This window comes from Dietzia cercidiphylli (assembly GCF_039531545.1).
Taxonomy (GTDB): domain Bacteria; phylum Actinomycetota; class Actinomycetes; order Mycobacteriales; family Mycobacteriaceae; genus Dietzia; species Dietzia natronolimnaea.
Map to the genome: position 1 here is coordinate 113,769 of NZ_BAAAQG010000024.1, position 56,780 is coordinate 170,548.

A 56,780-nucleotide genomic window follows, 5' to 3' on the forward strand; every position below is an offset into this window, starting at 1 on the left:
GGGCGGATCTCGCCCGGGGCGCCGGAGGCCGCGTCGATCGTGCCCTGCAGGCGCTCGGCGGACCGGCCGGTCACGTAGACCGTCCACCCGGCCTGCGCGAGTGCGGTGGCCACCCCCCTGCCGACGCCGCGGCTGGCGCCGGTGACCAGGGCGACGCGCGCGGTCACGAGTCGACCCCGGCGGTCGCGGCTGCCGTCTCGTCTCCGCGGACGGTGTGGACCTCGGGAAAGGTCACGGTCGCGCTGTCGAGGGAGCGCGTGATCGACCACCCCGGGGAGAACAGGCACTCGGCCATCACCCAGCGGCCGCTCTCCACCACGTAGACATCGGAGTACTCGCCGGTGGAGAGGGTCTCGGTGCCGTTCTCCCGGTCCACCTGACGGAACTGCAACGTCCAGGTGCCGGTGGCGCGCCGCGGCGCGCCCCCGTCCGCCGGGTCCTCGACAGCGATGGAGGGCATGAGGCCGTGGTGCATGTCGAGGATGCGGGGTCCGCCGTCGGAGGCGGTGGCCAGGGCGATCTGACGGAAGATCCCGACCATCGTGTCCGGGTCGGTGCGGCCGAGCGGGCCGAAGTCCAGGAGGCCGCCCTCGGCGACGAAGCACGCCCGGAACCCCTCCGGATCCTTGGCGTCGCAGGCCCGCCAGTACCGGTACTTGAGCTGCTCTATCGCCTGGCGGGCGCGGGATTCCTGCTCGAACTGCATGCGGGCCACGTTAGCCTAGTGGGCATGAGTCGAACACTGGTCGAGCTGTCCGATCGCTGGGACCTCCAGGACCTGGTGACCAGGTACGCGACCTGTATCGACGCCCGTGACTTCGACGGACTGGACAGGGTGTTCACCCCGGACGCCCGGGTGAGTTACGAGGCCTCGGGCGGGCCCGCGGACGACTATCCGGCGGTGCGCGCCTGGCTGGCGGAGATGCTGCCGATCTTCGCCTCCACCCAGCACCTGATGGGCAATCTCGCGGTGACCCTGGACGGCGACACCGCGACCGGACGCTGCATGTGCTTCAACCCGATGGCCCTGCGGCCGGTGGAGGAGAAGGACCAGCAGGTGTTCTTCTACGGGCTCTGGTACGTGCTCGGGTTCGTCCGGACCGCAGAGGGCTGGCGGATCGACAGCCTCGCGCAGGAGCAGGCCTTCCACCACAACCTGCCCTGACGGACGACGGAGGGGCCCGCCACCCGGCGGTCCCCTCCGTGGTCCGGCGTCAGACGGTGCCGCAGGAGTCCGGGGCCGGCAGGCCGTGCACCCGGTCCATGAGGTAGCGCGCGTTGGTGGCGCGTTCGGCCAGCATCGGCAGGGCGTGGTCGATCACCAGCCCCGGCGCGAGAGCCGGTAGCTCCGCGGTACGCAGCTCCACCGTGGCGCCCCGGGCACACCAGTCCCGGACCAGGTCGACCGCGGTGTCGTGGGGGACCACGTCGTCGTTGCGCCCGATCAAGACCATCGCGGGGACCGTGGGGGCCACGCGGCCGAGGTTGTAGCCCTCGAGGACCCGCAGGATCTCGGGCTCGGACCGGGCGGCGTCGGCCAGCGAGTTGCCGTGCGTGGTGAACTCGGTGGTCCGGCGCAGACCGTAGGCGAACGCGGTCTCGGCGACGCACTGCGTCGAGGTCACCTCGAGCATGCGCCTGCCCTCGTCGTTGAGCTGCCGGTCGAACGCCGGACGCAGCTCGGGGTGCACCTGCAGGATCCCGTTGATGGCGTACCCGACGGCCCCGGTGAGGACGCCGCCGTCGACGCGGTCGAGGGTGCCGAGCATGTCCGACGGCGGGGCGCCCGCGGCGATCCCCACCAGGTTGAGGTCCGGTGCGTACTGGGGCTGCATCTCGGCGGCGGCCGCGGCCGCGCCTCCGCCCTGGGAGTACCCGCTCACGACCGTGGGGGAGTCGGGGGCGAGGTCGGTCCCGGACAAGCGCACCGCGGCCCGGGCGGCATCCAGGGCCGAGCGGCCCTGGGAGTCGCGGTTGACGTAGGGGTGGTGGCCGGGCGTGCCCAGCCCCTCGTAGTCGGTGACGACGACGGCGAAGCCTTCGGCGAGCATCGAGTACGCGTCGATCAGCGAGTACCCGGCCGCCATCGAGAGCGGGGCCGTCCGGGCGCTGAGCCCGACCTCCATGGACTTCGAGGGCGCGCACTGGTCGCCCTGACCCTGCGTGCCGGGCGTGACCACGGCGAGCGGTCGCGGGCCGGGACCGGTCCACGGGGCCTTGGGCTGGAGGTAGGTGCCGGTGACGGCGACGGGCCCGCCCGCCGCGCCGGTCGAGCGGTACATGATCCGCTGGGCGTCGGCGGACAGGGCACCGCCCGCGACGAGGTCCGGGACGCTCGGCGTGATGACCATGGGCTCGCTGCGGATCACCGTGCCGGGAATCGCGGGCAGCTGCGCCGGTGGGGTGTAGAACGCCGTCCGGTCCGGGGCGTTGGACGAACCGTGGTCGGACGAACCCTGCGCGGCGGCCTCCGGGGCCGCGCCGGTCGCGAGAGCCGGAGCCAGGGCCACGACCAGTCCGAGCGCGAGCGCCCCGGCGAGAGGGGAGAGGCCGCGGGTGGCGGCCCGGTCCGGTGACGGTGATCTCACGTGTTCTCCAGTATCGGTGCTGGCGGAACGACTCTGCGCGCATGCCGCGGTGGACAAAACTATAACGTGTGTCCGTTCTACTGGTGGGGCACGTCACTTCCGGGCCGGACGTCAGGGTTCGGTGCACCGGTGTCGAATCGGTGGCCGGTGTCGGAGGGCGCTGTTACCGTGACGCCGTGCAGAACGACGTGCTCATGTGTTGGCGATGCGAACCCCGGTGGATCCGCGCCGCTCACCTCGCCCACCCCGCCTCGGCGTAGGACGCGCGTCACGGACCCACCGGGAACGGGTGGGCCGATCATCAGTCGGGAGCACGGTCCACACCGGACCACGGTTCGGCCCGGAGAGGACCACGGCCGAGACCGGCCCATCCCGACCTGATCGAGGAGAACGTCCAGGTGACCGCAAGTCCCCGAACCATCCACCTACCGCTGTCGGAATCGGACGTCCTGGTGAGCGCGCGCTCGCTGGCGGAGTACACCGACATGTTCAGCCTCGACGACGCGGACCTGGGTGGGCGGATCGTCGACTGCCCGGGCGGGGCGGCCAGCGCGGTGGCGGAGATCTGCGCGGCGGGCGGGGACGCGATCGCGGTGGATCCGCAGTACGCGCTCGGTGGCGGCGACCTGCGGGAACGGGTCCTGGCGGACCTGGATCGATCCCTGGCCCACTTCCACTCCCGGGACCTCGACTACGACTGGGACGTCCGGGGCGGCGTGGTCGGTCACGAATCCGTCCGCCGGACCGCGGCGGAGTCGATGCTCGCCGACCTCGAGGTCGCGCCCGGGAGGTACGTCGCCGGCGCTCTCCCGGATCTACCCCTGGCCTCCGACTCGGCCGACCTCGTCCTGTGCTCCCACCTTCTGTTCACCTACGCGGACCGGATGAGCACGGCCGACCATGTCGACGCGATCGTCGAGATGGCGAGGGTCGCCCCGGAGGTCCGCATCTACCCGCTGGTCGACCATTCGGGCACTCCCCTGCCCGAGCTGGTCCGCAGCGTGATCGCCAGGCTCAAGAAGGAACGGCTGACCAGTCGTATCGAGCCCGTCGTCCGGCCGTTCCAGCTGGCGGCCACCACGCGGTTGGTGGTGGAGCGGACCACCAACCGGCGGCCCTGACGCCGGGTCCGTGCTCAGCCGGGCGTGAGGCGCAGGACCTGCTGCCCGGTGAACGGTGAGGTCTCGACGCTGGTGAGCAGGGGCTGCGGCCCGCCCACCTCGAGGGCCTGGCCGGGCTGGAACACGGTGCCCGAGCCCAGCGAGTACGCGACCAGGTCGCACATCTGCCCGTAGAGGGCGCCCGGGGGCCCGGCGACGTCGAGCCGTTCCATGTCCAGTCGGCCGAAGCGCCCGAGCCCGCTGGTGTAGACGCACGAGGTGGTCTCGGACTGCATGCCCGACCGCACCCCGACGAGGGCGGGCACCGGGAGCGGGTTGCCGGCGACGAGATCGCGGTAGGGGCCGGCCGGCAGGGTGGTGGCCGCGCCGCCCACGCTCACCGCGATCGCGCCGGGCAGGGCGGTCAGGGCGGCGGTCACCGTGGCCACCGCGAGTTCGCACCGGAGCGTCTCGAGCCTGGGGTCCAGGTACTCGGGTTCGCCCGGTTCGCCGTCGTCGCCTGTCGGGCCGAGGCGGAAGGCGGCCACGACGACCTGGGAGCGATGCGTGTCCACCACGCTCTGGCCGCCGTTCCAGATGGCTAGGTTCTCGGTGTAGCGGGACGCCTCGCCGTCGGCCACGGGGAGGTCGAGCGGGGTGGTGACGACCGTGACGTCCTCGACCGACACGCCGGTCGCGGGATCGTCGTCCGTCCCGGGATCGACCTCGTAGGAGCCCTCGAAGATCTCGGCGAGGAGGTCGCCGACCTCGGCGTGGCCTGGTGCGGGACGGTCGAGCAGGACGATCGCGACCGGGGTGCTCTTCCAGGACAGGTCCTCGCCGGTGCGCGGATCCACGGTGGGCTGTTCCGCAGAGGGCTGTTCCGCGGCGGGCTGGTCGGGCTGCGGCGACTCGCTCATGCCCCGAGGCTAGCGGGTCAGTTGAGCAGGAAGTCGATCACCAGGCGCTCGAACTTGTCCTTCTGTTCGATCATCGCCCAGTGCCCGCAGCGCGAGAAGGCGTGGAGCTCGGCGCGGGGGAGCTGCCGGAACGCGAAGTGCGCCTGCTCGTAGGGCAGCATGCGGTCGTCGCGGCCCCAGATGAGCAGCGTCTCCTGGCGGATCTGGGAGGCCCGTGCGTAGAGCGGCGTGTAGGCGTTCTCGGGCTTGAGGATCGATCCGAAGATCGCGTACATCCGCTCGACGGCCCCCGGGGCGGTGGCGGCTTCGGTCCGCGCGCGGATCAGCTCGTCGGAGACGACCTTCTTGTTGCCCACCATCGTGTCGACCCAGGCGGCCATGGACTCGTCGGAGGGCGAGGCCAGGAAGTCGAACAGGCGCCGCGAGCCCTCGCTGGGCTCGGGCGTGAACAGCGGCGCGGCCAGTCCACCGGGGCCCATGAGCGCCATTTTGCGGACGCGGCCGGGGTAGGCCAGGGCGGTCTCGCAGGCGACGTTGCCGCCCATCGAGTTGCCGATGATGTCGACCTTCTCGATGCCCTTGGCCTCACAGAACGCGTCGATCGCCTCGGCGGCGATCAGGGGGTAGGCCTTCTCCCACTCCAGGTCCGAGCTCCTGCCGAAGCCCGGCATGTCCAGCAGGATCGTGTGGAATCGCTCGGCGAAGACGGGGAAGTTGCCGGAGAAGTTGGACCACGCGGTGACGCCCGGGCCGGAACCGTGGAGGAACAGGACCGGGACCGTGCTCTCCGGCTCGGTCACGCTCTGCTCCCCCGCCTCGTGGAAGTGCAGCTCGAAGCGGCCGGCGGTGAGGGTCCTGCTGGTGGACTCGAAGTCGAGAGAGCTCATGGGAGTCACGATACTAGAACACGTTCTAGAGTCGGGCGCCTCGGCCGAAATGCGGGCGGCGTCGAAATTAAGTCAGCCGCGCGGGGAGTCCCTGAACATCCCCGCGCGGCGATGGCGAGGACTCTACTCGGAAATTCTCATGTGACAAGTAGGTAACGATTGTGGATTACGTCACATCGTTGATGTGGCGTCGACCGGCTCCTGCCGCGCCCGATGTGGAACGGCATGGTGACGGCGTGTCCAACTGCGGGATTCTGCTCAGCCCATCACCCGGTTCAGGAACGCGGTGGCGTCCGGCGTCGCCGCATAGACCGTCCCGCTGTGGTCCCTGTCCGGATAGACGTGCAACTCGAGTGGCTGGCGGTTCAGGGTCATCTCCGCCGCGAGGGACAGCGCGGAGGGCGCGGGCACGTCCAGGTCGAGCAGGCCCTGGCCCAGGAAGACCGGGCGGTCGTACCCGGTGGCCGGGGTCCCCATGTACCGCTGGAGATGGCCGAAGACGTCCGGGATGTCCCTGACCGGCCGGGTGAGCGCCTGGGAGATCTGGAAATCGCCCACCGCCGCGCGCATGTCCTCGTAACAGAGCTGTTCGGCGGAGTCGACCATCTCACGGCCCCGCGGGGTGAGGAACTGGTCGAGCTCGAACTCGGGGTGCTGGTCACGCAGGCCGGCGAGGATGTAGAAGGCGTAGAGGTTGAGGCCGGTGGGCAGCGACACCGGGGGGAAGCCCGGCCCGCCCCACTGGAAGAGGTGCTCGAGGTTGGCCGGCGCGCCGGTGGCCACGACGCCCCGGAAGTCCAGCCCCGAGGGCGCCCCCAGCTCGGTGGCCCGGGTGGCGGTGACCAGCGCGGCCCCCGCTCCCTGCGACTGGCCCACCAGGGCCCACGTGGGGGAGAGGGGGAGCCCGTCGGCCCGCGCGGCACGGACGGAGTCGATGATCCCCCGGGCGGCGACGTGCCCGTTCAGATAGCTGAGCAGGCCCGGCGTCCCGAGCCCCACGTAGTCCGCGGCCACGACCGCGTACCCCTGCCGCAGCCAGTGCCCCAGGTACTCGGCGTCGCGATCCGAGCGCGGGTGGGTCGACGGGGCGCAGTCGTCGCCGAGCCCGGTGGTCCCGTGTGCCCAGGCCACCACCGGCCACCCACCCGGCGGGGGTGTGCCGTGGGGGAGGAACACCGCCGACGTGGCGATCGCGGGGCGTCCGTGCTGGTCGATCGTGCCGTAGGCCGAGCGCACCGCCCGCCCGGCCTCCGGCAGCGAGAGCGAGGGGTCCAGCGGTACGGTCGCCGCGGTGACGCCGGGCGCGGGGATCGGGCGATCCCACTGGCGGGTGTCCAGTCCGGACCACCGCGGTGCCGGTTGGGCTGAGGCGGTGGCCGGCGCGAGGACCGCGGAGGAGACGACGACGAGGGCCGCGACCGCCGCGGCCAGCGGACGGCGGGAGCGGGTGGCGAAAGGGCGCATGAGCGGAGGATAAACCGGGCCGGGTCGACGCCGCCCCGGATCGGGTCGGGTCACCAGACCGCCCAGGGGACCCGCTCGATGAACCTGCTCATAGCACCACTGACGGGCACCTCGCGGCACGTAGCCTGTGCCGGTGACTACCAAGACCATCGACATCCCGGACCTGACCGGCCAGACGTGGCTCATCACGGGGGCGACCAGCGGCGTCGGTCTGGAGACCGCACGATCCGCCTCGGACCGCGGCGCCCGGGTCGTCCTGGCGGTGCGGGACACCGGGCGAGGACACCAGGTCGCGGACTCGCTCCCGGGCCCGTCCCGGGTCGTCGAGTTGGACCTGGCCTCGCTCGGGAGCGTGCGACGCGCCGCCGACGAGCTGCGCGGCGGGGAGGCCGAGCCGATCGACGTGCTGGTCAACAACGCCGGTGCCATCACGCCGCGACGCCGCGAGACCGCCGACGGGGTCGAGATGCTGCTCGGCGTCAACGTTCTCGGCCCGTTCCTCTTCACGAACCTCGTCCTCCCGGGTGTCCGCCGCCGCGTGGTGATCGTCGGGTCCAACGCGCACAAGGCCGCGACCTTCGACCTCGACGACCCCCACTTCCGCCGACGTCGGTGGACCCCCGCGGCGGCCTACGCCCAGTCCAAACTCGGCGACATGCTGTGGGGGCTCGCGCTGGACCGGCGGTTGCGGGACGGACGGGCCGAGGCCGCGGTGGCGGGGGTCGACGTGCAGCTCACGCACCCCGGGTGGGCGGCGACCGGGATCACCAACGCCAGCGGGAACGCCGTGGTCGACACGATGATCACCCGCGTCTGCTCGGTGTTCGCCCAGCCTGCCTCGCAGGCGGCGCTCACCACGATGTTCGCCGCCACCCGGCCGCTACCGCCGTGCAGCTACACCGGGCCGGACGGGCTGCGGAACCTCAGGGGGATGCCCACGCTCATCGGAAGGACCGCCGAGGCCTCGGATCCGGAGATCGCCGAACGGCTATGGGGGTTCGCTGAGGCCGAGACGGCGGGAGCCTGACTCGCGGTCGCCGGCCGGTCGTCACCTGCGTCCCGCCCCCAGGTGTGGCGCGGAATCGTCGCGACCCGTCCCACCAACGCGTCGGCCTCGGCCGCGGAGAGCGCGATCAGGGTGGGCGGTGCGGGTACCCCCGTCACCGGGCGCCGACGAAGTCCTCGACGAGGCGTGCGACCAGGTCGAGTTGTTCCACCTGCGGAAAGTGACCGGAGTCCCGCACGGACTCCGCCCTGCTTCCGACCGGTAGGGCCGACGCCAGCCGGGTCCACTCCGCGAGCACACCAGTCGGCGCTGCCGTGCAGGTAGAGCATCGGGACGGTGGTCCACGGTGTCCACCCTCCGGACCTCCGGGCGCGGGTCCTGTCGTATCCGACCTCATCGGTCCGTCGTGCGCCGTAGCGGTCGAGTCCGAGTCCGACCAGCATGGTTTGATCGAGGTCTACCGGTCCGACCATGGTAGACGCCGAGAATGCCAGTACAGCGGCCCTCAGGAGCCGTCGTTGGTTGGCGTCGGCGCACTCGCGCAGATCACAGCCGCAGAAGGCTCAGAGTCCGTACCCACCTCCTAAGTGAGAGCGTCGTACTCGCCGTCGACCCACCTGGCGTACCGCTCGGCCGAGCGTTGGACGGCGGCGCCGGCGTCGCGGGGGACGCAGCCGCCGAAGTTCGCGTAGATCCGGTCGACGTCGTAGCGCGAGACGTGCTCGGCGATGCGCCGGACCACCGCGCCGGACAGGGGCATCCAGTTGGGGAACGAACGCATGAACGTGACCCAGCGCGGATCGGCGACGGTGCCGATGGTGTCGCCCGTGAACAGCACCCCCCGGCCGTCGCGCGCGGTCCAGTGGACCACCGCGCTGCCGGGGAAGTGGCCGCCGGGCTGTGAGGCCCGGACCCCCGGCAGGATCTCGATCTCCTCACCCGGGTGGCCGCCGCCCCACACCACGGTGTTGCGGGGCCGCAGACCGAGCCAGTGCTCGTCCGGTGCGGAGACGTAGACCGGGGCGTCGTCGAAGGCGGCCGACCACAGTGACTGGACCCCGTACATGTGCGGGTGGGAGGCGATGAGGGCGGAGATGCCACCCCATCCGCGCACCGCCGCGACGGCCTCCTCGCTGATGTGGTTCGGCGCCTCGACCATCACGTTCCCGTGGTCGGTGCGGATGAGCGCCGGCTTCTGCCCGATCCCGGGACAGTCCCGGTGGACCAGGTTGATCACGTCCGCCTCGCGCTCCATGAACTCGATGCGCGCGCCGCGCGCGGCCGACGCCTCGGGGTCGGTCCACCGCTGGCCGCCGGCGGGGACGAACTGGCGCTCATCGGCGCAGATCGGGCACACGTCGGGCACCGGCTCGGCCCGCTCGACCCCGCAGGTGGCGCACTGCGTCACCGATCCGGAGCCGGCGGGGGTCACGAGATGTCCCCCTCCGTGGCGACCTCGTGCCATTCGTCCCCGACCAACACCTGGAGGTCGCCGTTGACCGGATGGGCGTCGGGCTGCAGCGTCACGGCGTGCTCGAGGGCCTCCTGGGCGTTGTCGAACTCGCCCAGATCGAGGGTGCGGTCCGGCGTGCGGAGGCGGAATGTCGACATGCCCCCAGTGTCCCCGTCCGGCTGCGCGGGTGCACTCGTCGTGACCACCACCACGCCCCCGCCCCCGCCACCACGCCGCCGCCGGCCCTCGCCCACGCCGCCGCCACGCCCACGCCCACGCCACCGTGGCTGACCGGAACCCCTTCCCGGGCGCCGGCGACAGGAGCACAATGTGCAGCAGCATCGCCGCTCGAGGAGGACTCATGATGTCGTCGTCGTCCCCGGTCCCGCCCCGGGACCAGCCGCACGGTCCGCCCCCCGGCTACCCCGACCTCGGCCCGGAGCCCGTGGACGGCGTCCGCCTGTTCACGGTGCCCGCGGTGCCCACGGCGGTCGTCCGGGCGACGAACGTGCCCATGGCCACCATCAGCGAGTTCTTCGACTCGGCGTTCGGCACGGCGTTCCCGGCGTTGTTCGCCGCGGGGGTGACGCCGGCTGCCGCCGCGTTCGCGCTGTACACGAGGATCGCCCAGGAGCCGGAACCCATGGCGGATTTGGAGATCGGCTTCCCCCTGGACGAGCCGTTGCCCGATCGGGTGGGCGGGGCGTCGGTGGACCCTGGCGGGATGCGCGTGGTGGCATCCGAACTGCCGGCGGGAGAGGTCGCCGTGATGAGCTACCTCGGTTCCTACGACGGTCTGGGCGAGGCGTGGGCGGGGTTCATGGGCGAGATCGGCTCCCTGGGACGCGCCCCGGCGAATCCGTTCTGGGAGTCGTACGTCACCGAACCCACGCCGGATATCGACCCCGCGACCCTGCGCACCGATCTGTTCTGCCCGGTCCGGACGCCCGACGACGCGGCCTGATCGTCCCGGCCACCCGCCCGGCCCGCCCGCCCGACCCGCCAGCCACCCGGCCCGGCCCGGCCCGGCCCGCCACCCGGCCCGCGTCGAGAAGAGCGTTCCGCGCACCCCTTTCTCGGCCGATGTGTGCGGAACGCTCTTGGCGACGGGCCTGGCGGGGGCGGGGCGGGGGATCGGCGGAGCGCCTGCGCGGGGGCCGGGCTACTCCATGTCCTCCAGCGAGCGGCCGGTGGTCTCCGGGATGAACTTGGCCACGAACAGCAAGGACAGCAGCGCCGACACCGCGTAGAAGCCGTAGGTGAACGTCAAGCTGAACTCGGCCATCGGCGGGAACGCGGTGGAGACTGCGAAGTTCGCCAACCACTGGGCGGCCGCCGCCAGACCGAGCGCCGCCGTGCGGATGCGGTTGTTGAACATCTCGCCGAGCAGCACCCACACCGCCGGGCCCCAGGACATCCCGAAGAACACGACGAAACCGTTGGCGGCGATCAGCGCGACCAGCCCCTGGGTGTCGCCGAGTTGGGGAGCGAGTTCGCCGTCGGGCCCCGGACCCATCGTGGCGGTGCTGAACATCAGGGCCATCACCGCGAGCGAGACGGTCATGCCGACCGAGCCGGTCATGAGCAGCCTGCGACGCCCGATCTTGTCGATCAGTGCGATGGCCACGATCGTCACCACGATGTTGGTGACCGAGGTGATGACGGTCTGGGTGAGCGCATCCGCCTCGGTGAAGCCGACCGACTGCCAGAGGGACGTGGAGTAGTAGAAGATCACGTTGATGCCCACGGCCTGCTGGAAGACGGACAGCACGATGCCGATCCACACGATCGGCAGGAGGTTCCTGCCGCTCGGGGTGAGCATGTCCTGCCACGACCGCTTCCTGTCCTCGCGGACCGTCGCACGGATCTCCTTGATCCGGTTGTCGACGCCGCTGGACTGGATGGTGCGCAGGACGTCCCTCGCCTCGCCGACCAGCCCCTTGGCCAGCAGGTAGCGGGGGGATTCCGGGATCATGAGCGCCAGTACGCCGTAGGTGATCGCGGGGACCAGCTCGGTGAGGAACATCCAGCGCCAGGCCTGGATCCCCAGCCACAGCTCCTCGATCGCGCCTCCGGCCACGGCTGCCAGCCAGGCGTCGGAGAGCAGGGCCACGAAGATGCCGGAGACGATCGCGAGCTGCTGCAGTGACCCGAGGCGGCCGCGTATCGAGGGCGGGGCCACCTCGGCGATGTACGCCGGCGCGATGACCGAGGCCGCGCCGACGCCCAGGCCACCGACCACCCGCCACAGGATGAGGTCCCACGGGCCGAACGCGAGCCCGGAGCCGATCGCACTGACGGTGAACAGCGCCGAGGCCAGGACCATGACGCGGGTGCGCCCCCAGCGGTCGGCGAGGCGGCCCGCGAGATACGCGCCGGCGATACAGCCGAGCAGGGCCGAGGAGACGACGAACCCGGTGAGACCGGCGTTCATGCCGAAGGTCTCCTGGACGGCGTCCACCGCGCCGTTGATGACGGCGGTGTCGAAGCCGAAGAGGAACCCGCCGAGCGCGGCGACCAGGGAGATGATCACCACCCTGCCGGTGTGGAAGGACTCCTCGTCCGAGCTCCTGGCCGAGACGTTCCGTGTGGACATGGCGTACCCCGTTCCCGGGCCGGATGGACGTCCTGATGTCTGGTGAACGGAGCGTAGGCCCGCTACCAATGTGGCGCAAGTCACATATTCTTTATCGATTGCGGCGTACGAACGCTCTGATCGAGAACACGTTCTAGGCTCGAGGTGTCTCGTCGTCATACCGAAAGGGCCACCGCCGTGAGTGCCTCCCCCGAGCAGATCCGTGCCACCGCCGACTCCTACATCGCCGCGCTGGTCGCCGGCGACCTCGAGGCGGTCCTGGACCTCTACGCCGAGAACGCCACGGTCGAGGACCCCGTCGGCAACGGCACCGTCCACGAGGGCAAGGCGGCCATCCGCGAGTTCTACTCGTCCGTGGTGGCGCTGAAGATCGAGGGCGAGGTGCTCGAGGCGCGCGTGTGTGGCGACGACCTGCTGTTCAACTTCGAGATCACCACCCACTTCGACGCCGACTCCAAGGCCACCATCAACGTGTGGGACCTCATGACCCACGACGAGCAGGGCAAGATCCGGTCGATGCGCGCGTACTGGACGCCGGAGAACATGCGCTGAACCGGGGCCGCGCGACTGGACTACCCTTCAGGCCATGATCACCGCCATCGTCTTCGTCCACGCCGAGACGGCGCGCATCCCCGAGGTCGCCGAGGCGATCGCCGAGATCGACGGGGTCTCCGAGGTGTACTCGGTGACGGGCACCATCGACCTCATCGTGCTCGTGCGGGCCCGCCGCAACGAGGAGGTGGCCGACATCGTCTCCGACCGCCTGAACAAGGTCCCGGGCGTGGTCGACACCGAGACGCACATCGCGTTCCGCGCGCTGTCCAAGCACGACCTCGAGGCGGCGTTCTCCCTGGGGTACGACGAGTAGACGCCGATCCGCAGCGGCCCCGCGCCCCGCGCCGCGGCCAGCGCGCCCTCCGCCCGATGCCACCGCGCCCGGTATCCGGTTCCGCAGCGGCGGCCCCCCGTGGGTGTTCCGGGGAGGTGCCCCCGCGGCCGTCGAGGCGGATGTGCATACTGTCACCACGACTTGCTGATCTCCGGATACGCAGGGGAAGACCGGTGAGAATCCGGCGCTGACCCGCAACGGTGTGCCGTCACCTCGGTGACGACGAGCCCGATTACCTGCCCGGAGGTACGCGACTCTGTCCATCGCCGCGGTCTGCGATCCGGAGTCCTGCACGGTCGGTGGCCGGTGTCGACGGTCGCCCGCCTGCGGGTCTCGTGTGTTCGTGGGCACACGACACGATCCGAGGTCTGATCATGTTCCGTCGCCAGTCCAGGTCCACCACGGCGCTCGCCGCGCTGCTCGTCACGGGCGTCGTCGTCGCGGGCTGCTCCCGCGGCGAGGCTCAGGAGAGCGCCACCTCGAATGAGGCGTTCGCCGAGCCGGTGACCATCACCAACTGCGAGCGTGAGTCCACGTTCGACGCCCCGCCCGAGCGCATCATCACGATGAACGCCCACGTCACGGAGACCCTCATCCAGATGGGTGCGGGGGATCGGATCGTCGGCCGGGGCTATGCCGATCGCGAGGACGTCCTGCCGGAGGTCGCCGAGGAACTCGAGGCGATTCCCGGGTTGGCCGAGGAGTATCCCAGCTGGGAGCAGATCGTCGATCTGGAACCCGACCTCGTGGTGGCCGGCATGCGCAGCGCGTTCGACGAGAAGGAGGGCCGGAGCCGGGACGCGCTCGACGCGGCGGGCATCGACACCTTCCTGTTCTCCGAGTACTGCGGCGACGGGTTCCCGGACGTCTCCATGCTCGAGACCGACTTCTCCCAGCTGGGCCGGGTCCTCGGCGTCGAGGAGGGTGCGCAGCAGCTCACCGACCGCATCGTCGACCGGATCGAGTCGGTCCGCGCCACCCTGGACGAGGCCGGGGTGACGGGGACCCCGACGTTCTTCTACGACAGCGGTGAGGCGGAGCCCCTGACGATCGGCGGCGTCGGCATCGGCCAGCTGATCGGCGAGTACGCGGGAGCCGACAACATCTTCATCGAGGGCGACCGGCCCTACCTCAAGACCACGTGGGAGATCCTCGGCGAACGCCGACCGGAGGCGATCGTCGTGCTCGACTACGGGGCCACCAGCGCCGAGGACAAGATCGAGTACCTGCGCAACCAGCCCATCATGGCCACCACGCCGGCGATCCGCGACGACCGCATCGTGGTGGTCCCCCTGGCCGACTTCTTCGAGAGTTCGCGGATGGCGACCTCGGTGGAGACGATCGCCCGCGAGCTCCACCCCGACGCCTTCGGTGGCTGATATGGCGACGGTCGTCCACGACCGTGGCGGTGGCGCGGGCGATGCGGCGACACCGGCTCCGAGCCGCCCCTCGGCGTCGTCCCGCCTCCCGTCACCGTTCCGCGCCACGAGCCCGTTCCGCGCCACGAGCCCGGGCCGCGAGACCGGCCCGCGCCGCGGCAGGCGGCCACTCGGACTGGTCCTCGCTCCGCTGCTGGGGCTTCTCGCCCTGGCCGTGGCGGTGGGGGTCTCTCTGGGGTCGGTGTCCATCCCCCTCGGAGACGTCTGGGCGATCGTCGCCCACCGCGTGGCCCCGGGGTCCTTCACCCCGTGGTGGTCCGAGGCCCGCGAGGCGATCGTGATCGAGTCCCGGCTGCCGAGGTCGCTCATGGCGGCGGCGGTGGGCGCGTCCCTCGCGGTGGCGGGAGGCGTCGCCCAGGCGGTCACGCGCAACCCACTGGCCGACCCGTACCTGCTGGGGGTGTCGTCCGGGGCCGGCTTCGGCGTCGTCGTCCTGACCGTCCTGGGCGTGGGTGCCGGGATGTGGGGCGTCTTCACGCTCCCGATGGCCGCCTTCCTCGGCGCCCTGCTGCCACTGGCCGGGGTGGTCCTGGTGGCCCGTCGCGCGCACGACACCACGGCGATCGTGCTGGTGGGGGCGGCCCTGACGATGATGTTCGGCGCGCTCAACACGTTCACGCTGTTGGTGTTGGGCGACGACCACCAACTGGGCACCGTCATGCGCTGGCTGGCCGGCGGGTTCGGTGACGCCGGGTGGACCATGCTCCTGGCCCCGGTCTCGATCCTCGCTGTCGCGGGCGTCCTGGTGATGCTGTCCAGCCGCCACCTGGACCTCCTCCTGACCGGCGACGACGGCGCCACGGCCATGGGCATGAACGTCCCGCGGTTCCGGCTGCTCATGTTGCTGCTGGTCTCGATGCTCACCGCGGGGGCGGTGGCGGTCTCCGGGACCATCGGGTTCATCGGACTGCTCATCCCGCACCTCGCCGGGTACGTCACCGGGCGCACGTCGGCCCGGTTACTGCCGACGGCCGCGGTGCTCGGGGCGGTGGCCCTGGTGCTGGCCGACATCGCGGCCCGGTCCGTCAGCGACGGTGCCGAGCTCCCGGTGGGCGTCGTCACGGGGATCGTGGGGGGTCCGGTGTTCCTGATCATGCTGTGGCGGCGCTACGGAAGGTCGGCGACGTGACCACACTGACCGCGGCCGACGTCTCCACCGACCTCGGGGGTCGCCGGATCCTCGAGGGGGTGGACCTGACCATCGCACCCGGCCGGGTCACCGCGCTGGTGGGCCCCAACGGCAGTGGCAAGACGACCCTGCTGCGCACCTGCTACCGGGCCCTGCCCACGACCGCCGGACTGGTGCGCCTCGACGGCGACGACATCACCTCGCTCCGCCGGCGGGCCCTGGCGCGGACGGTGGGCGTGAGCACTCAGGAGCCGGTCTCGTTGGGTGGCATCACGGTCCGGGAGTCGGTGCGACTGGGCCGGACGGTGACACGCGGGCTGTTCGAGCCGTTCGGGACCGACGACGCCGACGTGGTGGACACCGTGCTCGACCGTGTGGGGTTGGCCGGGTTGGCGGCCCGCGACGTCCTGGCCCTGTCGGGGGGCGAACGCCAGCGGGTGTCGATCGCCCGGGCGTTGGCGCAGCAGCCGGAGGTGCTCCTGCTGGACGAGCCCACCAACCACCTCGACCTGCACCAGCAGCTCTCGGTCCTGGCGCTGCTGCGGGAGCTGGCGGCCGGCGGGTTGGCGGTCCTGCTGACGCTCCACGACCTCCGGATGGCCACCGAGTACTGCGACGCGATGGTGGTCCTCGACGAGGGCCGGGTGGTGGCGACCGGTGCGCCCGAGGAGGTGCTCGATCCCGCCCTCCTGGCCGAGGTGTTCAGGGTCCGCGGGCAGGTGCGGCCGCGGCCGGGCGGCGGCCGCACGCTGGACGTCTGGGGACTCGCCGATGAGTGACCCCGCGCCCGGCGCCCCGCCCGGCCTCGCTGCCGCCTACGCGGACATCGCCGCACCGCTCGGCGAGTTCGCCCGGACCATCTCCCACGGCCCCGAGGTCCTCCCCGGGGCGGTGCTGACCGACCCCCGCTGGCTCGCGGCGCGCGTGTCGGACACCGGGCGACGGTGGGCGCACGACGATCCGAGGGTCAACGCCACCCTCTGGTGGTACTCGGCCAGCTCGTCCCTCGTCGCCGCGCCACTGACGATGCTCCTCACCTCCGGTGTCGCTCCCGACCCCCGGCCGGACCGACTGACGGTGTCCCTCCAGGCGAACGGATATCTCCGGGCCGCCCGCTCGGACCGCGTGCTGACGTCCGTGACCGCGTTCGCGCAGGCGCTGTGCGAGGCGCACGAGGCGGTGATCGCCTCACTCGCGCAGGTCTCCGGGGCGGCGCCCCGCGCGCTGTGGGCGATCGGCTCGGACTCGATCGCCGGCAGGGCGCTCGATGCCGGCCGCGCCGCCGGCGACCCCGCCCGTGGCTGCGAACTGGCCCGCGATGTCGTCCGCCCGCCGCTGCTGCCGGTCCGCTACGTCGACGTCGAGGGACCGGGCGACACCCGTCGGTTCGTTCTTCGAGGGTCCTGCTGCCTGATCTACGTCGCGACCGCGGGCGACAAGTGCGCCGGCTGCCCGCGTCGCACCCCGGCGGACCGGTATGCAGAGCTCCTGCGGCGCACGTCGTCCTGACGTGTCGGGCCGGGGCCGGCCACCTGCCCCAGAGTTGCCGCCCCGGGGCGACCGCCTGCCCTAGAGTTGCAGCCGCGCCAGCCGTCGTGCGCGTCGCCGTGCCCGCTGGAGTTCGGCGAGAAGTGCCTTGCCGGTCCACTGGCGGCGATCGGGTCCGGCCCGTTCGGCCTCGTGCACCAGCTCGACGATGTGCGCACACGCCGGCGTCTCGACACCGAGGTACCGACCCATCCGCACCACCTCCCCCTGGAGGATGTCGATCTCGGTCGGTCGGCCCCGGACCAGGTCGTCGTTCATCGACGACGTCCCGTCGGCGTCGACCCGCATGACCGCCCTGGCGAGCCTGCGGAACACCGGGGTGGGCAGCCGCATGACGGCCGGCAGCATGCCGGCGGGTACCGCGATGGGTACCCGGGACACCACTCCGGCGGCGGTGAAGACCCGGTTGGCCTCGGCCTGACAGAGCGCGACGCATCTGCGCAGGTCCCGGTCGAGGAGTTCGGTCCTCAGCGGGAGGCCGGACAACGCCTGGACCGCGTTGTTCATGTTCAGCAGGACCTTGCCGTGCAGTACCGCTTGGATGTCGTCGGTCGCGCGCACCCGGAGATCGGCCTCCTCCATCACGCGCAGGAGCGGGGCGGCGAGGGGATGCTCGGCGATCCGGATCTCCCCGGTGCTGGTCCGACGGTAGGTCGCGGGGCCGGTCCGCGCGACGTTGAAGGGGATGATCCCGGCGATCACCGGTGTGGCGTCCACGCCCTCGCGGATCAGATCGGCCGAGTGCAGACCGTTCTGTAGGCCCACCACCAGGGATCCCGGACGCAGGTACGGGACGAACTCGGCGGTGGCGGAGGCGGTGGAGCCGGCCTTGGTGCACACGAGCACCACGTCCGAGCGTCGGACGGCCACCGGCGTCTCGGCCAGGGTGAGCGCCTCGGCGGGCACGTGGAGGCGGTCCTCCACGCCCTCACCGGACTCCACGGTGAGTCCGACCGCGCGGATCGGGTCGAGGACATGAGGGCGCCCGACCAGGGTCACGTCGGCGTGGCGGGCGAGCCTGCCGCCCAGATAACACCCGACCACGCCCGCACCGATGACGGTGATGCGCAGCGGGGTGTCGGTGCCGACCATGGTGCTGGACGTTACGACATGCGCAGCGGTCCGGCGGTGGGATCGCGCGCGTGCCCACCGGGTCGAGGGGATCTCAGTGGCGCCGGGGTCGCAGAACCACCTCGGTCGGGTGGGCGTCGGGCCCCGAGTCGAGGGCGTGGCGCACCGCGGTGGCCACGGAGTCCGGGCTGAGGTGGGCCGACGGGTCATACTTCCCGCCCTCGGCGGCGACGATCGCCCGCTGCATGTCGGTGTCCACGCGTCCCGGATGGATCGAGGTGACGCGCAGGGCCGGTTCCTCGCCGCGGAGGGTGTCGGTGACGGCGCGCAGCGCGAACTTGGAGGCACTGTAGGAGCCCCAGCCCGGCTTGGCGGTGGTCCCGGCACCGGAGTTGATGACGACGACGTGGCCGCGGGCCGCGCGGAGCGCCGGGAGCAACACCCGGGTGAGCTCGACCACCGCGAGGACGTTGATCTCGAACGCGCGACGCCACTCGGCGGCGTCCGACTCGTCGATCCGCCCGAGGTCGGCCACCCCGGCGCAGTGGACCACCCCGTCGAGGGAGGTGATCCCGTCGGCGACCGATGACACCCCGTCGACCGTCGTCAGATCCGCGGTCACCACCCGGGCGGATCTGCAGGAGCGGGCCACCGACGCCAGTGCGTCGGCGTCGCGGCCCACCAGGATCAGGTCGTGATCCGACTCGAGCGCCCTGGCCGTGGCCGCGCCGATCCCGCGCGAGGCGCCGGTGATCATGACTGTGCCCATGTCCGGTGAGGGTAGACGCCGCGGAGGCTCAGCGGGCGGTCGCGGTCCCGTCGAAGGCGTCCAGGAGTGCGTTGAGGGCGGGGACCGCCGCCGACAGCGTCTCCCGGTGCTCCGGGGACAGGCGGGACAGGTGATCGGCGAAGTCCTGGTCGCGCGCCTCGAGCACCTGGTCGATCCGTGCCCGCCCGAGGTCGGTGAGCTCCACGCAGACGCCGCGGCCGTCCGAGTGGTCCCGCACGCGCTCCACGTAGCCCATGCTCTCCACCACGGTCACGGAATTGCTGGTCGTCGGGACCCGGACGTTCTCCAACCGGGCCAGGTCGCTCATCCGCAGCCGCCCGTGGCAGGCGAGCGTGTAGAGGATCGAGGTCTGTGCGCGGCTGAGGGCGTACTGGGTGTTCTGCCGCCGGACCAGAAGGTCCAGCCTGAGGAGGATGGGCCGGAATTCCGTCGCCAGTCCGATCGTCACAGTGTCCACGCCGTGCCCCCTGACCCGTTCGTCCCCTCGGTCGCATGGGAGATGTAAGCACGTTCCGGGGCGGTTATGGGGCGTCATCCCGGGCCGTGAGGGATACTCTCGGCATGGATTTGTATCACCAGATCACCGGTTCCGGTCCCACGATCATCCTCATGCACGGTGTCTGCCACCGTGCGCACGCGTGGGACTCGGTCGTCCCGCTCCTGGCGGACCGGTTCCGGCTGGTGGTGGTGGACCTGCCCGGACACGGGGAGTCGGCGGATCTCCCCGACGCGGGTGACGTGCTCGAGTACATGATGGACCAATTGACCGAGCTCATCGCGGAGGTCGTGCCGGACGGGGAGCGCCCCCACGTCGTCGGGAACTCGCTCGGCGGCTTCCTCGCACTGGAGCTGGGGGCCCGTGGCCTGGCGAGCAGTGTCACCGCGCTCTCGCCCGCCGGGTTCTTCCGGTCCGACGCCGAGTGGCGCTACACGATGACCGTGTTCCACAGTCTGCGCCGGGCGGCCGGGAAGCTGGGCCGTCACATCCCCGTGGTGACCGAGAGGGCGGCGGGCCGTGCGGTGATGATGGCCGCGTTCTGCGCTCGGCCGTGGCGGTACCCCGCCGAGGCGGCGGCGATCGACGGCGAGGCGATCATCAGCAACACCGTGCTGGACCGGGCGGACCGCAGGACGTTCCTGTTCTCCGCGCCGGTGGACGAGGAGCTGCCGATCACCATCCGGTGGGGCCGGTTCGACCTGGTGCTGCCGGTCCGGCAGGTCTCGCTCGCGTCGAGGTTGTTCCCGCAGGCCCGGATCGAGATCTCGGCAGGCGGGCACGTTCCGATGTCGGACGATCCGGAGGGCGTCGCCGCCTCGATCGCCGCGACCGTCGAGCGCGGGTTGGCGTATGCGGGGGCGACGAGCCGGGTCTGACGGCCCGGGTTCGGCGGCCCGGGTCAGGCGGGCCGGGTCAGGCGGGCCGGGTACGACGACCCTGACCCCGCCCCCCGCCCCCGCACACGGACGATCAGGAACCCGACGAGCCCGCCGGGAGTGACCCCGCGGACAGTGACCCCGCGGAGAGCGACCCGGTCCCGCCGGTGAACCCGTCCCTCCACGCCACGACCGTCGACGGACGTGGCTGCGACGTCCCGCCGTCGGGCCAGTGGGAGGCGGGGTTCTCGATCGAGGCCCCGTCCTTCTCCCCGGGGTGCTGGACGTTGACGATCGCGCGGTCGGCAAAGACGAGCGGACCGCAGGTCTCCGCGCCGATCGGCACGGTGAGGAACAGCTTGGTCTCGCCCCGGTTCGGCCCCTCTGTGGCCACCGAGTAGAGCCCGTCGTTGAATCCGAGCGCGTTGCCGTCGGTGGACACCCACAGCCCACCGGAGGGGTCGAAGGCCACGTTGTCCGGGCACGAGATCGGGCTGACCTTGGACTTGTCGAAGCCGCCGAAGTAGGTGTCGGCGGCGGCGGGGTCGCCGCACACGAGGAGCAGGTTCCAGCCGAAGGTCGTCCCGGCGTGGTCGTCGGTGATCTCGACGACCTGCCCGTGCTTGTTGTCGTGCCGGGGGTTGGCCTCGTCGACCTGGCCGACGGTGCGGCGGGTGTTGTTGGTCAGCGCCATGTACACCTTGCCGGTCGTGGGGCTGGGTTCGACGTCCTCCGGCCGGTCCATCCTGGTGGCCCCGACGGCGTCGCCCGCCATGCGTGTGTACACGGCGACCTGCTCCGCGGTCATGCCGGTGACGTGGGAGACGGCGTTGCCGGCCGCGTCGACGGTCATGAGCGGGATCCAGCCGCCCGTGCCGTCGAAGGCGCCGTCCGAGGGGAGCGTGCCCGACCCGTCGATCTCCGACTCCGGGGAGTTGCCGGTGAAGGTGGCCACGTAGAGCGTCCCCTCGTCGAGGATCCTCATGTTCTGGGTCCGCGCCGCCGCGGTCCGTCCCGGCACCATCTTCCGGCTGGAGACGAACTTGTAGAGGTAGTCGAACCGCTCGTCGTCGCCCGAATAGATGACGACGGTCCCGTCGGCGGTCACGTGAACGGTCCCGCCCTCGTGCTTGAACCGCCCGAGCGCCGAGTGCTTGACCGGCGTGGAGTCCGGGTTCCAGGGATCGACCTCGACGATGTAGCCGAAACGGTTGACCTCGTTCGGCTCGGCGGCCAGGTCGAAGCGGCTGTCGAAGCGCTCCCACTTGCGGCCCGACTCACCGACCGCCACGCCGTAGCGACGCAGGGCCTCCACACGCGCCGGGTCGGTCACGGAGCCGGTGGTGCCGAAGTACTGGTTGAAGTTCTCCTCGCCGGACAGGACTGTTCCCCAGGGGGTGTGGCCGCCGGCGCAGTTGTTGAGTGTTCCCAGCACGCGGGTCCCGGTGGGGTCGGCGGTGGTCCGGGTGAGGGGGCCGACGGCCGGGCCCCGCAGCTCGAACGGCGTCGTCGCGGTGATGCGGCGGTTGTAGGACCCCATCACGGGATCGAGCCCGCCGTCGGACGGCCTGCTGGCGAGCTCCACCACCGTCATGCCGTGTGCGGCCCAGGCGATCTCCACCTGCTCGCGGGTCGGGGCGGCGGAGTCGTACCCGCGGAACATCATCGGCTCGGTGGTGTACTCGTGGTTGACGGTGAGCAGGAACCGGTCGTCGCGGTCGTCCATGGGGAACAGGACGGCCAGGTCGCAGTTGAAGCCGTACTGCACCGCCTGCGCGGCGGCCGTCTGGTTCTCGAAGTCGAAGCCGGGCGCCCCGGGGACCACCGGGTCGCCCCAGCGGATCACCACGTCGCTGGAGTGCCCGACGGGCACGGTGACGGCGTCCGCGGTGTTGGGCTCCACGGGGAGGAAACCGGTGTCGAGGGTGCCCCCACCCGTCGACCCGGGTGCCCCGGCCGAGCCCGTGCCGAGGGAACCCTGCGCGGCGACGGAGGCGGGCAGGACCTGGGAGGCCCCCACCGCGAGCGCGACCACGCCCGCCGCCTTGAGCGCCCCCCGGCGGCTGATCTCGGTGGCGACGTCCCCGAAATACGGGTTGTCGCTCGTGTTGGGGACCGGCGCCGCGCACTGGTCACCGCACTTGTACACACAGGTCAGGTGCTGGCGGTTGGAGATTCCGGGGGTGGCGATCGGAAGCAGACTGCGGACTGACAACGGTTCTCCCTGAGGACGTGTGCGCCCCACACGGGCGCACGAGGACGCTGTGACCCTAGGGAGCGCGGGCGACGGCGCGGGCGTGCTGAGGACACGTGCGGATGAACTGTGGGCGCAGTGCCGGTGAACACCGGTCCCGTGACGCTACAGTCGTCGTGACAACCCTCAATCTCGGATCGTCCGGCACGTTCCTGCCGGTGAAGGGAAGGATCTCTCCATGGCTACGGTGACCTTCGAGAACGTGTCCATCATTTACCCGGGCGCCGCACGGCGCAGTGTGGACCGACTCGATCTGGAGATCGCCGACGGCGAGTTCCTGGTCCTGGTGGGACCGTCGGGCTGCGGGAAGTCCACCACTCTCCGCGCGCTCGCCGGGCTCGAGGACGTCTCGGCCGGACGCATCCTCATCGGCGACAGGGACGTCACCGGGACGGAGCCCAAGGACCGGGACATCGCGATGGTCTTCCAGAACTACGCGCTCTACCCGCACTACACCGTGCGCGAGAACATGGGTTTCGCGCTCAAGCTGGCCAAGGCCTCCAAGAAGGAGATCGCGGAGCGGGTGGACCGCGCCGCGGAGATGCTCGACCTCACGGACTACCTCGACCGCAAGCCCAAGGAACTCTCCGGTGGTCAGCGCCAGCGGGTCGCCATGGGTCGGGCGATCGTGCGCAACCCGCAGGTGTTCCTCATGGACGAGCCGCTGTCGAACCTCGACGCCAAGCTCCGGGTGGCCACCCGCGCCCAGATCGCCAAATTGCAGCGTGACCTGCGCACCACCATGATCTACGTGACCCACGACCAGGTCGAGGCCATGACGATGGGGGATCGGGTGGCGGTGCTCAAGGACGGCATCCTGCAGCAGGTCGACACCCCGCGCGAGCTGTACCACAACCCGGTCAACGCCTTCGTCGCCGGCTTCATCGGATCGCCGTCGATGAACCTCTTCGACGCGCCCGTCTCGGACAGCAGAGTGGACCTGGAGGGTTTCGCGGAAGAGGTCCCGCCGGGGTCCGGACCGAGGGTCACCGTGGGCGTGCGGCCGGAGCACCTGCGGATCGCCGGGGACGGTCACGGGTTGGAGGTGACCGTGGACCTGGTCGAGGAGCTGGGGGCGGACAGCTACCTGCACTGCTCCACCGCGGACGGGCACCCGGTGGTCTACCGGGCCGAATCGGGTGACCACCCGGGTAAGGGCGAGACCATGTTCCTGGCCGCGCTCGACGGCGAGGTCCGCTTCTTCGACGTGGAGACCGGCCTGCGACTGCGGTGACCGGGTGCGCCGAGGCGCGCCACAGGGCTCGATGAGGGCGGCAGTGGCGGACTGCAACATCTGTTGTTGCTAGAGTGTCGCGTGTGATCTGAGTCTCGCGGTCCACGGGCGGCGGTACGGCGGGGAGTCGGCGATGGGACCGTCCATGGTCCGACGCCACAGGCCCCGTGTGGGTTACGCTCAGCGGGACCTCAGAGAGACCCGCGTCACAGTGAACCCGGGATCACCCGACCGCCGGCACACGTCGGCGGTAGGCGAGACACGACAGTAGGAGAGAGCGCATGGCCGTTCACGGCAGGTTCCTCAAGGCGGCGGCGGCCGCATCCATGGTCGCGGTGCTCACCGCGGCCTGTGGCAACGGTGGTGGTGACGAATCCGACGAGCAGGCGGAGGCAGGCACCTCGGGCGTCGGCCCGATCACCTTCGCGATGGGCAGCAACGACACGGACAAGCTCCGTCCCGTCATCGAGCAGTGGAACGCGGAGAACCCCGACCAGGAGGTCACCCTCCGCGAGCTCCCCGCCGAGCAGGACGGCCAGCGGGACACCCTCACGCAGTCCCTCCAGACCGAGAGCGGCGAGTACGACGTGTTCGCTCTCGACGTCACGGACACCGCGTACTTCGCGGCCAACGGGTGGCTGCAGCCGATCGAGGGCGACACCGAGGTCGACACGTCCGGCCTGATCGAGGCCGCCGTGGACTCCGCGACCTACAACGGCACGCTCTACGGCATCCCGCAGAACACCAACGCCCAGCTGCTGTACTACCGCACGGACCTCCAGCCGGAGGCGCCCGCCAACTGGGACGCACTGGTCGCGTCCTGCGAGGCCGCCGAAGGCGCCGACGTCGACTGCCTGCAGACGCAGCTCAGCCTCTACGAGGGCCTCACCGTCGCCGCCACCCAGTTCATCCACAGCTGGGGCGGTCAGGTCGTGGGTGACGACGGGCAGACCCCGGAGCTCGACACCGATCAGGCACGCGCCGGCCTCACCGCCCTGGTCGACGCCTACCAGAACGGCGTGATCCCCCCGCAGACCGACGCCTTCACGGAGGAGGAGACCGCGCAGGCCTTCCTCGCCGGCGAGACCATGTACTCCTACAACTGGCCGTACATGTACGAGTCGGGCCAGTCCGATCCCACGTCCCAGGTCCAGGGCCGGTTCGAGGTCGCACCCATCGTCGGCCAGGACGGCGCAGGCCGGTCCACCCTCGGCGGCTACAACAACGCCATCAACGTGTTCTCCGAGAACAAGGCCACGGCGCAGGCGTTCCTCGAGTTCATCATCTCCGAGGACGTCCAGATGGGCTTCGCCGAGCAGTCGTTCCCGCCGGTCCTGTCCTCGATCTACGACGACGAGGCGCTGCAGCAGGAGTTCCCGTACATGCCAGCCCTCAAGGCGGCTCTCGAGAACGCCGAGCCGCGCCCGGTCACGCCGTACTACCCGGCGGTGTCCAAGGCGATCCAGGACAACACGTTCGCCGCGCTGCGTGGCGAGAAGAACGTCGAGCAGGCGCTCACCGACATGAGCGCCGCGATCGACCAAGCGGCTCAGTGACACCAGAGTCTGAACAGCAGGTATGACATCACCGCGCTGATGGGCCCCGGGTAGCATTCCCGGGGCCCATCGGCCGTCGTGGTGAGGGCGGGTGCGATCCGATGAGGAGCTGCAGCGATGACGACGAGTGAGAAGTCCCCGGCGCCACTGGTCGAGAAGAGATTCGACTGGCGTCCGGTGTGGATGGTGGGCCCCGCGCTCGCGATCCTCGCGGTGGTGATCGGTTACCCGGTCGTCCGTGCGGTGTACCTGTCCTTCCAGGCCGACCGCGGCCTCGATCCCGCCACGGGGATGTTCTCGGACGGTGGGTTCGCCGGGTTCCAGCACTATCTCTACTGGCTCACCCAGGCGTGCCCGGCCCGGGGCGGCGACGGCACCATCCCCTGCCCGCCCGGTGTCTCGGCCGTCGACTTCTGGCCCGCCATGGGCAACACCCTGTTCTTCACCGTCACCACCGTCTCGCTCGAGACCGTGCTCGGCTTCGCCATGGCGGTGGTCATGGGCAAGAGCATCTGGGGACGCTCGCTCCTGCGCGCGGCGGTCCTCGTGCCGTGGGCGATCCCCACCGCCGTCACCGCCAATCTCTGGGCGTTCATCTTCGCCCCCAACGGGATCGCCAACACGATGCTGGGCACCAACATCGCCTGGACCACCGACCCGTTCTACGCCCGTATGGCCATCATCATCGCGGACGTGTGGAAGACCGCGCCCTTCATGGCGCTGCTGATCCTCGCCGGGTTGCAGATGATCCCCGGGGACGTCTACGAGGCGGCCCGAGTGGACGGCGCCTCACGGTGGCAGCAGTTCACCAGGATCACGTTGCCGCTGGTCCGGCCGGCCCTGATGGTGGCGATCCTCTTCCGCACCCTCGACGCGCTGCGCATGTACGACCTGCCCGTGATCCTCGTGTCGGCCAACTCCGGCTCGCCCACCGCGACGGTGTCCATGCTGGTGGTCAACGAGATGCGGATGGGCAACTTCAACAGCGCGTCCGCCATATCGACACTGGTGTTCCTGCTGATCTTCGCCGTGGCGTTCGTCATGGTGAAGTTCCTCGGCGCGAATGTCGTCGATGACCGCACCGGCAAGAAGGAGGAGATCCGGTGAGTCACCGAGCGCCTGAACCGTCCACGTCGTCCACCACGCGGCCGCCCACCTCGTCGTCGTCACACCCCGGTCTCCACGATCGGGACACCAACGACGACCTCCGGCCGCCCCGCAAGCCACTCGGCCCGAGGATCGGCACCTACATCGGGGCCCTGCTCATCCTGATCTGGGGGCTCGCGCCGTTCTACTGGATGCTCGTCACCGCGTTCCGCGACAACCGGTTCGTGTTCTCCGCCAGTCCCGTGCCCTCGCACCTCACCCTGGACAACTTCCGTGAGGCACTGGCCACGGACGCGGGCAACAACTTCTTCGGTGCGATCATCAACTCGGTGATCATCAGCTCCATCACCACCGCGCTGGCGCTTCTCTTCGGCGTCTTCACCGCCTATGCGCTCGCGCGGGTGGACTTCCGCGGGAAGTTCCTCGTCACCGGCGTGATCCTGGCCGCGTCGATGTTCCCCGGCGTCGCGCTGGTCACGCCGCTGTTCCAGCTGTTCACCGACATCGGGTGGATCGGCACCTACCAGGCGCTCATCATCCCCAACATCTCGTTCGCGCTGCCCCTGACCATCTACACCCTGACCTCGTTCTTCAACGACCTGCCCTGGGAGCTGGAGGAGGCGGCGCGCGTCGACGGCGCCACCCGCGGCCAGGCGTTCATCAAGATCATCCTGCCGCTCGCCGCGCCGGCGTTGTTCACCACCGCGATCCTGGCGTTCATCATCACGTGGAACGAGTTCCTGCTGTCGCAGCAGCTGTCCAACTCCTCGACCGAGCCGGTCACCGTGGCGATCGCCCGGTTCTCCGGGGTCAACCCCTACATCCCGCCGCACGCGGCGATCATGGCGGCGGGTGCGCTCGTCACCGTCCCGCTGGTGATCATGGTGCTGATCTTCCAGCGACGGATCATCTCCGGCCTCACCGCCGGCGGTCTGAAGAGCTGACCGGTCGTGGCTCGGAGCGGAGGGGACGCGCTCGGGACCCGGCAGCGGCTGGAGGTCCTGGGCGGGTTCGTCGGGTTCTTCACCGTGCTCGCGCTGGTCAACGCGGTCGGCCTGATCGTGGTCGGGCGCCCGTCGATCCTCGCCTCGTTCGTGCTGGTGCTCATGCTCGCGGCGTCCGGTTACACCTTCCGCGTGTGGCGCCGGGCCGACCGCGCCGTCAACCGCGGCTGAGTCCGCCCCTCAGCGACGGAGCCGGGCCGTCAGCGGCCGTCGCGCCAGGCCACCAGCGACTCCACCAGATCCAAGGGGTAGTCGGGCCCGTTCAGGCCCACGGTGAACAGCGTGACGCCCTCGGCCAGCAGGGCGTCCGCCGAGCGCCGCGCGTCGTCGGCGGAGGCGGCGCCGCCGATCTCGGTGGAGCGCTCGATCTCAGCCGGGTCCCGACCGGCGTCGGCGCAGTGCCGGGCCAACACCGCGGACTTGTGACGGTAGGTCTCCACGTCCACGAACGAGTGCCAGATGTCGGCGTGGCGGGCCACGTGCTTCAGGGTCTTGCGCTCGCCCCCGCCGCCGAGGAGCACCGGGATGTGCCGGGTCGGGGGAGGGGTGAGCGTGGCGAAGCGACGGTCGATCCGCTCGAGCGAGTCGCCGAGGTCGTCGAGGCGCGACCCCTTGGTCCCGAAGTCGTACCCGTACTCGGCGTAGTCCCGCTCGAACCACCCGCTGCCCAGGCCCAGGATCAGGCGGCCGCCCGAGATGTGGTCGACGGTGCGGGCCATGTCCGCCAACAGGTCCGGGTTCCGGTAGCTGTTGCAGGTGACCAGCGCGCCGATCTCGACCCGCTCGGTCTGCTCGGCCCAGGCGGCGAGCATGGTCCAGCACTCGAAGTGCGCGCCGTCGGGGTCGCCGTAGAGCGGAAAGAAGTGGTCCCAGTTGAACACCACGTCGACGCCCGCGTCCTCGGACCGGCGGACGGCATCGCGCAGGAGACCGTAGTCGGGCGCGTGCTGCGGTTGGAGTTGGACGGCGATGCGGACCGGGCGGTCGGTGGTCGGGGTCATGCGCCCAGTCTGGTCCGTATCGCCGCCCGGCGCACCCGACCCGCGATGTCGCCGGGTGCACACGAGTCGCGCACCCGGGCGCGGGTCGGATGCACCCCAGCCCTCGCTACCGCTCGCGTTCGAGGAGGAACCAGAAGTGCTCGCCCTCGTGGAGGGTCCCCCGGCCGTTCATCACGGCCAGGAGGGTGTCGGGGTCGACGACGGCGAAGTGGTCGATCACCGGCAGCCGGTCGTACACCATGGAGGCGCACGGGCGGCCGCGGAACGAGACCTCCCAGAGCGAGGCGCCGCCCCCGCCGGTCGCGGAGGTGTCCGGGACGACCGCCCCGGACTCGTCGGTGACCAGGATCGGGTCCACCTTCCGCGGGTCGGTGAAGTCCTTGCCCCACCAGCGCATCTGCCCGAGCATCGCGAACATCGGGTGCCCGGTGTCGAGGCCGGTGCCCTTCCACCGGGTCCCGGCGATCTCGTCGATCCCGGCGGGCTCCAGTGAGTCCCACAGTGCCGTCACCCGGTCGGTGGGGACGGTCTCCAGGGCCCGGATCGCGGCCAGCTCGTCGGTGTGCGGCGCGCTCACAGCCCGTACGTCTTCCCGATGATGTCGCGCTGGACCTCGTTGGTGCCGCCGTAGATGGTGGACACCACGGCCTGGCGGACGAGGCGCTCCATGCCGTACTCGGTGGCGTAGCCGTAACCGCCCATGGACTGCATGCACTCGAGGGTGACCCGCTTGCTCAGCTCGGAGGCCTTGAGCTTGGCCATGGAGGCCTCGCGCGGGAAGAGTGCCTGGGGGTCGGACTCGTCGATCTTCCTGGCCACGGCGTAGACCAGCAGGCGGGTGGCCTCGATCTCGGTCGCCAGGTCCGCCATCCTGTGCCGGATGACCTGGAACGTGCCGACGGGGCGGCCGAACTGCTCCCGCTCGCGGATGAACGTCAGGCAGTCGTCGAAGGCGCGCTGGGCCACGCCGAGCTGCATGGCGGCCAGGATGAGCCGCTCGGTGTTCAGGCCGGTCATGAGCTGCTTCCAGCCGCCGCCGACCTCGCCGATCACCGAGTCGGCGGGCAGGCGGACGTCCGTGAAGTACAGGTCGTTGACCTCCTTGCCGCCCATGGTCTCGATGCCGGTGATCTGCAGGCCCTCGATGTCGGCCGGCACGTCGAACATGGTGATGCCCTCGTGCTTGGCGCCGGACGAGTCGGTCCGCGCGACAAGGAGGATCCGGTCGGCGAAGTGGGCGTTGGAGCACCAGGTCTTCTGGCCGGTGATCACCCAGTCGTCGCCGTCGCGGACGGCCTTGCAGCGCAGCGCCGCGACGTCCGACCCGGCGCCGGGTTCGGACATCGAGATGGACAGGGTCCCGCCCTTGACGACCAGGTCGAGCGCGCGTCTGCGCTGCTCCTCGGAGCCGAACTTCTGGTAGGCGGCACCGGTGATGAGGGTCGGGCCGATGCCACCGATGGGGGCCAGGCCGCGCAGCGAGTGCTCGAGCAGCAGGCACAGTTCCACGGCTCCGGCGTCGGCGCCGCCGTACTCCTCCGGGACGGTCAGCCCCAGCCAGCCGAGCTCGGCCATCTTGGCGTAGATCTCGGGCGAGTGGGTGCCGCCCTCGGTGGTGAGCTCCCGCCGCTTCTCGGCGCTTCCGACCTCGCGCGCGCAGAAGTCGTCGATGGACCTGGCGAAGTCCCGCTGTTCTTCGGTGAGGATGTCGAACACGTCTGGCCTCGGTTTTCTGTCAGGGGGTGACGGTGGCGGGCACAGTCGACTACTGTGGCCCGTATCACGGACGGTACATCAAATATATGTGATCGGAAACTGGAGGGAACCCGAATGACGACCACCGAACCCAGCAAGACCGGCCCCACGCTCGCGAGCCTGGATCCCCGCGACGGCACGGTCCTGGCGGAGTACCCGATCGCCGGACCCGAGGAGGTGGCGCTCGCCGTCGAGCGTGCGCGCGCCGCCGCCCGCTGGTGGGCCGCCCAGGGTCCGCGCGGTCGTCGGGAGTGGCTGCTCGAGTACAAGCGGGCGATCGCCTCCCGCTCCGACGAGTTGGCCTCGCTCATCTCCGCCGAGACCGGCAAGCCGGACGAGGACGCGACGCTCGAGGTCATGCTCACGGTGAGCCACCTGGAGTGGGCGGCCAAGAACGCCGACAAGGTGCTGCGCCGCCGCTCGGTGTCGGCCGGACTGCTCATGAGCAACCAGGCGGCCTACGTCGAGTACCAGCCGTACGGCGTCGTCGGCGCGATCGGCCCCTGGAACTATCCCGCGTTCACCCCGATGGGCACCCTCTCCTACGCCATGGCCGCCGGCAACGCCGTGGTGTTCAAGCCCAGTGAACTCACGCCCGGAGTGGGCGTCTGGCTCGCCGAGGTGTGGAACTCGCTCGGCGCCTCCCAGCCGCTGTTCCAGACCGTCACGGGTGACGGCTCGACCGGCGCCGCGCTGTGCAGGGCGGGCGTGGACAAACTGGCGTTCACCGGGTCGGCCGCGACGGGCCGCAAGGTCATGGCCGCGTGCGCGGAGACCCTCACCCCCGTCGTCATCGAGGGCGGCGGCAAGGACGCGTTCCTGGTGGACGCCGACGCCGACCTGGACTCGGCCGTCGACCAGGCGGTCTTCGGCGCCATGGGCAACGCGGGGCAGACGTGCGCCGGCGTCGAACGGATCTACGTCCACCGGGACGTCCGGGACGCCTTCGTCCACAAGTTCACCGCGAAGGTCCGGGCGCTGACCCCCGGCACCTCGGTGACCTCCAGCTACGGCCCCATGACGCTGCCGTCCCAGATCGACATCGTCCGCCGACACGTCGAGGACGCGCTGGCCCGGGGTGGCACGGCCGTCATCGGGGGCGAGGAGTCGGTGGGGGAGCGGGTCGTCGAGCCGGTCGTGCTGGTCGACGTGCCCGAGGACTCCACGGCGATCACCGAGGAGACGTTCGGGCCGACCGTCGTCATCAACTCGGTCGCGGACCTCGAGGAGGCGGTCGAGAAGGCCAACGCCAGCAGCTACGGCCTCGGCGGCGCGATCTTCACCGGCAACCGCAAGCGGGGACTGGCGCTGGCGGAGAAGCTCGACGTGGGCATGGTGTCGGTCAACGCGTTCCTGGCCTTCGCCGGGATCCCCTCGCTCCCGTTCGGTGGGTCGGGCGACTCGGGCTTCGGCCGCATCCACGGCGCCGACGGGCTCCGGGAGTTCTCGCGGCCCAAGGCCATCACGGCACAGAAGTTCGCCGCCCCGCTCAACCTCATGACCATGACCCGCAAGCCGAGGGACATCAAGGTGGTCAGGTGGATGCTGGCCAACGTGCAGGGAAAGCTGTGATCTCCCGATGACCGCCACCGCCTCGAACAGAACGACGCCGGAGGAACTCCGGGACACGACGACGACGAGCTCCGCGGACGCGGGACGGCGCACCCTGCCCGGGGTGTTCGGACCGATCCCGTCCGAGCTGGTGGCCGACGCCGCCGTCGAGCACCCGCTCACGGCGTCGCCGCCGCTCAGGCCGGGCCGCTGGTACTGGCGGGATCTCATCGCGTCCCTCGACCCGGTCGCCGACGCGGCGGAGATCCACCGCATCACCTCCTCCTACGAGTTCCCCTGGGACTACCAGCGGGCACTCGAGCTGGCCCTGTACCGCACGTACTGTGTGCCCTCGGTGTCGGCGGTCCTGGAGCAGGCCGGCCAGTTCCGCGACAACCCCCAGAAGCGGTACGACGACACCGCGTTGCTGATGGTGGAGCTGGTCGAGCACGGGTACGACTCGCCGCGCGGCAAGGAGGCGCTGCGGGTGATCAACCGCCAGCACGCGCGGTACGAGATCACCAACGACGACATGCTGTACGTGCTGTCGACGTTCATCTACGAGCCGCTGGAGTGGATCGACGCGATCGGGTGGCGGCGCCTGCACCCCCACGAGCGACTGGCCGCGTTCCACTTCTACCGCGGGGTGGGGCAGCGGATGAAGATCGCCGACATCCCGGAGGACATCGGGGAGTTCCGCCGGTGGCGTGACGACTACGAGGCCCGCACCTTCCGCTATGACCGGAACAACGAGCTCATCGGCACGTACACGCTCGGTCTCATGTGTTCCTGGTATCCGGAGGCGGTCCGCCCCGCGGTCCGCAAGGTGGTCCTGTCGCTGGTGGACGACGACATGACCCGGGCCTTCGGCTTCCCGTGGCAGCCGCCGGGACGACGCAGGGCCGCGTACGCCGCGCTGCGGGCCCGGTCCGCGGTGGTCCGGTGGCTCCCGGTACGTCGACGGGCGCTGGGGTCGAGCGCGACCGAGAACCGGACCTACCCCGGGTATCCGAACGGCTACCGGCCCGCCGACCTGGGGGCCTGCCCCATCCAGCAGCGGGACCGGATCGAGGGCTGCCCGGTGATGCACGGCGGCGGGGAGGGACGGGGAGAGGACCGCGCATGACCACCGCCTCCGCTCCGCCGAGGCCCCCCGGGGCTCCGGCCCGCTTCGCCGCCGACGAGCGGTGGGGGCGCCGGGCGGCACGCCTGCTGCGGCCGTTCGCCGACGTGCGCTCGGGTCCCACGCCCGCCGATCGCGCGCGGATCTCCGAGGCGTTGATGTCCGGTGACCCGCGTGCCGACGCGGTCCTGGAGGCGATCGACAGGGGTGAGACCTCCATGGCGCGGGTGCGCGAGGCGCTGAGGGCGGCGGCGGCCGGTGAGTCCTCGCTCCCGGGGGAGCCGGCCGAGGTGGGCGACTTCGTCGGTGCCGTCACCGAGATCCCCGACTGGCTGGACCCCGACCTCGCCGACCACGGTGCCCGGGTCTGCCTCCGCGCCGGGCTGACCGGACAGGATGTGCTCGGTGATCTCGCCCTCCTCGGCGGCTACCGGCCGGCGGCCACGACCGAGGTGCTCACCTCGACCGGTCGCCTGACCGGGGAGGGGACCGCCACGCGGGTCGCGGAGACCATGGCCTGGTGGCACGCGGTCGCGGCACCTGACGGCTGGCGCCCGGGGAGTGCCGGCTGGGAGATGACCGTGCACGTGCGGCTCATGCACGCCCGGGTCAACCGCGCGATGCTCGCGAAGGGGTGGGACACCTCGGCCAAGGGGCTGCCCATCAATCAGGCGGACATGGCAGCCACCAACGGCCTGTTCTCCGCGACGTTCCTGTTGGGCACCCTCGTGCTGGGCATCCCGCACTCACGCGCCGACGGGCGGGCAGTCATGCACCTGTGGCGCTGGATCGGCCACGTGATGGGCGTGGACCCCGACTTCCTCCACGACCGACCGCGTCGAGGCCTGCGGGACATGTACCACTTCCTGCGCACCTCGCCGCCGCCCGACGCCAACTCGGCGGTACTCGCCGAGGCGCTGCTGGAGTCCTACGGACTGTCCGACTTCCCCCGCTTCGCCCCGGTGCGCCGCCGCCTGGACGTGGCCAGACACCGCAGCCTCGCGACCTACCTCAACGGCGTCGCCGGGATGCGCGAGTTGGGCCGGCGGCCCGCGTTTCCGTGGTATCCGGCCCTGGTGTTCCCGGCCAACCTCGTGACCCACGGGGCGGCCGCGGTGAGCCCGAGGCTGCGTACCGCACTCGAGGCCCGCGGCTACCGGCGCATCCGTCGGCAGATCACCCGCTACTCCCGCGGGACGGTCGCCCCGCTGGCCTGAGGCGAGTCCGGCCGGCCCCGGGTGACGAGGGCCGCGGCCGTCAGCGGGACAGCAGGGTGAGCCGCGCCAGTTCGCCGAGTCGGGCGGTGGCCGAGGGGTGGAAGCCCGAGCCCTGCCCGCCGTCCAGCACCACGGCGAGGGCGGCGTGGACCCGGATCCGGGCCGTCGCGTCGTCGACGGCGGATCCCGCAGGCGCCGCCTCGCGGACCAGCCCGGCCCAGCGCTCGAGCTGGCGCAGCTGGGACCGGCGGATCCGCCGCCTGTCGTCGGGGTCGAGGGTGCCGAGTTCCGAGTGGTAGAGCATGAGCTCGGGTCCGTGGGAGAAGGAGATGGAGACGTACTGGTCGAGCAGATCGACGAGTGCCCGGGCGGGGTCGTCCCCGGAGCCGTGCAGGGCGGCGTGGCGGTCGAGTAGGTCGGAGACCAGGGTCGCGGTCCGGTCGACGGCTGCGGTGAGCAAGGCGGACTTCCCGGGGAAGTGCCGGTACAACGCCGACGCGGCGACGCCCACGTCGGCGCCGATCGCCTCCATCGTCACCTCGTCGTAGCCGGAGGAGTGGAACCGGGCTATCGCGGCGGTGATCGCGCCCTCCCGGGTGGCGGCCCCGCCACGGAGCCGGCCCGGTGCCGTGGGCCCGGGCGCGGGCGGGTGTTCCGCTCGCGGAGTCGGCGTCGACCTGACGCCCGGGGTGGATCCGGCCAGGTCCGCCGCGATCGACTGCATCAGCGCCACCGCGCCCGCTTCGGTGACCTCGATGCGGTGATGGCCGAGCGAGGCGATGCAGGCGAGGATGGCGCCGGCCGCGCCCCGGGTCCCGGTCCGGGCGACAGCGCCGTGTCCGCGGATCGCGTCGGAGAATCGCTGGCGGATCCGGATGTCGGCCGCCACGACCGCCGCCCGGTCCTCCGGCGTGAGATACCGGATCTGCCAGCGGTACAGCGCGGCGCGGGAGCGGTGGGTCAGTGTCGCCCGGGTGACCGAGTCGACCAGGTGGTCGAGGTCATCGGAACCGGACGTGGCGGCGTCGAGTTCCCCGACGAGCGTGGCGACCGCGTCTCGGAACATCGCGTACTTGCCCGGGACGTACCGGTACAGCGCACCGGGGGTCACCGCGAGTCGATCCGCGATGTGCTCCACACGGGTCGCGTGGTATCCGCGTCGAGTGAACTCCTCGGCCGCGGCCAGCGCGATCTCCGCACGTCGGGACCCCGGTGGAGGGGCGTCCGGGAACCTCGTGGGCAGTGGTGGTGACGATGTCATGACCTCTCGGATCTCGTGAGGGCGGATCGGGGTGTGATCTTGACAACAGCGGATACAGTGGCCATAGTAAACCCGAATTCACAGATATATGTGATCGAATCCATGTGAGTGTCTCGAGTGCGTCGTCGCAGACCGGCTCGGGACGGAAGGGACAACCCACCCATGTCAGTGCCCGAGGCCTACATCTACGACGCGGTGCGCACGCCACGCGGTAAGGGCAAGTCCAGCGGTTCGCTGTACAGCGTCGCCCCGATCGACCTCGCCGTCGGCGTGCTGCGTTCGCTGGTCGAGCGCAACAGCGGTCTCGATCCCGCACAGATCGAGGACGTCGTCATGGGCATCGTCGGTCCGGTCGGTGAGCAGGGCGCGGTGTTGCCCCGCATCGCGGCCCTCGCCGCCGGACTGCCCGAGACGGTGGCCGGGGTGCAGCAGAACCGCTTCTGTGCCTCCGGGCTCGAGGCCGTGAACCTGGCCGCGCAGAAGGTCCGCGCGGGGTGGGAGGACCTCGTCGTCGCCGGTGGCGTGGAGTCGATGTCGCGGGTCCCGATGGGCTCCGACGGCGGCGCCTGGGCGCAGAACCCCCGGGTCAACTACTCCACCTCGTTCGTCCCGCAGGGGATCGGCGCGGACCTCATCGCCACGATCGAGGGCTTCTCCCGCGGGGACGTCGACGAGTTCGCCGCGCGGTCGCAGGAGCTCGCCTCCGCCGCCTGGGACGAGGGCCGCTTCGCGCGCTCGGTCATCCCGGTGGTCGACTCCGCCGGTCTGGTCGTGCTCGACCATGACGAGCACATCCGGCGGGGCACCACCGCCGACGATCTCGCGTCACTCCGGCCGTCGTTCGCGGCGCTCGGTGAGCAGGCCGGTTTCGACGCCGTGGCGCTGCAGAAGTACCACTCGGTCGAGCGCATCGACCACGTCCATCACGCCGGGAACTCCTCCGGGATCGTCGACGGTGCCACCGCGATGCTCATCGGCAACGCCGAGGCCGGCGAGCGCAACGGCCTCGCGCCGCGCGCCAGGATCGTCTCGGCCGCCGTCATCGGTTCGGAGCCCACGATCATGCTCACCGGCCCCACCCCGGCCGCCCGCAAGGCCCTCGCCAAAGCCGGCCTGACGATCGACGACATCGACTTGTTCGAGGTCAACGAGGCGTTCGCCGCCGTGCCGATGAAGTTCGCCAAGGACCTCGGGGTCCCCATGGAGAAGATCAACGTCAACGGCGGCGCGATCGCCATGGGGCACCCCCTCGGCGCGACCGGCGCGATGATCCTCGGCACCGCCCTGGACGAGCTGGAACGTCGCGACGCCCGCTACGCCCTCGCGACCCTGTGCGTGGGTGCCGGCATGGGCATCGCCACCATCATCGAACGCCTGTAGACGACCCGGCCGCCAGCCTTGACAAGGACGAGAAAAACCCCAATGAGCAGCGAATTCACCAACACCATCACCTACGAGCGCGACGCCGACGGCGTCGTCGTCCTCACCATGGACGATCCGGGTCAGAGCGCCAACACCATGAACGCCGACTACCTGGCGTCCATGGAGGCGGCCGTCGACAGGCTCGCCTCCGAGGTCGACGAGATCACCGGCGTGATCCTGACCTCCGCCAAGAAGACCTTCTTCGCCGGCGGCGACCTGGCCGACATCCTGTCGATCCCCGCTGACGGGGCGGACCTGGCCGTGGCCACCGTCGAGCGGGCCAAGGCGCCACTGCGGCGACTGGAGACCCTGGGTAAGCCCGTCGTGGCCGCCATCGCGGGTGCCGCGCTCGGCGGCGGTCTCGAGATCGCGCTGGCCACCCACCACCGGATCGTGGTGGACTCGCCCGCGATCCAGCTGGGCCTACCCGAGGTGAGTCTCGGTCTGCTGCCCGGTGGCGGCGGGATCGTCCGCACCGTGCGCATGCTCGGTGTGGCCACGGCCCTGACGGAGGTGCTGCTCGAGGGCAGGCGCCTGCGTCCGGGCAGGGCCCACGAGCTCGGGCTCGTCGACGAGCTGGTGGCCGGCCCCGACGACCTGGTGCCCGCGGCGAAGGCGTGGATCGCCGCCAACGCCGACGATCCCGAGGCGGCGACCCAGCCGTGGGACCGCAAGGGCTACCGCATGCCCGGGGGCACGCCGTCGAGCCCGGCGCTCGGCGCCACCCTCCCCGCGTTCCCCGCGATGCTGCGCAAGCAACTCAAGGGCGCGCCGTACCCGGCCCCCGTCGCGATCATGGCCGCGGCCGTGGAGGGCGCCGGGGTGGACTTCGCCGCCGCCCAGGCGATCGAGGCCCGCTACTTCGCCGGACTCGCCACCGGGCAGACCGCCAAGAACATGATCCGCGCGTTCTTCTTCGACCTGCAGAAGGCCAACGGGCTCGCGAAGGCGTACGGGTCGGCTGACCGCGAACCGATCACCAAGGTCGTGGTCCTGGGCGCCGGGATGATGGGCGCGGCGATCGCCTACGTGTGCGCCAAGGCCGGTATGGAGGTCGTCCTCAAGGACATCGACCAGTCCGCCGCCGAGCGGGGCAAGGGTTATTCGGAGAAGCTCGTCGCCAAGACCGTCGCCCGCGCCGCCGAGGGCGAGGCCCGGGACGCCGCGCAGGCGAAGGGCGAGGCGCTCCTGGCGCGCATCACCCCCACCACCGACGCCGCGGCCGCCTCCGGTGCGCAGGCCGTCATCGAGGCCGTGTTCGAGGACCCGAAGGTCAAAGAGACGGTGTTCGCGGAGATCGCGCCGCACATCGCCCCGGACGCGCTGCTGTGCTCCAACACCTCGACCCTTCCCATCACCATGCTCGCGGGCGGCGTGGACCGGCCGGCCGACTTCATCGGCCTGCACTTCTTCTCGCCCGTCGACAAGATGCCGCTGGTCGAGATCATCAAGGGCGCCGAGACCTCGGAGAATGCCCTCGGGCGCGCCCTGGCACTGGTCGCGCAGATCGGCAAGACCCCCATCGTCGTCAACGACTCCCGCGGGTTCTTCACCTCGAGGGTCATCGGGACCTTCACCAGTGAGGGCATGGCGCTGCTCGCCGAGGGCGTCCCCGCGCCCACCGTCGAACAGGCCTCCTCGCAGGCCGGCTACCCGGCGCCGGTGCTCGCGCTGATGGACGAACTCACGTTGACCCTGCCCCGCAAGATCCGTGACGAGACCCGCCAGGCGGCCGAGGCAGAGGGCCGGCCGCTGCCCGACCACCCGGGCAACGCCGTACTCGACACGATGATCGACGAGCACGACCGCAAGGGCCGCTCCACCGGCGCCGGCTTCTACGAGTACACCGACGGCAAGCGCTCCGGACTCTGGCCGGGCCTGGCGGAGGCTTTCGGCCCCGCCACCGAGATCCCGCTGCAGGACGCGATCGACCGGATGTTGTTCGCCGAGGCGATCGAGACCGTCAAGTGCCTCGACGAGGGCGTGCTGGAGACCACCACCGACGCCAACGTCGGCTCGATCCTGGGCATCGGCTTCCCGGGCTGGACCGGCGGCGTCGCCCGCTACATGGACCAGTACCCGGGCGGCCTGCCCGGCTTCGTCGCCCGCGCCGAGGAGCTCGCCGAACGCTACGGGGACCGTTTCACCCCGCCGGAGTCCCTGCGGTCCAAGGCCGCCTCCGGCGGCACCTACGAGGAGGTCCAGCCGTGATCCGTACCCGCTTCACCGAGGAGTTCGGCGTCCGTCATCCGATCGTCCAGGGCGGCATGATGTGGGTCGGCCGCGCCGAACTCGCGGCCGCCGTGTCCGAGGCGGGGGCGCTGGGAATCATCACCGGGCTCACCCAGCCGACGCCCGAGGACCTGGTCCGCGAGATCGCCCGGTGCCGGGAGATGACCGACCAGCCCTTCGGGGTCAACCTCACGATCCTCCCGTCGATCACGCCGCCCCCGTACGCGGAGTACCGCCAGGCGATCGTCGAGTCGGGCGTGAAGATCGTCGAGACCGCCGGGTCCAACCCCAAGGACCATCTCCCTGTCTTCCACGACGCCGGCGTCAAGGTCATCCACAAGTGCACCTCCGTGCGGCACGCACTCAAGGCTGAGAAGCTCGGCGTGGACGCCGTCTCCATCGACGGCTTCGAGTGCGCCGGACATCCCGGTGAGGACGACGTCCCCGGTCTGGTGCTCATCCCCGCCGCGGCGGCCCGGCTGACCATCCCGATGCTGGCGTCCGGAGGCATCGCCGACGCCCGCGGCCTCGTGGCCGCACTGGCCCTGGGGGCCGACGGCGCCAACATGGGGACGCGGTTCATGTGCACGGCCGAATCGCCGGTCGCGGACCAGGTCAAGCAGCAGATCGTCGCCAACTCCGAGCTCGACACCACGCTCATCTTCCGCACGCTGCACAACACCGCGCGGGTCGCGGCGAACGCCGTCTCGGCGGAAGTGGTGGCCAGGGAGGCCGAGGGCGTGGAGTTCTCCGACATCCAGCACCTCGTCGCCGGGGCCCGGGGCCGCAAGGTTTTCGAAGACGGCGACCTGGACGCCGGCATCTGGTCGGCGGGTCAGTGCCAGGGCCTGATCGACGACGTGCCCACCGCGGCCGAGCTGGTCGACCGCATGATGGCCGAGGCCGAGTCGATCATCACCGACCGGCTGGCCGGCATGGTCGCCGCCGCGGAGACGGTCCGATGACCCCCACGGGCCGGGACGCGGTCATGGTCGACCGCGACGACCTGGGTGTCGCGACTATCAGCATCAACCGACCCGACCGGATGAACGCGCTCGACCACCCGACGGTGAGCGCACTGGTGGAGATCATCTCCGAGCAGAGCCTGGACCCCGACACCAGAGTCATCGTGCTCGCCGGCGAGGGCGGGGCGTTCACCACCGGGGCGGACCTGCAGGCCATCCGGGAGGGAGCCGACGACGCTCCCGGTCCCGACGTCACCATGGACAACGCCGCGGCTCTGGTCCGCGCGGTGCTGACCGCCCCGGTTCCGGTGATCGCCGCGGTCAACGGTCCGGCGGCGGGGGTGGGCGTCTCGCTGGCGCTGGCCTCCGACCTCGTACTCATGGCCGACGACGCGTACCTGCTGTTCGCGTTCACCAACATCGGGCTCATGCCGGACGGCGGGGCCAGCGTGCTCCTCCCCGCGGCGGTCGGCCGCTCCGTCGCCTCCCGGATGCTGCTGCGCGGGGACGCCGTGTCGGCCGCGGAGGCCCGGGAAGTGGGGTTGGCCCTGGACGTCCTGCCCGCCGCGGACCTGCGACCCGCCGCCGCAAAGCTGGCCCGCCGCCTCGCCCGCGGCCCGCGCCGCGCACTGGAACTGACCAAGCGCGCCGTCACCGGGGCCACCCTCGCCGAGCTGGACGCCGCCCTGGCACGGGAGCACGAGGGACAGTGCGAACTCCTGGTGTCCGACGACTTCGCCGAAGGGGTCGCCTCGATCCTCGAGAAGAGGCGCCCCGACTTCTCCTGACCTGGTTCTCCACCCTCACCGCTCCCCACGAAAGGCCGACTCATGACCACCGCCACCATGGACCCAGTCGCGGAACTCCACGCCGCCCGTCGCAACCACTGGAACACGTGGGTGGCCACCCACGCCGAGATGAACCCCGACGGCGAGGCGCTGCGCTACCTCGGCCAGACCACCACCTGGTCGCAACTACACGAGCGCAGCGGCCTCTTCGCCGACGCGCTGGCCCGTCGTGGGGTCGCCAGGGGTGATCGGGTCATGCTGATCACCCTCAACAACCCGGAGTTCGTCGAGGCGGTGCTCGGCATCAACCGGTTGGGTGCCATCGCGGTGCCGGTGAACTTCCGCCTCACCCCGGCCGAGTTGGCCTACCTGGTGAGTGACTGCGCGCCGAAGGTCGTCGTCACCGACGCCCTGCTCGCCCCGCTCGTCGGGGCGATCCGTGCCCAGGGTGAGGAGCCCGGAGACCACATCGTGATCGGCGGCGAATCCGGCACCGAGAACCAGACCACCTTCGCCGACGCGCTGGCCGAGGAGGGCGAACCGCATCCGCCGGTCGACGTCCCGGAGGACTCCACCGCCCTCATCATGTACACCTCGGGCACCACGGGTCGGCCCAAGGGCGCGATGCTCTCCTACGAGAACCTCACCGCCCAGTCCCTGACCTGTATCCGGGTGTTCCGGCTCTTCGACGAGGAGGGGCGCGCACTGTGCGCGGCCCCGATGTTCCACATCGCGGCGCTCGGTTCGATCGCCCCGAGTCTCCAGCTCGGCGGCGTCACGGTGGTCCACCCCCTGCAGGCCTTCGACCCGTCCGCACTGCTCGACACCCTCGAGGCGGAGCGGATCACCAGCGTCTTCCTCGTGCCGGTGCAGTGGCAGGCCGTCTGCGCCGAGCAGAAGGCCCGCCCGCGGACGCTCGTGCTGCGCAACATCTCGTGGGGTGCGGCCCCGTCCACGGACACGATCCTGCGCGCCATGTCCGAGACGTTCCCGGACGCCCTCAACTGCGCGGTGTTCGGCCAGACCGAGATGAGCCCCATCACCTGTGCGCTCGACGGTGACGACGCGATCCGCAAACTCGGGTCGGTCGGCAAGGTCATCCCCACCCTGCAGGCCCGTGTGATCGACGCGTTCGGGGAGCCGGTCGGTCCCGGCGAGGTGGGCGAGATCGTCTACCGCGGACCCACCACCATGTCCGGCTACTGGAACAAGCCCGCGGAGACCGCGGAGGCCTTCGAGGGTGGCTGGTTCCACTCCGGTGACCTGGTCCGGATGGACGACGAGGGCTTCGTCTACGTCGTGGACCGCAAGAAGGACATGATCATCTCCGGCGGTGAGAACATCTACTGCGCCGAGGTCGAGAACGTCATCGCCGGCCACCCCCGGATCCGTGAGGTCGCGGTGATCGGTCGCAAGGACGAGAAGTGGGGCGAGGTGCCCGTCGCGGTGGTCGCCCAGCACGAGGAGGAGGGCCGCGCGGACATCACCCTCGACGAGCTGACCGGGTGGCTACGCGACAAACTGGCCGGCTTTAAGCTGCCCAAGCACCTCGTGCACGTGGAGGAGCTGCCGCGCAACGCCAGCGGCAAGGTGGTCAAGGGCGCGCTCCGCTCGGAGCACGGCTCCACGGGTGTCTGACCCGGCGGCCGAGTCGACGTCGGAACCCGGATACCACTGACATGGTCTTCCAACTCCCCGCGGGCCGAGGCCCGGTGGTCGATCTGGCGGGACAGGTCGGATCGCTGGTCGGCTACTCGGTGTTCACCCTGCTGAGCTGCGTGCGCACGGTCGCCACGGGGCGGCTCTCGCTCGCCGAGACCCGCGACCAGGCCCTGTTCGTCGCGCGGGTGTGCTCGGTGCCGGCGTTGCTATTGATGCTGCCGGTCGGCGTGCTCGTCGCCGTGTCGGTGGGGGAGTTGGCGGGCCGACTGGGGGCGGCCGGGTACGCGGGCGCCGTCGTGGCCTTCGTCGTGGTGGGGCAGGCGTCGGCGCTGGTCTGCGCGCTCATGCTGGCCGGGGTCGGCGGCTCGGCCATCTGCGCGGACCTGGGCTCCCGCACCATCCGCGAGGAGGTCGAGGCCATGGAGGTCATGGGGCTCGACGTGATCGAGCGGCTCGTGGTGCCCCGCGTCATCGCGACAGTGCTGGTCTCCCTGGTGATGTGCGCCCTGGTCACCGCGATGGGGGTGACCGCGTGTCTGATCTATCAGGTGTACGGCCAGGGGGAGTCGGCCGGGGCGTTCCTGTCCACCCTGAGCGCCTACGGCCGGCCCTCCGATCTGTGGATGGCGATGGTCAAGTCGGTCGCGTTCGCCGTGGTCTCCGCTCTGATCGCGACGTTCAAGGGGCTGCACGCCAGTGGCGGGTCGAGCGGGGTCGCGGACGCGGTCAACGAGACGGTCGTCCTGGCCTTCGTCACCGTGTTCGTGATCAACACCGTCATGTCGGCGGTCTACGGGCTCGCCGTGCCGTCGGTGGGGAAGTACTGACATGACCTCCCTCCCCGTCACCGACACGAGCGCCGCCCAGCGGCTCCGGGCATCCCGGCCGGCTGCGGTCCTGGCGCGCACCGCCACCGGCATGGCCGAGGTCGGCCGGCACGTGACCTTCGCGGGTCGGGTGCTCCTCACGCTGCCCACCGCGTTGGTGCGCTACCGCAAGCAGGTGGTCAAAGAGGTCGTCGACGTGGGCTTCGGCTCCAACTCGTTGATCGCCGGCGGCGGCACCATCGGCATCGTCCTGGCCATGTCGGCGGTCGCGGCGATCATGGTGGGCGTCGAGACCTACCGCGGTCTGGACCTGATCGGCATGACCAGCCTGTCCGGGATGCTCTCGGCGATGGCCAACACGCGCGAACTCGCGCCCGTCGTGGCCTCCATCGCCCTGGCCGCCAAGGTGGGCACCGGCTTCACCGCCCGGCTGGGCTCGATGCGGATCTCGGACGAGATCGACGCCCTCGACGCGATGTCCGTGCCGACGATCCCCTACCTGGCCGGGACCCGGGTCATCGCCACGATGATCTGCATCGTGCCGCTGTACGCCGTCGGACTGGTGGCGACGTACATCGCCACACGGGTGGTGGTGGTGCACGTCAACGGCGGCTCGGCGGGTACCTACGACTACTTCTTCCACATCACCCTGGGACCCGAGGACGTCCTCTACTCGCTGATCAAAGCGGTGGTGTTCGCCCTGGTGATCGTGCTCGTGCACTGCAGCTACGGGTATCACGCGACGGGCGGCCCCGAGGGCGTCGGGCGGGCCGCGGGCCGTGCGCTGCGGACCAGCATCCTCCTCATCGGGTTCATCGACATCGTGCTCACCTTCGCCCTGTGGGGCCTGGTGCCCGAGGTCCCGGCGTTGGGGATCACGTGAGGCGGCGTGTGGCGGGACCGACGCCCGAGCGGACGCTGGCGGTCCGCGGGCTGGTCGCGAGTGTCGTGGCCGTGGTGCTGGCGGGGTTCCTCGTCGCCCGGGGCGCGGGCGTCCTCGACCCGGGGGCGACGGTGACGGCGGTGCTGCCCTCGGAGGCGGGCCGGGTCCCGGTCCACGCCCCCGTCCATCACCTCGGGGTGAAGGTGGGTGACGTGCGGTCGTCCATCGGTGTCGTGTCAGGTGACAGTTCGGGTGACGACGACGAACCGGGCACGAGGATAGAGATGCTGATCGCCCCGGAGCACGCGGAGCGCATCCCCTCCGACGTCGTCGTCCGTGCGGTCCCGCGGACACTGTTCGGGGACGTGCGCCTGGACCTGGTGACCCCGGGCGAGCCGGGGACGACGCGCCCCGCCGGAGGGCTCGACAGCGGAGACGTCCTGGCCGCCGACCGTTCCGAGGAGGCCGTGCTCCTCTACGACGTGTTCACCCGCGCGAGCGACCTGCTGGTCTCCATCGAACCCGAACGTCTGCAGGTCACGCTCACCGCACTCGATCGGGCCCTCGACGGCCGGGGCGAGATGCTGGGGAGGGTCATCGGGGACGTGGACCGGGCGGGTGAGCACCTGTCGCCCGCGCTGGAGGAGACCGCCGGTGCGTCCTCCGCCCTCGCCTACCTCGCCGAGGACCTGGCAGCGGCCGGCCCGGTGATCCTCGAGACCCTGCAGGAGGCGACGCGGCTCTCGCAGATCGTGGTGGACCGCCCCGATTCCCTCGGCCGGCTGCTCGACGCGGGCCTGGCGGTCACCGGGTCGGGCGCGCACATGGCCGACCGGACCGTGACGGGTGCGATCCGACTGGTCGACGACACCGGGGTGGTGTTCGACCGGACCGCCCGGAACCCGCACGGGGTCATCCGGACCCTCTACGCCATGCGCCCCATGGGGGAGGCCGGGGAGGCGGCGTTCTCCACGGGGCGGTTCACCATCACGGCGGTCCCGTCGTTCTCCGACCCCATGCCGTACGGGCCCGAGGACTGCCCCCGCTATCCCGACCTGGCCGGGTCGACGTGTTCGGGTGCGGCGTCCCCCCACCGCGGGACCGGTCTCACGGTCGCCGCCGCCTCGGAGCGGGACCTGATCCGGGAACTCCAGGCGGCCGCCGCGTCCGAGCCCGGGTCGCCCGTGCCTCCGCCCGCCGATCCCGAGGTCGCGCCCGATGCCGCGGCGTGGACCATGCTCGGTCCGCTCGTGCGGGGTACCGAGGTGACGATCCGATGACGAGTCACCGCGGTCTGCGTCCGGCCCTGGGGCTCTTCGTCTACTGCCTGGTCGGGGTCCTGTGCACGGTGCTGGTGGTCAACACTCTCCGGGTGCCGATCGGGTGGGGAGCGCGGGCGTACGGCGCCGAGTTCACCGACGTCGGCGGGCTCGGCCCGGGCTCCGAGGTCACGGTCGCCGGCGTCCGCGTGGGCAGGGTGCTCGGAGTCGGGCGGGAGGTCGGCCCCCTGGGCGAGACGATCGCCGTCGTCGACTTCGAGGTCGAGCGCTCGGCGCCGGTCGCGAGTGGCGCGCGCGCGTCGGTCCGCTACGGGGACATGCTGGGCATCCGCTATCTCTCCCTCGATCCCCCACCGGACGGCGGACCGGCCGTCGGCGGTGCCGACCCGCTGCCGGAGGGGACGCGTATCCCGCTGGAGGCCACCACCGATCCCGTGGACCTCACCGCGCTCGTCAACGGGTTCAAGCCGCTGTTCGAGGCGGTGCGGCCGGACGAGGTCAACACCCTCTCGCGCACCGTGGTCGCCGCGTTCCAGGGCGAACCGGGTGCCATGGACGTCCTGCTCGCCCGCCTGGCGCTGCTGAGCCGGGACATCGTCGGCAGGCAGGACGTGTACACCCGGCTCGCGGACAACATCACGGCGCTCAACACCACGCTCACCGAGCGGGAGGAGGACCTCCAGCGGCTGGTCAGGGGACTCGACACCGTCTCCGGGGCGCTCGCGGACGGCGGCGGGAACGACCTCGCGGTGCTCATCGAGCGCGGGGACGCGGCCACCGCGACACTGGCCTCGATGCTCCGCGAGACCGATCCGGATCTCCGCGCGAGCGTGGACGCCGCTCGTCACACGACCGACGGGTGGATCCCCAACACCCCGGCGTTCGACACCGCGATGGGCAAGGCCCCGCTGTTCGCCCGGGAGGTTAACGCCCAGGCTCAGAAGGGTGGCTTCCTGGCCCTCTACATGTGCAACTTCACGGTCAAGTGGGACGACTGGGAGACCAGCCTGTTCGGTTACCGGAACTCGGGGGCGTGCCGATGAGTCCGATCACCATGGTGCGGGAGAGTCTGGTCGACCTCGTCCGCGACCCGAGGCACACCCGTCGCGGCAACACCGTCTTCGTGGGAGCCACGTCGATCCTGCTGGTCATCGCGATCTTCGCGGCGAGCATGGCCCTGCCCCGACTGTGGTACGTCCTGCGCACCGACCACTACGCGGCCGAGTTCGCCAACGCCGGGGGGTTACGGACGGGGGACCCGGTCCTGGTGGCCGGCGTGCCCAGTGGCCGCGTGGACTCCCTGACGTTGGAGCACGGGCTCGCGGTGGTGGGGTTCCGGCTCGACCGGGGCCAGGACCTGGGCGAGGCGAGCACCGCCACGATCGGTCTCAAGTCGATCCTCGGGAACAGGTTCCTCGAGGTCACGCCGGCGGGCGGGGGGGACCTCGGCCCGCACCGGCGGATCGGGGTGGAACGCACCACGTCGCCGTACATGATCGACGACATCGGGGGAGCGGTCACGGACCTGGCCGAGGAGCTCGACACGAGGGCCGTCAGCGCGATGATCGACAGCCTGGACAGCATCCTGCCGCAGGACGCCGGGGCCGCCGGTCAGTCGATCGACGACGTCTCCGCGGCCCTGGGTCTCCTCGCCCGCGAGGACGCGCGGATGTCCGGGGTGGTCACCACGACCCGCGAACTGACCGGGGTCCTCGTCTCGCAGGAGGCGGGTATCCGAGCTCTGACCGACCAGTCACTCGTGCTGGTCACCGTGCTCACCCAGCGTCGTGAGGCGCTCAGCTCCCTCGTGTCGTCCCTGGAGGATCTCGCGACCCGGGTGCGGGTGCTGCTCGACGAGGAGGCCGAGGACGTGGACCGCGTGCTGGGCAACATGCGCTCGATCAGCGAGACCTACCAGAGGAACATCGACGCGATGGACGAGGTGCTCACCCGGATGCCACCAGGACTCCGCGCGGTCACGGACGCGACCGGGAACGGCCCGTGGACGGATGTCGCCACACCGACCGGCCCGATCCCGGATTCGGCGCTCTGCGCCCTGGGGGTGATGGACGGATGCAACTGAGACGTGTGAGCCGGACCAGGGTCGTCGCGATCGTCGTCACCGCCCTCGCCGCCGTCCTGGTGTTGGCCTCTCTGCTCTCCGGCGCCCGGGGAGACGGCGGTCGCCAGGTGATCACGGCCGAGTTCGCCTCCGCCGAGGGCGTGTACGTCGGTTCGCAAGTCCGGATCGTGGGGGTCGAGGTGGGGATCGTCGAGAAGGTCGAGCCGACGGGGGACCTCGCACGGGTGCGGCTCTCACTGGATCCCGGTACGCGGTTGCCCGCGGACGTGGGGGCTGTGGTGATGAACCCGGCCGTCATCGCCGACCGGTTCGTCGAGCTCACCCCCGCCTACGTGGGCGGGCCGACGTTCCCGGACGACGGGGTGATCCCGGCCGAGCGGACGCGGGCACCCCTCGACTTCGACGAGTTCGTCTCCAGCCTGGACACCCTGAGCTCGGCGTTCTCGCCCGGAGCCGACGAGGTGGCACGTGGTCTCGACCGGGGGGCCGAGGCCCTCGACGGCCGGGGGGAGACGCTGAGCCGGGCCATCCGGAACCTGTCCACGGTCTCGGCGGTGGGCGGGGACCGGGCCGAGGATCTCGACGCGATCGTCACCGAGCTCGCGGTGCTGATGGACGCCGCGGGCGGTCGCGACCAGACCATGCGCGACCTCGTGCTGGGACTCGACGACCTGGGTCGGCAGCTCCGGGACGACCAGATCGACGTGGCGGCCCCGGCGGAGGACCTCCGTGTGATCCTCGACGAACTCGACGCGATCGTCGCCGCGCGCGGGGACGACATCACCGGGACGACCGCCGCGACCCGCGAGGTGACGGCGTTGTACGCCCGCCACCGCGCGGACTTCGCGGAGTTCCTGGATCTGTACCCGGTGATGATGGAGAACCTCGCGGCCGGGATCGGACCCGACGGCCGCGCGCGCATCCGCCTCAACGTCTCGTCCAACATCACCCACTTCGCCCGTGGCCGCGAACTCTGCCGACGTGAGCCGCTCCCACTGTGCACGGGCGCCGGCCTGACCAACCCGCTCATGTTCCCGGTCGAACAGAGTGACCCGATCGGCCTGGTCGGGGCGTTCGAACGAGTCGCGGGGGGTGGGTGAGCGCCATGCGTGAGACCAGAACCCGTCCGCACCTGGTGCGCGGACTCGTGGCCCTCCTCGGGGTGGCACTGCTCGGGGGTGCGGCGATGGTGGCCGTGAACACGCCACAACTCGCACTCCAGTCTGTTCCCCTGGGGATGGACACCGGGGAGGGCTCGGCGGACGTGGAGATGCGGTTCGAGCGCGCCGACCGGCTCGCACCCGGAGCGGAGGTCCGCTACGGGGGACGCCTCGTCGGCCGGGTCCGCAGCGTCGGCACCGACGGAACCGAGGCCGTGATCGGCGTCCGCCTCGAGGGTGACTCCGGCGTCCCCGCCGGCGTCTTCGCCGAGATCCGCCTGCCCACCGCCCTCGGCAGCCCGTTCATCGCGCTCACCCCGCCGGCGGCGCCCGCGACCGGTGCACTACTCGAGGACACGGGGGTCGTTCCGCGGGTGCACACCGGCGTCGGTCCGGACCTCGAGTCGAGCCTCGCCTCGCTGGGACTGCTGCTCAACGGGAGTGGGATCGCGCAGCTCGGCTCGGTGATGGAGGAGCTCACCGTGGCCCTGGACGGGCGAGGTGAGGAGATCGGGCGCATCCGGGAGCGTGGGGACCGCGCCCTGGAGTTGTACGAGGCGAACCGCGACGAGATCGACCGGACGATCCTCGCCCTGGACCGGGTCAACGCCTCGCTCGCCGGTCGCCGCGAGCTCATCGACCGCGGCATGCGGGTGTCCGCCGACCTCGTCTCGGAGGCGGCGGCCAGTCGGGAGACGATCACCGCACTCATGGACACCACCACCGCCCTGACAGTGCAGGTCGAGCAGTTCACCTCGGCTACGGACGGGCGCCTGACGCCGTCACTGCGCACACTGACCGTCCTGCTCGAGGACATGGAGGGCTTCGGGGACGAGGTGGCCCCCACCCTGGACGCCCTGCAGCGCTTCGTCACGAACTTCGACGTCGCGATCCGCGGGGACCACATGATGTTCGACGGCGCGCTCGACCTCCCCGGCTCGCTGGATGCCCTGGGCACCGGCGGTGAGGCGCGCGCGGGTCGACCGCTGCCGCCCGGTGCCACCGGCCCCCCCGACGCCCAGCCGCCCGTGGGGGGTGCGCCGTGAACCGCCACATCGTCACGCAGGCGCTGCTGTTCGCGTTCATCTCGGTGGTCGCCATCGGCTACGGCATCCGGTACATCGGGGAGGACGCCGACGTGGCGAGTGGTTTCCGGGTGGTGGCCCACGTCGAGGACGCGCGGGGCCTCGGACCCGGGGTGCGCGTGACCTACCGCGGCGTGGACGTGGGGGAGGTCCAGGACGCCGTTCTCGACGGGGTCGGCGGGGTCCGGCTCCACCTGAGGATCGTCGACGGCACCCGGATCCCCGTCAGCGCACACGCCCGGGTGGTGACCAGCACGGCCCTGGGGGACAACCGGCTCGACGTCCGGCCGACGAGCGGAGCCGGTCCCTACCTGGGAGAAGGTGGTGAGTTGCTGGTCCCCGAGGACGAGCAACCCGCGTCGATCGAGCACCTCATCGCCGATATCGACACCTCGCTGCGGGCGCTGGACCCGGAGTCCCTGGCCTCGTTCGGGGACAGCGTGGCCACCGCTCTCGAGGGCAACGGCCCGCGGCTTGGCGCGATCCTCGAGGACACCGCACTGCTCACGGCTGTGTTGACCGAGCAGGCTCCCACGTTCCGCGGGCTCGTCGGCGACGGGCTCGTGACCGTGCGCGCGCTGGCGGCCCGCCCGGATCCCCTCAGCGGGTCGGCCTCGGTGGCCCGCGACGTCGCCGAGCAGCTGGCCCGCCGGGAGGACACGCTCGTGTACCTGCTCGACCGCTCACCCGAGGCGATGCTCCGGGCCCAGGTGCTCCTCGATGCCAACCGGGAGGACGCGGCCGGCCTGCTCGCCAACACCCTCGTCGTCACACCCGTGTTCCGCGATCGGGGACCCGCCTGGGAGGCCGGCCTCACCCAGGGCGAGCGGGGACTGCGGGCCCTGGCGGGGACCGTGCGTGACGGTCGCGCGGACTTCCAACTGGTCGCCACCCAGGGGCCGGTGTGCGTCTACCCGTACGAGCCCCGCGACGTCGTCGACCACTCCCCGCGTGAGCCGAATCTGCGGTTGTACTGCCCGCCGGGCGAGGACCTGGAGCAGCGGGGATCGCGGGCGGCTCCCCGACCGAACGACGAGGGACTGGCGGGGGCGACCGAACCCGGAACCAGGATCGGCCCGCACATGGCCGTCGACCCTGTGCTCGTCCCGACCGGCAAGGAGATCGCCGCGTACTGGGCGACGATGATGGAAGGACTGCGTCATGGCGGCTGAGGCACCCAGGGAGGACAACGTCCCGGAGGATAGGGCCCGGGCGGACAACGTCCCGGAGGACAAGGCCCGGGCGGACACCTCCACGGTGGACGACGATCCCGTGGAGGGCACGACCCCCCCGCGGAGGAACTCCGCTCGCATCGTGAGCGCTGTGGTCGTGGTGGCACTGGTGGCCGCGTGTGCCTGGTTGGGCTACCTCGTGTGGTCGGACCACCGGGAGGACGAACTCCGACGCAGCGCGGTCGAGGACGCCACCCGCCTGGTCGTCCAACTCGCCTCCTACGACCACGCCGACGTGGACGCCAACATCGAGGCGGTCGTGGCGGACGCCACTCCGGAGTTCGCCGACCGCTATCGCGAGGTCTCCGAGGGGCTGCGCGAGTTGCTCACCAACGGACAGGGCACCTCGACCGGAACCGTGACCCACGCGGGGGTTCAGAGCGTGGACACCGGCAGCGCCGTGGTGCTGGTCTTCCTGGATCAGGAGATCACCAACGTCACCGTGCCCGAGGGCCGGGTCGACGCGAGCCGCATGGTCGTGACCCTGGTCCGCGACGGGAACCGCTGGCTGCTCGACTCCGCCGAACTGGCCTGATCCGTCACCGCCGAACCGGCCTGATCCGACACCGCCGACCGAACGACACCGATACCCGAGGAGAACCGCCACGTGATCACCGAACTGCACCGCAATCCCGCCCCGCCCACCCCACGCCGTCGACCGCCCGTCCTCCCCGACGCCCTCGACTCGATCGGTGCGGCCGGCGGGGTCGCCAACGTCATCATGCAGTTGTCCTGGCCCGAGGTGGGCTGGGGGGTACGCGAGAGCCGGGTGGACACCGGCAACGTCTACAAGAGGCCCTTGAAGCGGGCCCGGACGACCTTCCAGTACCTGGCGGTGGCCACGCTGGGGAGCGACGACGACAAGCGGGTCTACCGCGAGGAGGTCACCCGCATCCACCGTCGGGTGCACTCCACACCCGACAGTCCGGTCGAGTACAGCGCGGTGGACCCCAAGCTCCAGATGTGGGTGGCCGCCTGTCTGTACGTGGGATTCGAGGACGTCTTCGAGTGGCTGCACGGACCCATGACCGAGTCCGACCGCGAGGCCTTCTACCGCTCCGCCCCGTCTCTGGGGACGACGCTCCAGGTGCGCGCCGACCAGTGGCCGGCGACGCGGGCGGAGTTCGACGACTACTGGCACGAGGGCAAGTCCCGGATCCGATTCGACGACCCGGTACGCGAACACCTGGTGGGTCTGACGGAGCTCCGGATGCTGCCGCAGCCCACGACGGTCCTGTTCGGGCGCCTGAACAAGTGGGTGACGACCGGGTTCCTGCACCGCGAGTTCCGCGACGCGCTGGGGCTGGCGTGGGACCCGCGGGACCAGCGGCGCTTCGAGCGGTTCCTGGCGCTCACCGCGGCGGCCAACCGGATGCTCCCGTACCCGGTCCGGACCCTCACCTACCGGGTGCTGCTGCTGGACCTGAAGTGGCGCCTGCGAACCGGACGGCCGCTGATGTGACGTCCCGGGGCTCACGTCGGAGATGAGACGGCGGAGGCCGGGGCGGTGTCGCCCCGGCCTCCGGTGGTCGCGGGTCCGACCCGCGCGACGAGTGCCGGGTGGTCAGGCCTGCGCGACGAGTGCCGGGTGGTCAGGCCTGCGCGACCAGCGTCGCGCCCCGGTCCTCGTCGCGGTCCTCGTCCCACACGCCGGCGCGCTGGAGGTGCGCGATGAGCAGGTCGGCGCCGTTGGTGAACTCCCGGTCGACCACGGCGTGGGCCGTCTCCACGTCGCCGGTGCGCAGCGCCTCGAGCATCCGCCTGTTGTCCTCGAGCGCGGTGGACCGCCAGTCCGGATCCTCGGCGTAGAGCCGGTAGGGCATGTAGCGCGCGGCGTTGTTGAGGAAGCGGGACAGCTTGTCCGACCGGGACGCCCGGTTGATCGAGCGGTGGATGGCGTACTGCGCGCTCACCACACGGTCCGGATCGCCCGTCACGGCCGCCGTCTCGAAGTCCTCCACCAGGCGGGCGTGGTTCTCGAGGGCCGCCTCGTCGAACCGGGTGATGGCACGGTCGACGATCCGCTTGGACAGCCGGGCCTGCAGCCAGAAGATGTCCTCGACGTCCTGCCTGCTCATCGGCGAGACCAGGTAACCGCGTCGTGGGACCAGATCGACCAGCCCCTCCCCGCGCAGGGTCAGCAGGGCCTCGCGCACCGGGGTCACGCTCACCCCGAGAGCGGCCGCGGTCTCGTCCAGACGGATGAAGTCCCCGGGGCGCACCTCGCCGCTCATGATCCGGGTCCGGACGTGGTCCGCGACCTCCTCGGAGAGCTGCGGACGCTGCGCGAGTCGTGTTGCGGCCATATCCGCCACCTCATCTCCGGGGATCACGAACGACCGAGGGGCCTCGGCCGAGAATCGAAATCAAATATATCCGAGGAGTGTGCGATTGCCCAGCAGGGGTGAGCGCCTCTCCCCCGCTGTATGGCCCCGGTGGAGAGTCTCGCGCATGGCACCGGCCCGGGGGAGGTGGGCGTTTCTCCCGCGTGTGCCGACGTGCCGGGCGAGACTGGGGGCATGACCTCATCCGAGACCCGTCCAGCCGTCCGCACCGAGCGCCGCGATCACATCCTGCTCGTCACCCTCGACCGCCCCGAGGTCCGCAACGCCGTCAACGGCGAGGTGAGCACGCTGCTCGGGCGGGCCCTGCACGAGGCGGACACGGACCCGGAGATCCGGGTGGTCGTCCTCACCGGGTCGGGGGAGCAGTCGTTCTGCGCGGGGGCGGACCTCAAGGCGATCTCCCGGGGAGAGGACATTTTCCCGGCGGAGAACCGCCAGTGGGGTTTCGCGGGCATGATGCAGCATCACGTCTCCGTGCCGGTGATCGCCGCGGTCAACGGCACCGCATTGGGTGGGGGCTGCGAGATCGCGCTCGCGTGCGATCTCGTGGTGGCCGCCGAGCACGCGATCTTCGGGCTGCCCGAGGTCAGGCGGGGTCTCATCGCGGCGGCGGGCGGCGCGTTCCGGCTGCCGGCCCAGCTGCCCCACCGGGTGGCCATGGAGATGATCCTCACCGGCGAGCCGGTCACGGCCGAGCGCGCCCTGGACCTGCATCTGATCAACCGTGTCGTCCCTGCCGGGCAGCTGCTCGACGCGGCGCTCGAGCTGGCCGGCGTGATCGCCGCCAACGCCCCCTTGGCCGTGCAGGCCAGCAAGCGCGTCGCGCTGGGGATCAGCGACGGGGCCCGCGCGGCGGAGGACGACCGGTGGAAGGTCAGTGACACGGAGATGATCACCGTCATGACGTCGGAGGACGCGATGGAGGGCCCGCGGGCGTTCGCGGAGAAGCGCGCTCCCGTCTGGAAGGCGCGCTGAGACCCATCCCACATCCCGATCGGATGTGCACGCCGCCCGCCCGAACTACATTTCCTTCATGGGAGCCCAGTTCAGGTCAGCGGTGATCGAGGAGGACCTCCAGGTCCTCGACTCCGAGAGTCGGGAGCTCACGCCCAGGGCGTCCGAGCTGCTGGCCCACCGATCAGCGGACGTCGCTGCCGACGAGGTGCGCAACTGTGTGATCCGGACGCGCACCCGTCCGGCCCACACGGCCTCGGGCCTGCGCTCCGGGCTGCACGAGGCGCGCGAGGGACTGCGCCGGGTGGGCGAGGGCCGCGGCCTCACGGTGGCGGCCGCGGGAGCGGTCCCGCTGGTCCCCCCGGGGTCGGCGCTGGTCGACGAGAGCCCCCGGATGCGCCGGCTGCTGGCGGACTACGAGTTCCTGGCCCGCGGTCAGATCTACTGCGGCACCCGGATCCGGGTGGATGCCGTGGACACCGACGAGGCGGTCGCCCTGGCGTGCCGGATCGCCCCACACCTCCCGGTGTTCCTGGCGCTCACCGCGAGCTCGCCCTTCCTCCGCGACGGATCCGACTCCGGGTACGCCAGCTGCCGCTCGGTCGCCGCGTCCCAGTGGCCGACCACCGCGCCGGTGGCGGGCGTGTGCTCGGCGCACGACTACCACGCACTCGTCGACGCCCTCGTCGGCAGCGGCGTGATCACCGACGCCTCGATGGTCGGCTTCGGGATCCAACCCGGCGCGGACGGGCGGTCGGTGGAGATCCTGGTGTGCGACGCGTGCCCCTCCGCCGACGCCACTGCCCTCGTGGCCACCCTGTTCCGGGCGCTGGTCGAGCGCGAGGCCGAGGCCCTGGCGCGGGGTGCGGAGCCGTCCGCACCCGTGGAGACCAGGCTCCGGGCCGCGTTGTGGCGCGCCGCGAGATCCGGTCTCGAGGGCGCCCTGGTCGACCCGGTCACCTTCCGCCCCCGTCCGGCGGCCGACGTCATCACCGACCTGGTCGACTCCCTGGCCGAGCAGCTGTCCGGCACGGGGGACCTGGACACGGTGCGCGCGCTGGTCGAGGACGCGCTCTACAACGGCAGCAGCGCGTTCCGTCAGCGGCAGACCCTGCGCCGCCGGGCCCACGTCCAGGACGTCGTGGACCTGCTGGTGGTGGAGACCGGCGGTACCAGCGGCTCCCGTTCGCCCGTCCCGGACGCGCACTCGCGACTGTTCGGTGTCTACCTCCCGATCGAGGGCCTGGACGAGGACCCGAGCTGGGACGAGGCGGTCGAGGCCGGTGGGCGGCCGCGGGCCCCGTACGACCCCGTCCTGACGGCGCTGCAGCGGATCGGGACCGTCAGGCTCCGGGCGCGGCAGGTGCGGGCCGAGCAGGAGGCCTCGGTCGCCGGGGTCACCTTCCGGGTCACGGGCCAGGAGCGTCCCCACGCGTTCCCGATGGACTTCGTCCCCCGGATCATCACCTCGGAGACCTGGTCGCGGCTCGCGGCCGGGATCGAGCAGCGCGCCCGCGCCCTCGACGCGTTCCTGGACGACGTCTACGGCGAGCAGGAGTTCCTCGCCGCCGGGCACCTCGCCCCCGAGGCCCTCGATCGGGCACCGGGGTTCCGCGGGAGTACCGGGCGGGCGCTGGGGGCGGACCGGATCCGGGCGCACATCTGCGGGATCGACCTGGTGTGCGCGGACGACGGTCGGTGGCTGGTCCTCGAGGACAACGTCCGCGTGCCGTCCGGTGTCGCCTTCTCCACCGCCCACCGCGAGATGACGTCGGCGTTGTTCGGCGACCTGGTCGACGAGTTCGATCTCCACTCTCCCGACCAGGCCTTCCCCATGATCCGGGAGACCCTCGTGGCGGCGGCACCGCCGGCGGCGGGCGACACCCCGAACGTGGTGGTGATGTCCTCCGGTTCGGCGGACTCGGCGTGGTTCGAGCACCGCCTCATCGCCGACCGGGCCGGCCTGCCACTCGTCACCCCTGACGAGGTCGTCTTCCGGGACGGGATCCTGCACCGCAGGACCCGCGACGGGCTCCAGCGGGTGGACGTGGTGTACGCGCGGATCGACGAGGACATGCTGCTCAGCTCCCCCGGACTCGACGGCGAGCCGCTGCGGGACGGCCTGCTGGACGCCCTCGCCGGGGGGCGGCTGACGGTGGCCAACGCCCTCGGGAACGGGGTGGCGGACGACAAGGCCGTGTACGCCTCCGTGCCCGCGATGATCGACTTCTACCTGGGGGAGGCCCCGGTCCTCGAGCAGGTGCCGACCTACCTGTGCGCGGACCGCACCCAACGCGACCTCGTGCTGGACCGGCTGGGGGAGTTGGTGGTCAAGCCGATCGACGGCTACGGCGGGCTGGGGATCACCATCGGGCCCGAGTGCTCCGAGGCGGAGTTGGCCGCACGACGCGAGGAGCTGCTCACCCGGCCCGAGGGCTTCATCGCCCAGGAGGTGGTGGCCCTGTCGACGCTCCCGACCTTCGACGGCACCCGCATGCAGAGGCGGCACGTCGACCTGCGCGCCTTCGCCCACCTGAGGCGCGAG

At 71.2% G+C, this 56,780-nt stretch carries 54 protein-coding genes and 1 riboswitch (2 of these 55 cut by a window edge); of the genes, 36 read left to right on the forward strand and 18 right to left on the reverse strand.

All coding sequences use genetic code 11. The annotated features are described in order from the left end of the window. Positions 1-167: the beginning of an SDR family NAD(P)-dependent oxidoreductase gene (locus ABD250_RS17300; protein ID WP_182658317.1), read on the reverse strand. 730 nt of this gene lie to the left of the window's left edge; only the first 167 of its 897 coding nucleotides appear in the window; it begins with the start codon at positions 165-167; its stop codon lies off the left edge, out of view. Further along, positions 164-706 (reverse strand): nuclear transport factor 2 family protein, encoded by a 543-nt coding sequence (locus tag ABD250_RS17305; RefSeq protein ID WP_182617425.1) that lies wholly within the window; start codon positions 704-706, stop codon positions 164-166. Before ABD250_RS17305 ends, ABD250_RS17300 begins: the two co-directional genes overlap by 4 nt. Positions 707-730: 24 nt before the next feature. Here ABD250_RS17305 and ABD250_RS17310 point away from each other — a divergent pair, with 24 nt between their 5' ends. Next, positions 731-1,165, forward strand: a complete 435-nt coding sequence (locus ABD250_RS17310; RefSeq protein ID WP_182658316.1) for a nuclear transport factor 2 family protein — start codon at positions 731-733, stop codon at positions 1,163-1,165. A gap of 49 nt (positions 1,166-1,214) precedes the next feature. On the opposite strand, the gene ABD250_RS17315 is transcribed toward ABD250_RS17310, so the two are convergent. Continuing rightward, on the reverse strand, positions 1,215-2,588 hold the full coding sequence (locus ABD250_RS17315; RefSeq protein ID WP_179523969.1) for a lipase family protein: 1,374 nt from the start codon (positions 2,586-2,588) through the stop codon (positions 1,215-1,217). Between the two features lie 398 nt (positions 2,589-2,986). Between ABD250_RS17315 and ABD250_RS17320 the strand changes: the two genes are divergently transcribed. Further along, the gene (locus ABD250_RS17320) at positions 2,987-3,709 is read left to right on the forward strand and encodes a class I SAM-dependent methyltransferase (protein WP_182639488.1); all 723 of its coding nucleotides are present in this window, start codon (positions 2,987-2,989) and stop codon (positions 3,707-3,709) included. A 14-nt stretch (positions 3,710-3,723) separates the two neighbouring features. Here ABD250_RS17320 and ABD250_RS17325 read toward each other — a convergent pair whose 3' ends face one another. The 3 genes from ABD250_RS17325 to ABD250_RS17335 all read right to left on the reverse strand — a co-directional run bounded on the left by ABD250_RS17325 (position 3,724) and on the right by ABD250_RS17335 (position 6,959). Then, complete coding sequence (locus ABD250_RS17325; protein ID WP_182658877.1) at positions 3,724-4,608, reverse strand: hypothetical protein; 885 nt, start codon at positions 4,606-4,608, stop codon at positions 3,724-3,726. A 17-nt stretch (positions 4,609-4,625) separates the two neighbouring features. Continuing rightward, positions 4,626-5,495 carry an alpha/beta fold hydrolase gene (locus tag ABD250_RS17330; RefSeq protein ID WP_179523966.1) on the reverse strand — a complete coding sequence of 290 codons (870 nt, stop codon included), beginning with the start codon at positions 5,493-5,495 and terminating at the stop codon, positions 4,626-4,628. Between the two features lie 258 nt (positions 5,496-5,753). After that, positions 5,754-6,959 carry a lipase family protein gene (locus tag ABD250_RS17335; protein ID WP_344393487.1) on the reverse strand — a complete coding sequence of 402 codons (1,206 nt, stop codon included), beginning with the start codon at positions 6,957-6,959 and terminating at the stop codon, positions 5,754-5,756. Positions 6,960-7,092: 133 nt separating this feature from the next. On the opposite strand from ABD250_RS17335, the gene ABD250_RS17340 reads away from it, so the two are divergent. Further along, a complete protein-coding gene (locus ABD250_RS17340) occupies positions 7,093-7,986 on the forward strand; it encodes an SDR family NAD(P)-dependent oxidoreductase (RefSeq protein ID WP_182659604.1) in 894 nt (297 codons plus the stop codon). 562 nt (positions 7,987-8,548) lie between these two features. Here ABD250_RS17340 and ABD250_RS17345 read toward each other — a convergent pair. Both ABD250_RS17345 and ABD250_RS17350 read right to left on the reverse strand, forming a co-directional pair. Further along, a complete protein-coding gene (locus tag ABD250_RS17345) occupies positions 8,549-9,397 on the reverse strand; it encodes an MBL fold metallo-hydrolase (RefSeq protein WP_344393489.1) in 849 nt (282 codons plus the stop codon). Further along, on the reverse strand, positions 9,394-9,576 hold the full coding sequence (locus tag ABD250_RS17350; protein WP_179523960.1) for a tetratricopeptide repeat protein: 183 nt from the start codon (positions 9,574-9,576) through the stop codon (positions 9,394-9,396). The genes ABD250_RS17345 and ABD250_RS17350 overlap by 4 nt, the downstream gene beginning before the upstream one ends. A 170-nt stretch (positions 9,577-9,746) precedes the next feature. On the opposite strand from ABD250_RS17350, the gene ABD250_RS17355 reads away from it, so the two are divergent. Further along, positions 9,747-10,382 carry a GyrI-like domain-containing protein gene (locus ABD250_RS17355; protein ID WP_344393492.1) on the forward strand — a complete coding sequence of 212 codons (636 nt, stop codon included), beginning with the start codon at positions 9,747-9,749 and terminating at the stop codon, positions 10,380-10,382. A gap of 198 nt (positions 10,383-10,580) precedes the next feature. Here the strand turns inward: ABD250_RS17355 and ABD250_RS17360 are convergent, their stop codons facing one another. Next, positions 10,581-12,014 (reverse strand): sugar porter family MFS transporter, encoded by a 1,434-nt coding sequence (locus ABD250_RS17360; RefSeq protein WP_179523959.1) that lies wholly within the window; start codon positions 12,012-12,014, stop codon positions 10,581-10,583. A gap of 177 nt (positions 12,015-12,191) precedes the next feature. Here ABD250_RS17360 and ABD250_RS17365 point away from each other — a divergent pair, with 177 nt between their 5' ends. The 6 genes from ABD250_RS17365 to ABD250_RS17390 all read left to right on the forward strand — a co-directional run bounded on the left by ABD250_RS17365 (position 12,192) and on the right by ABD250_RS17390 (position 16,980). Further along, positions 12,192-12,566, forward strand: a complete 375-nt coding sequence (locus tag ABD250_RS17365) for an SgcJ/EcaC family oxidoreductase (protein ID WP_179523958.1) — start codon at positions 12,192-12,194, stop codon at positions 12,564-12,566. A 34-nt stretch (positions 12,567-12,600) separates the two neighbouring features. Continuing rightward, positions 12,601-12,882 (forward strand): Lrp/AsnC family transcriptional regulator, encoded by a 282-nt coding sequence (locus tag ABD250_RS17370; protein ID WP_179523957.1) that lies wholly within the window; start codon positions 12,601-12,603, stop codon positions 12,880-12,882. A 157-nt stretch (positions 12,883-13,039) separates the two neighbouring features. After that, positions 13,040-13,161: riboswitch (cobalamin riboswitch) on the forward strand. A gap of 116 nt (positions 13,162-13,277) precedes the next feature. Next, the gene (locus ABD250_RS17375; protein ID WP_182617959.1) at positions 13,278-14,282 is read left to right on the forward strand and encodes an ABC transporter substrate-binding protein; all 1,005 of its coding nucleotides are present in this window, start codon (positions 13,278-13,280) and stop codon (positions 14,280-14,282) included. A gap of 1 nt (position 14,283) precedes the next feature. Next, positions 14,284-15,471 carry a FecCD family ABC transporter permease gene (locus ABD250_RS17380; RefSeq protein WP_344393495.1) on the forward strand — a complete coding sequence of 396 codons (1,188 nt, stop codon included), beginning with the start codon at positions 14,284-14,286 and terminating at the stop codon, positions 15,469-15,471. Beyond that, complete coding sequence (locus tag ABD250_RS17385; protein ID WP_179523955.1) at positions 15,468-16,250, forward strand: ABC transporter ATP-binding protein; 783 nt, start codon at positions 15,468-15,470, stop codon at positions 16,248-16,250. Before ABD250_RS17380 ends, ABD250_RS17385 begins: the two co-directional genes overlap by 4 nt. After that, positions 16,243-16,980: a hypothetical protein gene (locus ABD250_RS17390; RefSeq protein WP_344393497.1), complete on the forward strand. Its 738-nt coding sequence runs from the start codon at positions 16,243-16,245 to the stop codon at positions 16,978-16,980. The genes ABD250_RS17385 and ABD250_RS17390 overlap by 8 nt, the downstream gene beginning before the upstream one ends. A gap of 60 nt (positions 16,981-17,040) precedes the next feature. Here the strand turns inward: ABD250_RS17390 and ABD250_RS17395 are convergent, their stop codons facing one another. The 3 genes from ABD250_RS17395 to ABD250_RS17405 form a co-directional block, all read right to left on the reverse strand. Beyond that, on the reverse strand, positions 17,041-18,111 hold the full coding sequence (locus ABD250_RS17395; RefSeq protein ID WP_182657740.1) for a 2-dehydropantoate 2-reductase: 1,071 nt from the start codon (positions 18,109-18,111) through the stop codon (positions 17,041-17,043). Positions 18,112-18,184: 73 nt separating this feature from the next. Further along, positions 18,185-18,859, reverse strand: a complete 675-nt coding sequence (locus ABD250_RS17400) for an SDR family oxidoreductase (RefSeq protein ID WP_182610834.1) — start codon at positions 18,857-18,859, stop codon at positions 18,185-18,187. A gap of 28 nt (positions 18,860-18,887) precedes the next feature. After that, the gene (locus tag ABD250_RS17405) at positions 18,888-19,328 is read right to left on the reverse strand and encodes a MarR family transcriptional regulator (RefSeq protein WP_344393501.1); all 441 of its coding nucleotides are present in this window, start codon (positions 19,326-19,328) and stop codon (positions 18,888-18,890) included. Between the two features lie 113 nt (positions 19,329-19,441). Here ABD250_RS17405 and ABD250_RS17410 point away from each other — a divergent pair, with 113 nt between their 5' ends. Continuing rightward, on the forward strand, positions 19,442-20,254 hold the full coding sequence (locus ABD250_RS17410) for an alpha/beta fold hydrolase (protein ID WP_182617234.1): 813 nt from the start codon (positions 19,442-19,444) through the stop codon (positions 20,252-20,254). A 94-nt stretch (positions 20,255-20,348) separates the two neighbouring features. Here the strand turns inward: ABD250_RS17410 and ABD250_RS17415 are convergent, their stop codons facing one another. After that, positions 20,349-22,469 (reverse strand): PhoX family protein, encoded by a 2,121-nt coding sequence (locus tag ABD250_RS17415; RefSeq protein WP_182657738.1) that lies wholly within the window; start codon positions 22,467-22,469, stop codon positions 20,349-20,351. A gap of 217 nt (positions 22,470-22,686) precedes the next feature. Here ABD250_RS17415 and ABD250_RS17420 point away from each other — a divergent pair, with 217 nt between their 5' ends. The 5 genes from ABD250_RS17420 (at position 22,687) to ABD250_RS17440 (ending at position 27,580) form a co-directional block, all read left to right on the forward strand. Continuing rightward, positions 22,687-23,742, forward strand: a complete 1,056-nt coding sequence (locus ABD250_RS17420) for an ABC transporter ATP-binding protein (protein ID WP_182657736.1) — start codon at positions 22,687-22,689, stop codon at positions 23,740-23,742. Positions 23,743-24,023: 281 nt separating this feature from the next. After that, positions 24,024-25,298, forward strand: a complete 1,275-nt coding sequence (locus tag ABD250_RS17425) for an ABC transporter substrate-binding protein (protein WP_179523949.1) — start codon at positions 24,024-24,026, stop codon at positions 25,296-25,298. Between the two features lie 117 nt (positions 25,299-25,415). Beyond that, positions 25,416-26,405: a carbohydrate ABC transporter permease gene (locus ABD250_RS17430; RefSeq protein WP_182657734.1), complete on the forward strand. Its 990-nt coding sequence runs from the start codon at positions 25,416-25,418 to the stop codon at positions 26,403-26,405. Further along, positions 26,402-27,349, forward strand: a complete 948-nt coding sequence (locus tag ABD250_RS17435) for an ABC transporter permease subunit (RefSeq protein WP_182657732.1) — start codon at positions 26,402-26,404, stop codon at positions 27,347-27,349. The genes ABD250_RS17430 and ABD250_RS17435 overlap by 4 nt, the downstream gene beginning before the upstream one ends. A 6-nt stretch (positions 27,350-27,355) precedes the next feature. Further along, the gene (locus ABD250_RS17440) at positions 27,356-27,580 is read left to right on the forward strand and encodes a hypothetical protein (protein WP_095718898.1); all 225 of its coding nucleotides are present in this window, start codon (positions 27,356-27,358) and stop codon (positions 27,578-27,580) included. A gap of 29 nt (positions 27,581-27,609) precedes the next feature. On the opposite strand, the gene ABD250_RS17445 is transcribed toward ABD250_RS17440, so the two are convergent. The 3 genes from ABD250_RS17445 to ABD250_RS17455 all read right to left on the reverse strand — a co-directional run bounded on the left by ABD250_RS17445 (position 27,610) and on the right by ABD250_RS17455 (position 30,126). Continuing rightward, positions 27,610-28,410, reverse strand: coding sequence for an LLM class F420-dependent oxidoreductase (locus tag ABD250_RS17445; protein WP_182657730.1), 801 nt, complete (start codon positions 28,408-28,410; stop codon positions 27,610-27,612). Positions 28,411-28,516: 106 nt separating this feature from the next. Further along, positions 28,517-28,987, reverse strand: a complete 471-nt coding sequence (locus tag ABD250_RS17450) for a GXWXG domain-containing protein (protein WP_179523947.1) — start codon at positions 28,985-28,987, stop codon at positions 28,517-28,519. Further along, entirely contained in the window at positions 28,984-30,126 is a 1,143-nt protein-coding gene (locus tag ABD250_RS17455; protein WP_095718895.1) for an acyl-CoA dehydrogenase family protein, read from the reverse strand. The genes ABD250_RS17450 and ABD250_RS17455 overlap by 4 nt, the downstream gene beginning before the upstream one ends. Before the next feature lie 114 nt (positions 30,127-30,240). On the opposite strand from ABD250_RS17455, the gene ABD250_RS17460 reads away from it, so the two are divergent. From ABD250_RS17460 to ABD250_RS17470, 3 genes are read left to right on the forward strand one after another with little or no spacing between them, the layout of a single operon-like run. Continuing rightward, positions 30,241-31,737, forward strand: coding sequence for an aldehyde dehydrogenase family protein (locus tag ABD250_RS17460; protein ID WP_182657728.1), 1,497 nt, complete (start codon positions 30,241-30,243; stop codon positions 31,735-31,737). Between the two features lie 7 nt (positions 31,738-31,744). Next, positions 31,745-32,842, forward strand: coding sequence for an oxygenase MpaB family protein (locus ABD250_RS17465; RefSeq protein WP_182657726.1), 1,098 nt, complete (start codon positions 31,745-31,747; stop codon positions 32,840-32,842). Next, entirely contained in the window at positions 32,839-34,056 is a 1,218-nt protein-coding gene (locus tag ABD250_RS17470; RefSeq protein WP_344393508.1) for an oxygenase MpaB family protein, read from the forward strand. Before ABD250_RS17465 ends, ABD250_RS17470 begins: the two co-directional genes overlap by 4 nt. A gap of 40 nt (positions 34,057-34,096) precedes the next feature. Here ABD250_RS17470 and ABD250_RS17475 read toward each other — a convergent pair whose 3' ends face one another. Beyond that, on the reverse strand, positions 34,097-35,317 hold the full coding sequence (locus ABD250_RS17475; RefSeq protein ID WP_179523943.1) for a TetR/AcrR family transcriptional regulator: 1,221 nt from the start codon (positions 35,315-35,317) through the stop codon (positions 34,097-34,099). Positions 35,318-35,479: 162 nt separating this feature from the next. Here ABD250_RS17475 and ABD250_RS17480 point away from each other — a divergent pair, with 162 nt between their 5' ends. The 15 genes from ABD250_RS17480 (at position 35,480) to ABD250_RS17550 (ending at position 52,398) form a co-directional block, all read left to right on the forward strand. Beyond that, positions 35,480-36,697: an acetyl-CoA C-acetyltransferase gene (locus ABD250_RS17480; protein WP_182659419.1), complete on the forward strand. Its 1,218-nt coding sequence runs from the start codon at positions 35,480-35,482 to the stop codon at positions 36,695-36,697. A gap of 42 nt (positions 36,698-36,739) precedes the next feature. Continuing rightward, entirely contained in the window at positions 36,740-38,950 is a 2,211-nt protein-coding gene (locus tag ABD250_RS17485) for a 3-hydroxyacyl-CoA dehydrogenase NAD-binding domain-containing protein (protein WP_344393511.1), read from the forward strand. After that, the gene (locus ABD250_RS17490) at positions 38,950-39,936 is read left to right on the forward strand and encodes an NAD(P)H-dependent flavin oxidoreductase (protein WP_182616474.1); all 987 of its coding nucleotides are present in this window, start codon (positions 38,950-38,952) and stop codon (positions 39,934-39,936) included. Before ABD250_RS17485 ends, ABD250_RS17490 begins: the two co-directional genes overlap by 1 nt. Next, positions 39,933-40,724: an enoyl-CoA hydratase-related protein gene (locus tag ABD250_RS17495; RefSeq protein WP_344393513.1), complete on the forward strand. Its 792-nt coding sequence runs from the start codon at positions 39,933-39,935 to the stop codon at positions 40,722-40,724. The genes ABD250_RS17490 and ABD250_RS17495 overlap by 4 nt, the downstream gene beginning before the upstream one ends. A gap of 42 nt (positions 40,725-40,766) precedes the next feature. Next, the gene (gene fadD5, locus ABD250_RS17500; RefSeq protein WP_182658542.1) at positions 40,767-42,362 is read left to right on the forward strand and encodes a fatty-acid--CoA ligase FadD5; all 1,596 of its coding nucleotides are present in this window, start codon (positions 40,767-40,769) and stop codon (positions 42,360-42,362) included. Between the two features lie 41 nt (positions 42,363-42,403). Beyond that, positions 42,404-43,213 (forward strand): MlaE family ABC transporter permease, encoded by an 810-nt coding sequence (locus ABD250_RS17505; RefSeq protein WP_182658541.1) that lies wholly within the window; start codon positions 42,404-42,406, stop codon positions 43,211-43,213. 1 nt (position 43,214) lies between these two features. Then, positions 43,215-44,096, forward strand: coding sequence for an MlaE family ABC transporter permease (locus tag ABD250_RS17510; protein WP_182658540.1), 882 nt, complete (start codon positions 43,215-43,217; stop codon positions 44,094-44,096). Between the two features lie 8 nt (positions 44,097-44,104). Beyond that, positions 44,105-45,376, forward strand: a complete 1,272-nt coding sequence (locus ABD250_RS17515) for an MCE family protein (protein ID WP_182658539.1) — start codon at positions 44,105-44,107, stop codon at positions 45,374-45,376. Continuing rightward, positions 45,373-46,419, forward strand: coding sequence for an MlaD family protein (locus ABD250_RS17520; RefSeq protein ID WP_182658538.1), 1,047 nt, complete (start codon positions 45,373-45,375; stop codon positions 46,417-46,419). The genes ABD250_RS17515 and ABD250_RS17520 overlap by 4 nt, the downstream gene beginning before the upstream one ends. Further along, entirely contained in the window at positions 46,416-47,459 is a 1,044-nt protein-coding gene (locus ABD250_RS17525) for an MCE family protein (protein WP_182658537.1), read from the forward strand. The genes ABD250_RS17520 and ABD250_RS17525 overlap by 4 nt, the downstream gene beginning before the upstream one ends. Then, positions 47,450-48,559, forward strand: a complete 1,110-nt coding sequence (locus ABD250_RS17530) for an MCE family protein (RefSeq protein ID WP_182658536.1) — start codon at positions 47,450-47,452, stop codon at positions 48,557-48,559. The genes ABD250_RS17525 and ABD250_RS17530 overlap by 10 nt, the downstream gene beginning before the upstream one ends. A 5-nt stretch (positions 48,560-48,564) precedes the next feature. Further along, complete coding sequence (locus tag ABD250_RS17535; protein WP_179523933.1) at positions 48,565-49,665, forward strand: MlaD family protein; 1,101 nt, start codon at positions 48,565-48,567, stop codon at positions 49,663-49,665. Next, a complete protein-coding gene (locus ABD250_RS17540; protein ID WP_182658535.1) occupies positions 49,662-50,876 on the forward strand; it encodes an MlaD family protein in 1,215 nt (404 codons plus the stop codon). Before ABD250_RS17535 ends, ABD250_RS17540 begins: the two co-directional genes overlap by 4 nt. Beyond that, entirely contained in the window at positions 50,866-51,471 is a 606-nt protein-coding gene (locus ABD250_RS17545; protein ID WP_182658534.1) for a hypothetical protein, read from the forward strand. Before ABD250_RS17540 ends, ABD250_RS17545 begins: the two co-directional genes overlap by 11 nt. A gap of 72 nt (positions 51,472-51,543) precedes the next feature. Further along, complete coding sequence (locus ABD250_RS17550; RefSeq protein ID WP_338404177.1) at positions 51,544-52,398, forward strand: oxygenase MpaB family protein; 855 nt, start codon at positions 51,544-51,546, stop codon at positions 52,396-52,398. Between the two features lie 130 nt (positions 52,399-52,528). Here the strand turns inward: ABD250_RS17550 and ABD250_RS17555 are convergent, their stop codons facing one another. Continuing rightward, positions 52,529-53,242 (reverse strand): GntR family transcriptional regulator, encoded by a 714-nt coding sequence (locus tag ABD250_RS17555; RefSeq protein ID WP_194306102.1) that lies wholly within the window; start codon positions 53,240-53,242, stop codon positions 52,529-52,531. A 213-nt stretch (positions 53,243-53,455) separates the two neighbouring features. Here ABD250_RS17555 and ABD250_RS17560 point away from each other — a divergent pair, with 213 nt between their 5' ends. Together ABD250_RS17560 and ABD250_RS17565 are read left to right on the forward strand one after the other, a co-directional pair. Next, positions 53,456-54,256, forward strand: coding sequence for a crotonase/enoyl-CoA hydratase family protein (locus tag ABD250_RS17560; RefSeq protein ID WP_182658533.1), 801 nt, complete (start codon positions 53,456-53,458; stop codon positions 54,254-54,256). Positions 54,257-54,314: 58 nt separating this feature from the next. Next, positions 54,315-56,780 carry the 5' portion of a glutamate-cysteine ligase family protein gene (locus tag ABD250_RS17565; protein WP_344393521.1) on the forward strand. It continues 120 nt past the right edge of the window, so only the first 2,466 of its 2,586 coding nucleotides appear in the window; it begins with the start codon at positions 54,315-54,317; its stop codon lies off the right edge, out of view.

Coding starts and splice junctions, on each gene's coding strand:
- ABD250_RS17305 (WP_182617425.1), bottom strand. CDS start 706: ATGCAGTTCGAGCAGGAATCCCGCGCCCGCCAGGCGATAGAGCAGCTC.
- ABD250_RS17310 (WP_182658316.1), top strand. CDS start 731: ATGAGTCGAACACTGGTCGAGCTGTCCGATCGCTGGGACCTCCAGGAC.
- ABD250_RS17325 (WP_182658877.1), bottom strand. CDS start 4,608: ATGAGCGAGTCGCCGCAGCCCGACCAGCCCGCCGCGGAACAGCCCTCT.
- ABD250_RS17330 (WP_179523966.1), bottom strand. CDS start 5,495: ATGAGCTCTCTCGACTTCGAGTCCACCAGCAGGACCCTCACCGCCGGC.
- ABD250_RS17335 (WP_344393487.1), bottom strand. CDS start 6,959: ATGCGCCCTTTCGCCACCCGCTCCCGCCGTCCGCTGGCCGCGGCGGTC.
- ABD250_RS17350 (WP_179523960.1), bottom strand. CDS start 9,576: ATGTCGACATTCCGCCTCCGCACGCCGGACCGCACCCTCGATCTGGGC.
- ABD250_RS17355 (WP_344393492.1), top strand. CDS start 9,747: ATGTGCAGCAGCATCGCCGCTCGAGGAGGACTCATGATGTCGTCGTCG.
- ABD250_RS17360 (WP_179523959.1), bottom strand. CDS start 12,014: ATGTCCACACGGAACGTCTCGGCCAGGAGCTCGGACGAGGAGTCCTTC.
- ABD250_RS17370 (WP_179523957.1), top strand. CDS start 12,601: ATGATCACCGCCATCGTCTTCGTCCACGCCGAGACGGCGCGCATCCCC.
- ABD250_RS17375 (WP_182617959.1), top strand. CDS start 13,278: ATGTTCCGTCGCCAGTCCAGGTCCACCACGGCGCTCGCCGCGCTGCTC.
- ABD250_RS17380 (WP_344393495.1), top strand. CDS start 14,284: ATGGCGACGGTCGTCCACGACCGTGGCGGTGGCGCGGGCGATGCGGCG.
- ABD250_RS17390 (WP_344393497.1), top strand. CDS start 16,243: ATGAGTGACCCCGCGCCCGGCGCCCCGCCCGGCCTCGCTGCCGCCTAC.
- ABD250_RS17395 (WP_182657740.1), bottom strand. CDS start 18,111: ATGGTCGGCACCGACACCCCGCTGCGCATCACCGTCATCGGTGCGGGC.
- ABD250_RS17400 (WP_182610834.1), bottom strand. CDS start 18,859: ATGGGCACAGTCATGATCACCGGCGCCTCGCGCGGGATCGGCGCGGCC.
- ABD250_RS17410 (WP_182617234.1), top strand. CDS start 19,442: ATGGATTTGTATCACCAGATCACCGGTTCCGGTCCCACGATCATCCTC.
- ABD250_RS17420 (WP_182657736.1), top strand. CDS start 22,687: ATGGCTACGGTGACCTTCGAGAACGTGTCCATCATTTACCCGGGCGCC.
- ABD250_RS17425 (WP_179523949.1), top strand. CDS start 24,024: ATGGCCGTTCACGGCAGGTTCCTCAAGGCGGCGGCGGCCGCATCCATG.
- ABD250_RS17430 (WP_182657734.1), top strand. CDS start 25,416: ATGACGACGAGTGAGAAGTCCCCGGCGCCACTGGTCGAGAAGAGATTC.
- ABD250_RS17445 (WP_182657730.1), bottom strand. CDS start 28,410: ATGACCCCGACCACCGACCGCCCGGTCCGCATCGCCGTCCAACTCCAA.
- ABD250_RS17460 (WP_182657728.1), top strand. CDS start 30,241: ATGACGACCACCGAACCCAGCAAGACCGGCCCCACGCTCGCGAGCCTG.
- ABD250_RS17465 (WP_182657726.1), top strand. CDS start 31,745: ATGACCGCCACCGCCTCGAACAGAACGACGCCGGAGGAACTCCGGGAC.
- ABD250_RS17470 (WP_344393508.1), top strand. CDS start 32,839: ATGACCACCGCCTCCGCTCCGCCGAGGCCCCCCGGGGCTCCGGCCCGC.
- ABD250_RS17475 (WP_179523943.1), bottom strand. CDS start 35,317: ATGACATCGTCACCACCACTGCCCACGAGGTTCCCGGACGCCCCTCCA.
- ABD250_RS17480 (WP_182659419.1), top strand. CDS start 35,480: ATGTCAGTGCCCGAGGCCTACATCTACGACGCGGTGCGCACGCCACGC.
- ABD250_RS17485 (WP_344393511.1), top strand. CDS start 36,740: ATGAGCAGCGAATTCACCAACACCATCACCTACGAGCGCGACGCCGAC.
- ABD250_RS17495 (WP_344393513.1), top strand. CDS start 39,933: ATGACCCCCACGGGCCGGGACGCGGTCATGGTCGACCGCGACGACCTG.
- fadD5 (WP_182658542.1), top strand. CDS start 40,767: ATGACCACCGCCACCATGGACCCAGTCGCGGAACTCCACGCCGCCCGT.
- ABD250_RS17505 (WP_182658541.1), top strand. CDS start 42,404: ATGGTCTTCCAACTCCCCGCGGGCCGAGGCCCGGTGGTCGATCTGGCG.
- ABD250_RS17510 (WP_182658540.1), top strand. CDS start 43,215: ATGACCTCCCTCCCCGTCACCGACACGAGCGCCGCCCAGCGGCTCCGG.
- ABD250_RS17520 (WP_182658538.1), top strand. CDS start 45,373: ATGACGAGTCACCGCGGTCTGCGTCCGGCCCTGGGGCTCTTCGTCTAC.
- ABD250_RS17525 (WP_182658537.1), top strand. CDS start 46,416: ATGAGTCCGATCACCATGGTGCGGGAGAGTCTGGTCGACCTCGTCCGC.
- ABD250_RS17530 (WP_182658536.1), top strand. CDS start 47,450: ATGCAACTGAGACGTGTGAGCCGGACCAGGGTCGTCGCGATCGTCGTC.
- ABD250_RS17535 (WP_179523933.1), top strand. CDS start 48,565: ATGCGTGAGACCAGAACCCGTCCGCACCTGGTGCGCGGACTCGTGGCC.
- ABD250_RS17545 (WP_182658534.1), top strand. CDS start 50,866: ATGGCGGCTGAGGCACCCAGGGAGGACAACGTCCCGGAGGATAGGGCC.
- ABD250_RS17555 (WP_194306102.1), bottom strand. CDS start 53,242: ATGGCCGCAACACGACTCGCGCAGCGTCCGCAGCTCTCCGAGGAGGTC.
- ABD250_RS17560 (WP_182658533.1), top strand. CDS start 53,456: ATGACCTCATCCGAGACCCGTCCAGCCGTCCGCACCGAGCGCCGCGAT.